A 56,608-nucleotide genomic window follows, 5' to 3' on the forward strand; every position below is an offset into this window, starting at 1 on the left:
TCGACGGGTTGGCCTCGCACTCTTCCTCATAGGTGGAGTACAGGTAGGCGGTGTCGGTGGCGAATTCGGCAGCGCAGGTATCGACGCGCTTGTACACCGGGAACACTTCCAGCTTGTGGCGGTGACGGCGCAGGTTCTTGTCGGTAATACCCAGCAGCTTGGCCAGGCGCTGGTCAGAGAAGCCCTTGCGCTTGAGGCGCAGCATGTAGTCCTTGTCGATCGACGACAGGGCCAGGGTCTTGACCTTCTCTTCTTCCTTGATCAGGTCTTCCATCTGCACCAGGAACCACATGTCGATGCCGGTCAGATTGAAGATTTCTTCGCAGGTCATGCCCGAACGCATGGCGTCGGCGACGTACCAGATGCGCTCGGCACCTGGCACGGTAAGCTCGCGCTTGAGGATGCTGGAAGCTTCCGGGCTGGCCAGGTCGACTTTCGGGTCGAGACCGCAGGCGCCTACTTCCAGGCCGCGCAGGGCTTTCTGCAGGGACTCCTGGAAGGTACGACCGATGGCCATGACTTCACCCACGGATTTCATCTGGGTGGTCAGGCGGGCGTCGGCTTTCGGGAATTTCTCGAAGGCGAAGCGTGGCAGCTTGGTGACGACGTAGTCGATCGACGGCTCGAAGGATGCCGGGGTACGACCGCCGGTGATGTCGTTCTGCAGTTCGTCGAGGGTGTAACCGATGGCCAGCTTGGCGGCGATCTTGGCGATCGGGAAGCCGGTAGCCTTGGAAGCCAGCGCCGAGGAACGCGAAACGCGCGGGTTCATCTCGATCACGACCATGCGGCCGGTGTTCGGGCAGATACCGAACTGCACGTTGGAACCGCCGGTTTCCACACCAATTTCACGCAGCACCGCCAGCGAGGCGTTGCGCATGATCTGGTATTCCTTGTCGGTCAGGGTCTGCGCCGGGGCAACAGTGATCGAGTCACCGGTGTGCACGCCCATCGGGTCGAAGTTCTCGATCGAGCAGACGATGATGCAGTTGTCCTTTTTGTCGCGGACCACTTCCATCTCGTATTCTTTCCAGCCGATCAGCGATTCGTCGATCAGCAGTTCCTTGGTCGGCGACAGGTCCAGGCCACGGGTGCAGATTTCTTCGAATTCTTCACGGTTGTAGGCGATACCACCGCCAGTGCCGCCCATGGTGAACGACGGGCGGATGATGCACGGGAAGCCGAGCTTCTCGAGGACCGCATAGGCCTCTTCCATGCTATGGGCGATCCCGGAGCGCGGGCACTCCAGGCCGATGTCCTTCATGGCCTTGTCGAAGCGCGAACGGTCTTCAGCCTTGTCGATGGTGTCGGCGTTGGCGCCGATCATCTCTACGCCGAACTTTTCCAGAACGCCGTGGCGCTCGAGGTCCAGGGCGCAGTTCAGTGCGGTCTGGCCACCCATGGTCGGCAGGACGGCGTCCGGGCGCTCTTTCTCGATGATCTTGGCCACAGACTGCCACTTGATCGGCTCGATGTAGGTGGCGTCGGCCATGGCCGGGTCGGTCATGATGGTGGCCGGGTTGGAGTTCACCAGGATGACGCGGAAACCTTCCTCGCGCAGGGCTTTACAGGCCTGGGCGCCGGAGTAGTCGAATTCGCAGGCCTGGCCGATCACGATCGGGCCAGCGCCGAGAATCAGGATGCTTTTGATATCTGTACGTTTTGGCATGGTTGTCACTCAAATCCGGGGTCAGTCGGCAAGCCGCTTTGAACAATCTGGGTCAGGCGCTTCCGGGCGCGGCGCAAGCCGGCCCGGGGCCTTGAAGCAGGATGCTCAGCGGCGCTTGGCCATGGCATCGGTGAAACGATCGAACAGTGGCGCGACATCGGTCGGGCCTGGGCTCGCTTCAGGGTGGCCCTGGAAGCTGAACGCGCTCTTGTCGGTACGCTCGATACCCTGCAGGGTGCCGTCGAACAGCGACTTGTGAATGGCGCGGACGTTGCCCGGCAAGGTGGCCTCGTCAACGGCAAAGCCGTGGTTCTGGCTGGTGATCATGACCACGCCGGTGTCCAGGTCCTGGACCGGGTGGTTGGCACCGTGGTGGCCGTGGCCCATTTTCACGGTCTTGGCGCCGGAGGCCAGGGCCAGCAGCTGGTGGCCGAGGCAGATGCCGAATACCGGGATCTCGGTCTCGAGGATTTCCTTGATCGCCTGGATGGCGTAGTCGCACGGCTCGGGGTCGCCAGGGCCGTTGGACAGGAACACGCCGTCCGGGTTGAGTGCCAGTACTTCGCTGGCCGGGGTCTGGGCCGGTACAACAGTCACGCGGCAGCCACGGGCAACCAGCATGCGCAGGATGTTCAGCTTGACACCGTAGTCGAAGGCGACCACGTGGTAAGGCAGGTCTGCGGCTTCGATGGTCGGGTGGCTGTCGGTCTTCAGCTCCCACACGCTGGAGCGCCACTCGTAGCGTTCCTTGGTGGAAACGACCTTGGCCAGGTCCATGCCCTTCAGGCCCGGGAAGGCGCGAGCAGCGGCGATGGCAGCTTCTTCGCTGATGTTGTCACCGGCGAGGATGCAACCGTTCTGAGCGCCCTTTTCACGCAGGATTCGGGTCAGGCGACGGGTGTCGATGCCGGCGATGGCGACGACGTTGTTGGCCTTGAGGTACTCAGGCAGCGACTGGGTGTTACGCCAGTTGCTGGCCAGCAGCGGCAGGTCACGGATGACCAGGCCAGCGGACCAGACGCGGTTCGACTCGGCATCTTCCGGAGTAGTACCGGTGTTGCCGATGTGCGGGTAGGTCAGGGTAACGATTTGCTGCGCGTAGGAAGGGTCTGTAAGGATTTCCTGGTAGCCGGTCATAGCGGTGTTGAATACCACCTCACCAACGGTCTGACCGTCGGCACCGATAGCTTCACCGCGGAAAATACTGCCGTCGGCAAGGGCGAGTATGGCTGGCTTTGTCAAGAAGACCTCCCGTAAATCAAGCATGAAAGGGCGATCGCAGGTTGCAAAAAAGCGGAGTGACGTATGGACACGTCACCCCGCTTTCATGTGCTGAATTCAATTCGCTGCGCGCTTTTAGTGGACACACTAAAGCTGTAGCTTACAGAAAAGTGCGTTTTCGGTCTACCGCAGATGTGTCTCTAAAACACATGAATGCGACAGGCTGACATCCCCGGCGCCTGCTTCGCGGGTAAACCCGCTCCCACAGGGACCGCGCAAAGGCTGAGCCCTGCATAATTCCTGTGGGAGCGGGTTCACCCGCGAAGAAGCCAGCACCGCTCCAACGGCTCAGCGCAGTTCGAGCACATCCTGCATGTCGTACAACCCAGGCTCGCGCCCGTCCAGCCACAGTGCCGCACGCACGGCGCCCTTGGCGAAGGTCATGCGGCTGGAAGCCTTGTGGGTGATCTCGACGCGCTCGCCTTCGGCGGCGAACAGCACGGTATGGTCACCCACCACATCACCGGCACGCACGGTGGCGAAGCCGATGGTCTGGCGCTCACGCGCACCGGTCTGTCCTTCACGGCCGTACACGGCCACTTCCTGCAGGTTACGGCCCAGCGCCTGGGCAACCACTTCACCCATGCGCAGTGCGGTGCCCGACGGCGCATCGACCTTGTGCCGGTGGTGCGCTTCGAGGATTTCGATATCCACATCGTCACCCAGCACGCGCGCCGCGGTATCCAGCAGCTTCAGGCACAGGTTGACGCCGACGCTGAAGTTGGCAGCGAAGACGATCGGGATTTCCTTGCCGGCTTCGGCCAGTTGCTGCTTCTCTTCCGGGGTGAAGCCGGTTGTGCCGATGACCATGGCCTTGCCCGCCTTGCGGCAGAATGCCAGGTTCTTCAGGGTCACCGAAGGGTGGGTGAAGTCGATCAGCACGTCGAACTCGTCGACCACCTTGGCCAGGTCGTCGGAAATCGGCACACCGATACGGCCCAGGGCTGCCAGCTCACCGGCATCAGCCCCCACCAACGTGCTGTCCGGGCGGTCGATCGCTGCCGTCAGGCCTGCCTGGGGTGCCTGTTGCTGCACGGCTTCGACGAGGGTCTTGCCCATACGCCCTGCCGCGCCCATCACTGCAATACGTCGCATAGCCATTTCCTTGTCAGAGATCGCCGAAGAAGCGCTTCACGCCATCGAACCAGCCACTGGCCTTGGGCGAGTGGGAGCTATCGCCTTCCAGCGAATCACGCAGCTCTTCGAGCAACTCGCGCTGACGGCGGCTGAGATTGACCGGCGTTTCCACCGCCACACGGCACAGCAGGTCACCCGCACCACCACCGCGCACCGGGGCAACACCCTTGCCGCGCAGGCGGAACTGCTTGCCGGTCTGGGTGCCTTCCGGGATCTTCAGCTTCACCCGACCATCGAGGGTCGGCACTTCCAGCTCGCCACCCAGGGCGGCGTCGGTGTAGCTGATCGGTACTTCGCAGTACAGGTGCTTGCCATCACGCTGGAAGATCTCGTGCTCGCGCACGTTGATCACCACATACAGGTCGCCAGTCGGGCCACCATGGGTACCCGCCTCGCCCTCGCCCGACAGGCGAATGCGGTCACCGGTATCGACACCCGCCGGCACCTTGACCGACAGTGTCTTGTACTCCTCGACACGGCCTTCGCCGTGGCACGAGGTGCAGGGGTCGGTAATGATCTTGCCCTGGCCATGGCAGCGCGGGCAGGTTTGCTGTACCGAGAAGAAGCCCTGCTGCATGCGCACCTGGCCGATACCACCGCAAGTCGGGCAGGTGGACGGGGTCGAGCCCTTCTTGGCACCGGAGCCGTCGCACGGCTGGCAGTTGACCAGCGTTGGCACGCGAATGCTGACGGTGGTGCCGCGCACTGCCTCTTCCAGGTTCAGCTCGAGGGTGTAGCGCAGGTCGCTGCCGCGCTGGGCACCGCCACGGCCGCCACCGCGACCGCCACCGAAGAAGTCGCTGAACACATCGCCGAAGATGTCGGAGAAGTTGGCACCGCCGAAACCGGCACCACCGCCACCCATGCTCGGGTCCACACCGGCATGACCGTACTGGTCGAACGCAGCACGCTTGCTGGCATCGGACAGCACTTCGTAGGCCTCGTTGGCCTCCTTGAACTTGTCTTCCGACTCTTTGTCGCCCGGGTTGCGGTCCGGGTGGTACTTCATCGCCAGGCGACGGTAAGCCTTCTTGAGGTCAGCTTCGCTGGCGCCGCGCTCGACACCCAGAACCTCATAATAATCACGCTTGGACATAGGTCATTTGCACCTTGTTGGGCGTCTGGCATCTGCGCCGCGCCATCAGCACCTGCCTTTTGCCCACAGGGCCACTGACAGATGCTGTAAAAATTCTCGAATTCCAGATACGCCAACGCGGGAGCAAGCCCCCGCGCGGTGACATCCTACCAGCTCACCGCCAAACGACGGTGAACTGGCCGACAACATGCAGGGATTACTGCTTGTTGTTGTCTTTCACTTCTTCGAACTCGGCGTCAACCACGTCATCGTGCTTGGCTTCCGGCTCGGCCTGCTGCGCGCCACCCTGAGGCTGTTCGGCCGACTGCTCGGCGTACATCTTCTGGGCAACCGGTGCCGAGACCTTGGACAGCTCTTCGACCTTGGCGTCGATGGCAGCCTTGTCGTCGCCTTTGACAGCGGCTTCCAGGGCAACAACGGCAGCCTCGATGGCCGTTTTCTCTTCAGCGGTAACCTTGTCACCAGCGTCAGCGACCATCTTGCGGGTCGAGTGAACCAGCGCGTCACCCTGGTTACGGGCAGCGGCCAGTTCTTCGAACTTGCGGTCTTCCTCGGCGTTGGCCTCGGCGTCACGCACCATGCGCTCGATTTCTTCATCCGACAGGCCGGAGTTGGCCTTGATCACGATCGACTGCGACTTGCCGGTGGCCTTGTCCTTGGCGCTGACATGCAGGATGCCGTTGGCGTCGATGTCGAAGGTTACTTCGATCTGCGGCACGCCACGTGGAGCCGGCGGAATGTCAGCCAGGTCGAACTTGCCCAGCGACTTGTTCTGGGCAGCCTGCTTGCGCTCACCCTGCAGCACGTGAATGGTCACGGCACCCTGGTTGTCGTCAGCAGTCGAGAACACCTGCGACTTCTTGGTTGGGATGGTGGTGTTCTTCTCGATCAGCGAAGTCATCACGCCACCCATGGTTTCGATACCCAGGGTCAGCGGGCTGACGTCCAGCAGCAGTACGTCCTTCACGTCACCGGCCAGTACGGCGCCCTGGATGGCAGCACCCATGGCCACGGCTTCGTCCGGGTTGACGTCCTTGCGCGCTTCTTTGCCGAAGAAATCGGCAACGGCTTTCTGTACCAGCGGCATACGGGTCTGGCCACCGACCAGGATCACGTCGTCGATCTTGCTGGCATCGATGCCGGCGTCCTTCAGAGCGATGCGGCAAGGCTCGATGGTACGGGCAACCAGGTCTTCGACCAGCGACTCCAGCTTGGCGCGGGAAATCTTCACGTTCAGGTGCTTCGGACCGGTAGCGTCTGCAGTGATGTACGGCAGGTTCACGTCGGTCGACTGAGCGGAGGACAGTTCGATCTTGGCCTTTTCAGCGGCTTCTTTCAGACGCTGCAGTGCCAGCGGATCGTTCTTCAGGTCCATGCCGGACTCTTTCTTGAACTCGTCGACGAGGTAGTCGATCAGGCGCATGTCGAAGTCTTCGCCACCCAGGAAGGTGTCGCCGTTGGTAGCCAGTACTTCGAACTGGTGCTCACCGTCGACTTCGGCGATTTCGATGACCGAAACGTCGAAGGTACCGCCACCCAGGTCATAAACGATGACAGTGTGGTCGCCCTTGGCCTTGTCCATGCCGTACGCCAGTGCAGCGGCAGTCGGCTCGTTGATGATGCGTTTTACGTCCAGGCCAGCGATGCGACCGGCATCCTTGGTGGCCTGACGCTGGCTGTCGTTGAAGTAGGCCGGAACGGTGATGACCGCTTCGGTAACTGGCTCGCCGAGGTAATCTTCGGCGGTTTTCTTCATTTTCTTCAGCACTTCGGCGCTGATCTGCGGCGGCGCCATGTCCTTGCCGCTGGCCTGTACCCAGGCGTCGCCGTTCCCGGCCTTGACGATCTTGTATGGCACCAGCTTGATGTCTTTCTGCACGACGTCTTCTTCGAAGCGGCGGCCGATCAGGCGCTTCACTGCGAACAGGGTGTTGTGCGGGTTGGTGACAGCCTGGCGCTTGGCTGACTGACCGACCAGGATTTCGCCGTCGTTGGCGTAGGCCACGATCGAAGGGGTAGTACGCGCGCCTTCGGCGTTTTCGATGACCTTGACGTTACCGTTTTCCAGAACGGAGACGCACGAGTTGGTGGTCCCCAGGTCGATACCGATGATTTTGCCCATGTTAACTCTCCCGAAACTTGAATTTGGTAGCAGCGACTACTTTGGCCAACTGCGGTAATACTTGAACGCTTGACACCTAGATGGGGATGCCCCGGAGGATTTCAAGCCTTCTCATTGATCGAGGGTTGTGGCGCGCTCGGCGCCTTGCTGACCACCACCATGGCGGGGCGCAGCAGGCGGCCATTGAGCAGGTAGCCCTTCTGGAACACGTTCAGCACGCTGTTCGGCTCTACGTCGGCGTTTTCCTGCATGGCCATGGCCTGATGGTGCTCAGGGTTGAACGGTTGGCCATGCGGGTCGACCGCTTCGAGGTTGTAGCGCTTGAGGGTGTCCTGGAACATCTTCAGGGTCAGCTCGACACCTTCGCGGATCTGCTTGACGTGCTCGTCTTCGGCACTCGAATGGGCCAGGGCCAGTTCCAGGCTGTCGATCACCGGCAGCAGGTCGCTGGAGAACTTCTCCAGGGCGAACTTGTGGGCTTTCTCGACATCCTGTTCGGCGCGACGGCGCACGTTCTGCAAGTCGGCAACGGCGCGCAGCGACTGGTCCTTGGCGGCGGCCAGCTGTTCCTCGAGTTCCAGAACACGGGCGTCAGCAGTGGTTTCTGCACCGGTTTCTTCAACGTTAAGGTCTTTTTCGTTCAGCTGCTCGTCAGCCATGGGGTCTCTCCTGCGCAATTTTCTGGACTGCGAGCCAGGCTCGCCTTGGATGTCGGCTATATGGGGCCGGAAAAACCAGCTTCAAGGGGCAAGGTATTTTCCGCACCGAACAGAATCTGCCGAGGGGCATTGGCAGGCCTGAAAAAAGTACTGTATAAATAACCAGACCTGACTTTCGGGAGCGGCCCCATGCTGGTGCACCTGTCCATTCACAACTACGCCATCGTCGAGCACCTCGACCTCGAGATCGCCCGTGGCATGTCCGTCATCACCGGCGAGACCGGCGCCGGCAAATCGATCATGCTCGATGCCCTCGGCCTGGCCCTGGGTGACCGGGCCGACAGCGGCGTGGTGCGCCCTGGTACGGACAAGGCAGACATCCTCGCCACCTTCGACCTGGTGGACATCCCCGAAGCGCATACCTGGCTGGCCGAACGCGACCTGGACAACGACGGCCCGTGCATCCTGCGCCGAGTGATCACCGCCGAAGGCCGCAGCCGTGGCTACATCAATGGCACGCCCTGCCCGCTTGGTGACCTCAAGGCGCTCGGCGAGCTGCTGATCGACATTCACAGCCAGCACGAGCACCAGTCGCTGCTCAAGACCGACACCCACCGCCGCCTGCTTGACGAGTATGCCGGCGCCGTCGACCTGGCTCGCCAGGTGCAGCTGGCCGCCAAGCGCTGGAACCAGACCCGCCTGGAACTGGAGCGCCTGTCCAATTCCGGTGACGAGCAACGCGCTCGCCATCAGCTGCTGAGCTATCAGCTGGAGGAGCTGGACAACCTCGGCCTGGGCGAACACGAGCTGGAGCAGCTGGAGCAGGAACACAAGAACCTGACCAGCGCCGAAGCGCTGTTCGCCATCTGCCGCCAGGTCATCGACCAGTGCAGCGAAAGCGATTCGGGCAACGTACTCAGCGCCCTCACCTCCAGCCTCAACCGCCTGGGCGCCGCCACCAACTCGCCAAAGGCATTGGGCGAAGCGGCCAACCTGATCGCCAGTGCGCAGATCCAGGTCGAGGAAGCCGTGGGCGAGCTCAACCGTTTCCTCGACAACTTCGACGCCGACCCCATGCGCCTACAGGCGCTGGAAGAACGCCTCGACACTGTCTATACGCTGGCGCGCAAGCACCGTGTGCACCCGGCCGAACTGCCCCACCTGCAGCAGCAGTTGATGGAAGAGCTGGAAAGCCTGAACGCCAGTGACGAGTCGATCGAGCAGCTGGGTGAAGAGCTGGCTGCCTTCGCCCAGCATTACCAGGAGAAGGCCCGCGAGCTCAGCGCCCTGCGCCAGCAGGCCGCGCAGCAGCTGGCGGTGGCCGTCGAACAGGAAATCCAGCGCCTGGGCATGCCCGGCGGGCGCTTCTGCATCGCGCTCACCCCCAACGAAAGCGCAGACCTGTCACCCCATGGCCTGGAGCAGATCGAGCTACTGGTCAGCGCCAACCCCGGCCAACCGCTCAAAGGCCTGGCCAAGGTCGCTTCAGGTGGTGAGCTGTCGCGCATCAGCCTGGCGGTCCAGGTGATTACCGCGCAGACCTCGCGCATTCCCACCCTGGTGTTCGACGAAGTCGACGTCGGCATCGGCGGGCCTACCGCCGAAATCGTCGGCCAACTGCTACGCCGCCTGGGCGAGCGCGGCCAGGTGCTGACCGTAACCCACCTGCCGCAAGTGGCGGCACAGGGGCATCACCACCTGTTCGTGCACAAGGTGCGCAATAGCGACACTACCCACACCGCCGTGGCCAGCCTGGGCAAACGCGAGCGGGTCGAAGAGGTGGCGCGGATGCTCGGCGGCATCGACCTGACCAAGGAATCCCTGGCGCATGCGCGAAAGATGGTGGTGAGCGGCAAGGCCTGAGCCTTAATTTTTCAGGCTATTCGCGGGTAAACCCGCTCCCACAGGATATTCGCAATACCTGTGGGAGCGGGTTTACCCGCGAAGAGGCCGAAACAAACAACACACCTCCCAGCCCCAGAAAGCACAAAGGCGACCCGAAGGTCGCCTTTGTCATCCATAACGATTAAATCGTTACTTCTTTTTACGCACGTACAGGACCAGATTGTGGTCCACCAGCTCGTAGCCATGCTCGGCCACGATTTCGCGCTGGCGCTTCTCGATTTCGGCATCCATGAACTCGATGACTTCACTGGTCTCCACGTTGACCATATGGTCGTGGTGACCGCCATCGGCCAGTTCGAACACCGCATGACCGCCGTCGAAGTTGTGGCGAACCACCAGACCCGCCGCTTCGAACTGGGTCAGTACGCGATAGACGGTGGCCAGGCCCACGTCCTCGCCAGCCTCCATCAGCGCCTTGTAGACATCCTCGGCGCTCATGTGACGCTGCTCGGTGGAGTCGAGCATCTGAAGGATCTTGACTCGAGGCAGGGTCACCTTGAGACCGGCTTTGCGCAATTCGCTATTTTCAACCATGGTCAGCTTTCTCGCCGATGCTGCTTCGCAGCTTCTCTTAATACGGGTATGATCGGGGTTTACGTTGTCCAGCCAAGATAGTGGAAGTCGCCCACCGATGCAAAACACCAAGCTCTTGCTAAACAGCCTCGCCCTCGCGGGACTGCTCGCACTCGCCGGTTGCTCGTTTCCCGGGGTTTACAAAATCGACATCCAGCAGGGCAATGTCGTTACGCAAGACATGATAGACCAATTGCGCCCCGGAATGACCCGCCGGCAAGTAAGGTTTATCATGGGCAACCCGCTGATCCAGGACACCTTCAACACCAACCGTTGGGATTACCTGTACAGCCTGCAGCCAGGCGGCGGTAAACGCCAGCAAGAACGCATGAGCGTGTTCTTCAACGAAAGCGATCAGTTGGTCAGCCTGTCTGGCGACTTCATGCCAGGCGTCAGCCGCGACCAGGAAATCCTCGGTGGCAGCAGCGACACCACGGTCAGCCCGGCCAACCAGCCAGAGCAGCCAACCGCTCAGCCTGAAGAAAAACCGGCCAAGCCAGGCTCGGTGGAAGAATCCATCCAGCGCGAGATCGACACCATCGAGACCACCCCGGTCCCGACTCCGGCTCCGCTGGAAACCTCGCCTCAATAAGCGGCGAGCAGATACAAAAAAGCCCGGACCTGGTCCGGGCTTTTTGTTGCCGCTTTTTCAGTCAGGTATTCAGCTGCTTGGCGCGCTGGCAGAACGCATCCACCAGCGTGTTCGCCGCCTGGTTGAACAGCGGGCCCAGGGTGGCGCGCACCAGCGGGCCGGCGTAGTCGAACGACAGGTCCAGGCTGATCTTGCAGGCCTTGTCACCCAACGGTTTGAACACCCACAAACCATGCAGCTGGGTGAACGGCCCCTCTTCCAGGTTCATCTCGATGGACTGCCCCGGCACCAGCACGTTGCGCGTGACGAAGTGCTGGCTCATGCCACCCTTGGCCACTTCGAGCTTGGCGCGCATGTGCGTGTCGCTGGCTTCCAGCACCGTGGAATCGGAGCACCAAGGCAGAAATTCCGGGTAGCTGGCGACATCATTGACCAGGTCATACAGCGCCTGGGCGGGGTATGGCAGCAGGGCGGAGCGTTGAATATGGGTAGTCATCCAGGCGTCACTTCCAGGGCTGGGTGGCGTCGCTTCGCAGCGCGCCGAAAACATTTTCTGTAGCTATGACAGCGTCGGTATTGTCCGGTATTCATTGCAGTGGCTCAAGCACACCGAAATCCCATAGCGGACGACGCGCCGACTTGCCTATAATGCCGCCCCTATGGCTAAGCAAAAAAAACATCCGACCGGGACCATCGCGCAGAACAAGAAAGCGCGACACGATTACTTCATCGAACACAAGTTCGAGGCCGGGCTGGTCCTGTCCGGCTGGGAAGTAAAAAGCCTGCGGGCCGGCAAGGCTCACCTGACTGACAGCTACGTGCTGCTGAAGGACGGTGAGGCCTGGCTGTTCGGCAGCCACATCACCCCGCTGACCACGGCCAGCACCCATGTCATCGCCGACCCCATCCGCACCCGCAAGCTGCTGCTGAACAAGCGCGAGCTCGAGCGCCTGGAAGCGGCCGTGGCGCAAAAGGGTTACACCTGCGTGGCCCTGTCGCTGTACTGGAGCAAGCACCTGATCAAGTGCGAAATTGCACTGGGCAAGGGCAAGAAGGAATTCGACAAACGCGACACCGTGCGCGAGCGTGATTCCAACCGCGAGCTGCAACGGGCTGTGCGGAACAAGGGCAAGGAAGAGTAATAGCTCTTCTTTGGCCTGTTCCGGCCTCTTCGCGGGTAAACCCGCTCCCACAGGATTCACACTGAGTTCAGATTCGGTGCAATCTCTGTGGGAGCGGGTTTACCCGCGAAGAGGCCAGCACTGCCAGTAAAAATCTCAGCGCCCGCTACGCCGCTCCGCCCGCGCCACTCGCTGCGCTTCTTCGTGCGCCTCTTCCAGCACCTCCTGCACATACAGAATGTGCCGGCTGGAAACTTCCCGAGCATCCTCCGCCCGGCCCTCGACTATCGCCAGGTACAGCTCCCGGTGCTGGCTGATCAGCATGTCCCGGGTCTCGGTCCGTTGCTGGTACATGCCACCGATGTTGGTTACCACGTTGCGCTTGAGCAGGTCGAACAAGCCCCGAATAGTGTGCAGCAGCACGGCATTATGGCTGGCCTCGGCAATCGCCAGGTGAAAGCGCGCATCGGCCGCGCCCTCTTCCGCCCGGGTCACTTCGTCGGCCCTGGCATAGCAGTCCTGCAGCGCATCGAAGGCCGCCTTGAGCCGCGCGCGGTCCGGCTGGGTGGCGCGCTGGGCCGCGTAGTAGGCGCAGGACGCTTCCAGCGTATGGCGAAACTCGAGCAGGTCACGCTGCGCCTCGGCACTGTGCTCGAGCAGCTGCAGCAACGGGTCGCTGAAAGTGGACCCCAGAGACTCGGCAACAAAATTGCCCCCACCCTGGCGGCTGACCAGCAGCCCCTTGGCCACCAGCTTCTGGATCGCCTCACGCAGTGACGGGCGGGACACGCCGAACTGCTCGGCAAGGACGCGCTCGGCCGGCAACCGCTGCCCCGAGGTCAGCGTGCCTTCCAGAATCATCCCTTCCAACCGATCGACGATGTCGTCGGACAGGCGCCGTTGGCGGACCTGATCAAAAACCATCACATGCTCTCCACAAACCCCCGGCAATTTCAGGGGTGGCTATTCTCGCCGATCCAGGTCACGCAAACACCCACCAGGCGACGATTTTCCCAGCTCATCAGGCGCCCGCTCATCGGCACGCGACCAAAGTTTTGCACGGGACAAATTGACACACCCACGAAGACGCTTTTAACCTAGCGCCCAGTCATTGTAAATTGGTCTTACCAATTATCCAATGCCAGTGCCTGACCAACAACAATTAGGGGCCACCCCATATGCAAACCTGGCAACAAATCTATAGCCCGCTTGGTAGTCTTGGCCTGTCCGCACTGGCGGCGGTCATTCCCATCGTCTTCTTCTTCCTTGCCCTCGCCGTGTTCCGCCTCAAAGGCCACGTGGCCGGCAGCATCACCCTCGCATTGTCGATCCTGGTGGCAATCTTCGCCTTCCAGATGCCTGTCGACATGGCCTTCGCCGCCGCGGGTTATGGCTTCCTGTACGGCCTCTGGCCGATTGCCTGGATCATCGTTGCCGCGGTGTTCCTGTACAAACTCACGGTCAAGAGCGGCCAGTTCGAAGTGATCCGCAGCTCGGTACTGTCGATTACCGACGACCAGCGCCTGCAAGTGCTGCTGATCGGCTTCTGCTTCGGTGCCTTCCTGGAAGGTGCGGCGGGCTTCGGCGCACCGGTGGCAATCACTGCCGCGCTGCTGGTGGGCCTGGGCTTCAACCCGCTGTACGCCGCCGGCCTGTGCCTTATCGCCAACACCGCGCCGGTGGCCTTCGGCGCCTTGGGCATCCCGATCATCGTGGCCGGCCAGGTCACCGGCATCGACGCCTTCCACATCGGCGCCATGACCGGTCGCCAGCTGCCGCTGCTGTCGCTGTTCGTGCCGTTCTGGCTGGTGTTCATGATGGACGGCCTGCGTGGCGTGAAAGAAACCTGGCCTGCCGCCCTGGTCGCCGGCCTGAGCTTCGCGGTGACCCAGTACTTCACCTCGAACTTCATCGGCCCGGAACTGCCGGACATCACCTCGGCCCTGGCCAGCCTGATCGCCCTGACCCTGTTCCTGAAAGTCTGGCAGCCCAAGCGCTCGTTCGCCGAAGCCAAAGGCAGCGTCGGCGCCGCCGTGGTACAACCAAGCGGCAGCCAGCCAAGCCCCTACAGCTTTGGCGAAATCTTCAAAGCCTGGTCGCCGTTCCTGATCCTCACCGTGCTGGTCACCATCTGGACCCTGAAGCCGTTCAAGGCGGCCTTCGCCCCAGGCGGCGCGATGTACAACTTCGTGTTCAACTTCGCCATCCCGCACCTCGACCAACTGGTGATCAAGACCGCGCCGATCGTCGCCGCGCCAACCGCCATGCCAGCGGTGTTCAAGCTCGACCCGATCTCTGCCACCGGCACCGCGATCTTCCTCTCGGCGCTGATCTCCATGGCCGTGCTGAAGATCAACTTCAAAACTGGTCTGACCACTTTCAAGGAAACCTTCTGGGAACTGCGCTGGCCAATCCTGTCGATCGGCATGGTGCTGGCCTTTGCCTTCGTCACCAACTACTCGGGCATGTCCTCGACCATGGCCCTGGTGCTGGCCGGTACCGGTGCCGCGTTCCCGTTCTTCTCGCCGTTCCTCGGCTGGCTGGGTGTGTTCCTCACCGGTTCCGACACCTCGTCCAACGCCCTGTTCAGCTCGCTGCAGGCCACTACCGCGCACCAGATCGGGGTCAACGACACCCTGCTGGTAGCGGCCAACACCAGCGGCGGCGTGACCGGCAAGATGATCTCGCCGCAGTCGATCGCCGTGGCCTGCGCCGCCACCGGCCTTGTCGGCAAGGAATCCGACCTGTTCCGCTTCACCGTCAAGCACAGCCTGTTCTTCGCCACCATCGTCGGCCTGATCACCCTGATCCAGGCCTACTGGCTGACCGGCATGCTGGTTCATCACTAAAGTGAAAGGGGCCGGGCGCCATGGCGCGCCCGGCAATCCCCACAAGCAACGCTGCGAGAATCCATGATCATTTCTGCCTCTACCGACTATCGCGCCGCGGCCCAACGCAAGCTGCCTCCCTTCCTGTTCCACTATGCCGACGGCGGCGCCTACGCCGAGCACACCCTGCGCCACAACGTCTCGGACCTGGCCAGCATTGCCCTGCGTCAGCGCGTGCTGAAGAACATGTCCGAGCTCAGCCTTCAGACCAAGCTGTTCGACGAAACCCTGAGCATGCCGGTGGCCCTGGCCCCGGTCGGCCTCACCGGCATGTACGCCCGCCGTGGCGAAGTGCAGGCAGCGCGCGCGGCGGCTGCCCACGGCATTCCGTTCACCATGTCGACGGTGTCGGTGTGCCCGATCGAAGAAGTCGCCCCGGCCATCGACCGGCCGATGTGGTTCCAGCTGTACGTGCTCAAGGACCGCGGCTTCATGCGCAACGCCCTGGAGCGGGCCAAGGCCGCCGGGGTCAAGACCCTGGTGTTCACCGTCGACATGCCGACACCCGGCGCCCGCTACCGCGACGCCCACTCCGGCATGAGTGGCAAGAACGGCCCGCTGCGTCGCGTGCTGCAAGCCATGACCCACCCCGAGTGGGCGTGGGATGTCGGCGTGATGGGGCGCCCACACGACCTGGGCAACATTTCCACCTACCGTGGCAACCCCACCGGCCTTGCCGACTACATCGGCTGGCTGGCCAACAACTTCGACCCGTCCATTTCCTGGAAAGACCTGGAATGGATTCGCGACTTCTGGGACGGCCCGATGATCATCAAGGGCATCCTTGATGCCGATGACGCCCGCGATGCGGTCCGTTTCGGCGCCGACGGCATCGTCGTGTCCAACCACGGCGGCCGCCAGCTCGACGGCGTGCTGTCCAGCGCCCGCGCCCTGCCGGCGATTGCCGACGCGGTCAAAGGCGAGCTGAAGATCCTTGCCGACTCCGGCATCCGCAGCGGCCTCGATGTGGTGCGCATGATCGCCCTGGGCGCCGATACCGTACTGATCGGCCGCGCCTTCCTCTACGCCCTTGCCGTGCACGGCCAGGCCGGGGTGAAGAACCTGCTGGAGCTGTTCGAGAAGGAAATGCGCGTAGCGATGGTGCTGACCGGCGCCAAGTCGATCAGCGAAATCACCCGCGACTCGCTGGTACGCGAACTGGGCGCCTGAGCGCCCGCAAGAACGACCGCCTGATTGACCCGGGGCATGTGGCGCACAGACGCCACAGCCCCGCGAGGAGACTGCATGAGCCTGCCCGCCGCATTCCTGCGTGATGCCGAGCGCCTGATCCCCGCCGAACGCCGCTTCGACGACCCGACCTCCACCCTGGCCTTCGGCACCGACGCCAGTTTCTACCGGCTGATCCCCAAGCTGGTGGTACGCGTCGAGTCCGAGGACGAGGTGGTCGGCCTGATCAAACTGGCCCAGCGCGAGCGGGTGCCGGTCACCTTCCGCGCCGCCGGCACCAGCCTGTCCGGCCAGGCCATCAGCGACTCGGTACTGATCGTGCTGGGCGATAACTGGAACGGCCGCGAAATCCGCGGCCAAGGCGAGCAGATCCGCCTGCAGCCCGGCGTCATCGGCGCCCAGGCCAACGCCTGGCTGGCCCCCTTCGGGCGCAAGATCGGCCCCGATCCGGCGTCGATCAATGCTTGCAAGATCGGCGGCATCGTCGCCAACAACGCCAGCGGCATGTGCTGCGGCACCGCGCAGAACACCTACCATACCCTGGCCGGCCTGCGCCTGGTGCTGGCCGACGGCACGCGCCTGGACAGCGAAGACTCGGCCAGCGTTGCCGCCTTTGAACGCAGCCATGCCGACCTGCTGGCAGCATTGGCCCAGCTGGGCCGTGAAACACGCGCCAACACCGCCCTGGCCGAGCGCATCCGGCACAAATACCGGCTGAAGAATACTACCGGCCTGTCGCTGAATGCGCTGGTGGATTACGACCAACCCCTGGATATCCTTCAGCACCTGCTGGTCGGCTCCGAAGGCACCCTGGGCTTCATCAGCGCCGTCACTTACGACACCGTGCCCGACCACCCGCACAAGGCCAGCGCCCTGCTGGTGTTCCCCAGCGTGGAAAGCTGCTGCCGCGCGGTGACCGTGCTCAAGCGCCAGCCGGTTTCTGCGGTAGAACTGCTCGACCGCCGCAGCCTGCGCTCAGTGCAGGACATGCCCGGCATGCCGCTGTGGGTAAAAGGCCTGTCGGACAATGCCTGTGCCCTGCTGATCGAGTCCCGCGCCGCCAGCCAGAGCCTGCTGCATGAACAGCTGCCACAGGTGATGGCTTCGATCGCCGACTTCCCGCTGGAACAGCAGGTGGACTTCAGCGAAGACCCGGTCGTGTACAACCAGCTGTGGAAGATCCGCAAGGACACCTTCCCCGCCGTCGGTGCCGTACGCCAGACCGGCACCACTGTCATCATCGAAGACGTCACCTTCCCCGTCGAGCAACTGGCAGAAGGCGTCAACCGCCTGATCCAGCTGTTCGACAAGCACCGCTACGATGAAGCGATCATTTTCGGCCACGCCCTGGAAGGCAACCTGCATTTTGTCTTCACCCAGGGCTTCAACAGTGCCGAGGAAGTCGCCCGCTACCAGGCCTTCATGGACGATGTGGCGCAACTGGTGGCGGTGGAGTTCGGCGGCTCGCTCAAGGCCGAACACGGCACCGGGCGCAACATGGCACCGTTCGTGGAGCTGGAGTGGGGCCATGACGCCTACCAGCTGATGTGGAAGCTCAAGCGTCTGCTCGACCCCAACGGCATTCTCAACCCCGACGTGGTGCTGAGCGAGGATCCGGACATTCACCTGAAGAACCTCAAGCCGCTGCCCGCTGCCGACGAGATCGTCGACAAGTGCATCGAATGCGGCTTCTGCGAACCGGTTTGCCCGTCCAAAGGCCTGACCCTCAGCCCGCGCCAGCGCATCGTCATGTGGCGTGACATCCAGGCCAAGCAGCGCGCCGGCATCGATACCCGCCAACTGCGCCAGACCTACCAGTACCAAGGCATCGACACCTGCGCCGCGACCGGCCTGTGCGCCCAGCGCTGCCCGGTCGGCATCAATACCGGCGAACTGGTGAAAAAACTGCGCAGCCAGGCCGCCGGGCACGAAAAAACCGCCGACTGGCTGGCCGAACACTTCCACACCGCCCTGGGTGGCGCGCGCTTGACCCTGACCGCCGCCAACACCGCCCGCAAGCTGCTCGGCGCCCCACGCCTGGGCCGCCTGAGCGCCTCGCTGAACAAAGCCAGCAAAGGCCGCTTGCCGCAGTGGACCCCGGCGATGCCACAACCCTTGCGCCCACTGGACTTCGGCCCGGCCAGCAACGACGCCCGCCCTCGGGTGGTGTACCTGGCCGCCTGCGTCTCGCGGGTGATGGGCCCGGCCTATGCCGACCGCGAGCAGAGCTCGCTGCTGGACAAGACCCGCGCCCTGCTGGAAAAGGCCGGTTACCAAGTGGTGTTCCCCGACAACGCCGACAACCTGTGCTGCGGCCAGCCGTTCGCCTCCAAGGGCTACCCCGAGCAGGCCGAACACAAGCGCCAGGAACTGATCGCCGCTCTGTTGCACGCCAGCCGCGGCGGCCTCGACCCGATCTACTGCGACACCAGCCCCTGCACCCTGCGCCTGGTGCAGGATCTGGGCGAAAGCCGGCTGGACCTGTACGACCCGGTGCGCTTCATCCGCACCCACCTGGTCGAGCGCCTGGAGTTCACCCCCCAGGACGAGCCGGTGGCCGTGCATGTGACCTGCAGCACCCAGCACCTTGGCGAAAGCCAGGCGCTGATCGACCTGGCGCGGCGCTGCAGCAAGCAGGTGGTCATCCCGGAAGGCATCCATTGTTGCGGCTTCGCCGGCGACAAAGGCTTCACCACCCCCGAGCTGAACGCCCACTCGCTGCGTAGCCTGAAGGATGCGGTGCAGTATTGCAGCGAAGGCATCTCCACCAGCCGCACCTGCGAAATAGGCCTGAGCAGCCACAGCGGCATCGACTATCACGGCCTGGTCTACCTGGTCGACCGCGTCACCCGCCCCCGCAGCATCTGACCCTGTGGGAGCGGGCACGCCCGCTCCCACCGGTTCAGCGCATACCCCGAGCCAACCCAATTCCATGTGGGAGCGGGTTCACCCGCGAACACCGGCAAAGCCGGTGCCATCCCCACCATCATTCCACCCCTTCACCATCCCGATTGAACCCCCGCCAATCCCCCACAGTCCACCCTTACAGGCCCACCCTCCAGAGGCCCAGAAGGAGACTCCCATGAAAGGTACCGCGCTTTCGGCCCTGTTCGCGGCCGCGACCCTGCTGGCTTCCCCGGTGTTTGCCGCCGAAGACCTGTGCACCACAAACCTGCAAAAGATCGACGACAGCATGGCCACCGCCGGCGCCACCTCCGAAGGCCTGGACAAAGCCATCACCGAGCAAGTCGACAAAGCCAAGGCAGCCCAGGCATCGGGCGACACCAAGGAATGCATCGCCATCACCAGCAAAGTGCTGGAGCGCCTGGAAAAAACCGAAAAAGGCAGCGGCACCAGCGGTGGCGGTAGCGGCGCGTGAGCCCAAAAGCGGGCGACCGGGCCGGCAGTCGACGTCGCCCGCACAATGGCGTATACTCCGCATCACGTGCCGTAAGGTGCGTTAGCCAAGAGCTAGTGTGGGGCCGATTAGGATTCGACGCCGGTAGCGAAACTCTAGGTGCATGCCGAGTTGGTAACAGAACTCGTAAATCCACTGTTGCAACTTTCTATAGTTGCCAATGACGAAAACTACGAGGGCTACGCTCTCGCTGCGTAAGCAGCTGAGCCCGCTCTCCTGGTAGCTTCGGCTCCAGCAATCATCAGGGGATGCCTGTAAACCCGAAATGATTGTCATACAGAACAGGATCGTCGTGTAGCACGTTGGGGGCAAAGCGACTAAAACTTACCCAACTCGTCCAAAGCACCCTGCCCGTCGGGCGGCTGCGGATTAACTCAGTAGACACGGCTAAGCATGTAGTACCGACAGCGGAGTACTGGCGGACGGGGGTTCAAATCCCCCCGGCTCCACCAAATCCCAAAGAAGAAGACGCCCTCGGGCGTCTTTTTTTGTGTCTGAATTTTGGGGTGTGCAAGCTCAGAAAATCAGATTTTGCCCCTTTCGTGTAGGGCGTTGCCCAAAGATACTCCCAGCGCCTGTTTTCCGTTGCGGTCGTTTTTTCAGAGTTTTAGTCTCGTCGGGTCGTTGCTCATCAACGGCATGACTTTGACAGGTCGCGACGGTAAACAACAAACGGCTCGTCGTTATGGCGGCTGTACGTGCGGGCACGCTTGCGTGCGCCGGAACTTGTTGTTTCCGCCGGTCTGTCAACCCGCGTACAGCTGCCACCCTTCTGTTTGACAGCAGAGGGTGACGGCCCTGAAATGGAAGCAATCATGTTGAAGATAGTACCCGACCCACCCCACCATCTCCTTTCCCTCGAAGACACCATCATGCTGGCCTCGGACTACGCGCTCTGTGCCGAAGCCGTAGCCCAGCAGGCAATGCTGATGCAGCCGCGATCGCCGGCGTCATTGTTGATCATGGCGTCGATGCACGAGCTTGAAGCCCTGCGCAAACTTCTCGAGTCAGCGCTGGCACACATACACAAGCCAGCGGACCCGCAGGCCGTGCACTGATTCACCACCAGGGAGATCGATCAATGACCACCGAAGACACTAAATGCACCGTCGGTAAAACCATCTTCTACCAGGGTGAAAACCAGACTCACCCGCTGTTCCGCATCGAGCCCGGCATCCCCTGCCAGAACGCCCGCGAGCAAGCTTCGGAACTGATGGGCTATGCCCGGGACCTGACCATCGACGGCCTGATGGAAGACAAGCCGAAACTGATTTGGGCCGCACATTACCTTTGCGCCTTAGGTAAAGCACTGCTGGATGACGCCGAGCTGGGCATGATGCGTTAGCCACCGTACCGTGGGTTGCGCTGTCGCGCGGAGCACCGAGCTCACAAAGAGTTTGCTCATTACCCTGTGGGAGCGGGTTTACCCGCGAAGAATCCAACGCGCTGCATGGCACCGGCTACGCCGGTGTTCGCGGCCACGGCCGCTCCCACAGGTACCGTGAAAACTCGAAGCCAGCGCAAGTACCTGTGGGAGCGGGCAAGCCCGCGAAGAAGGCAACGCGGTGCATGACATCAGTTGCGCGGGTGTCCGCGGGTAAACCCGCTCCCACAGGCCCCCGCCAAATCACTGAGTTATGTGCAGCCCCATGAAAACCCGGCTTGCCGGATGCCAAACTCGGCATGATGCGCTAAAGGCCGCACTGCCCACTCCCGTGCTCGGCCAACCTCAAAAACGGACTTGGACCAACAGATACGGGGGTCAAAAGACGAATGGTCAAAATGTGTCAGGCACGGGGAATTGCTGGGAGTTTTTTGCCACTACAGGCGTTTCAACCAAGCGCATTCGTCTTGGCGAAGTGAACTTCACTTTTCCGGCGTGTCAGATTAGGTCCTTGTCGAGCGAACTTCAGTAGAGGTACAGCCTTATGAGCATGGCCACAATTGTAAGTGCGGTGATTTCCAGTCTCGCACCAAGTGTCTTTGACCATAGCAACCTGCAAGACTCCGGCGCGCATGTTTCTGCTGTCGAATACCATTACGGTATGAACATCGATGTGAAACGGGTATTGCAACGCACCGATACATCAGCCAAGACCGGCGTTGTGCCGGTGACCGTTGTGTATGAAGACAGCAAGGGCGAAATTCATAAAATCCGCTTCCTCGAATGGGGTGGAAGCCCCGCCGCCCCTGCTAGCGTGGCCTGATCCGAGCAAAGTTAAAGTTACAAGCCTCGCCATAAACGCAAGTCGAAATTCATGGGCACCCGGTGCAGATGATATTTCCGTTACCTGAAATGGACATGACCGAATGATCAACAGTCATTCGAGACAACCTCTATTGCCTTTTGCAGAGTACCAACACATATAAATAACCGAACTCCAGCCACCATCAACAACGGCAAACTCCAACCCAGCCGGGCTGAGTATCATGCTGAGCAGTTAAAAGTTTCAATTGAGGATACGCAAATGAAAAACATGAAAGTTCTCTTCGTTGCCGCCGCTCTTACCGCTTCTTCTTTGGCGATGGCCTCCGGCGGTGGTGATCGGACCTTCGCACGCATGGAGTCAGCCCGAAAGGCCTCGATGCAGGCCTTCCAACTGGCAGAGAAACAGAAAGCACAAGCCGCTGTAGCTGCAAGCAAAACCAAGCCGGTCAATGACGCCAAAGGCTGATCGGTATGGAACGTCCTCCACCTGGTCGGATCGCAGGCGCTTCCGGCCAACAGGTGCAGGTCAGAGTAGAAACGCCGACTGGTCCCTGCACTGCGGGAAGTTTCATGCTATTGACGCTTGAGTTGCGTCACAGCCTCTATGAAGCCGTAGTTTCCATGCTAGCTGCCGTGCAGGCGACCACAAGCGCCACGATACAAGCCAGCAAAGCGAATGCCGTGAACACCGCCATCACATGCATGCATGGCATGACATGGTTCCAGGCTCGGGCCACCCCTAAAAAAGCCGCGAACAGCCAACCACTCATAGAGAAAGCCCCCAATAGTGCAAGGCGACCGCGGTCGGAACCTGGTAACAATACGAAAGGGGCTTTCTGCAACAACGGGAAGCCGATGCGATGTAACAGACCACCGTTCAACGTCAGCAGCGCGACAACCGCAACCTTGGCCCAGAGTTTCTGGTTGAGCAAATACGCCGCGCCTTCGAGAAGATACCCCTGAAGTATCAACAGCAGACCACTGCCCCAAAGAGCCAGTAACGCGAGGGTGGCAATTTTCCTGGTTTCTTCCAGGTACTCATGCTTTGCCTGATCCAACGCTTCCTTGCGCCAACTCCAAAGCTTGTGATCGGCAAGCAAGACCCTACCGAGGGCAATACAGGTGGCGAGCAGATGGACATACACGAGGAGCATTTTCAGCATTCTTTTTTGACCTTCTTTTTATATGGACAGTGCTCTCCTTGCGTCCTGGAGTACAAATCTTAATGATACTGATTGGCACCTGCAACATAAAGTTGCAAAAACACTTGGACAGCATCTTGACGGATCGGTCTACTTTTTATAGGCATCTCAGCTACCCAGGTCAGTAGCGCAACCTTTGATCCGTTCCAGTGTGTTCATGCCTCCCCTTTCCACACTTCCGCAGAGACCCGGTTCTGCAAAAGCACCAGCTTGTTTTGCAGCTGCGCGATGTGCGCTTTGTCGGCACGCTGTGCCGAGCGTAGCTCCCGATTTTCCATCTCCCATATCCGCGCCCAACGCGCGTCCTGGCGGCAGGCGGGAACCAGGTGCCAGATTTCTCGCAACCTCAGGTACTGCACCAGGAGCACCACCAGGATTACCCCGATCAACACCAACGCCCCTGTCGAAACCGCTTCAGACATAGTCATCTCCACTTCCTTTCGTGACTTCGATTAATTCCAAAGACAGAATCACGATATGTAGTGTTTGACGACAGGTCTAGAATGTAGACTTATACAGGTAAAGTAATCGCGCACATGGAGAGGGCATGAAACGCAAGCAATCCATCGAACAGGTACGCTGGGACCTGGCACTTCGCTATCGTTTGATCGAGACCGTTGCCTGGTGGGAAGGCCGGCTGACCACCGGCCACCTGATGCAGAGCTTTGGCATCAGCCGCCAGCAGGCGTCGAAGGACATCAATACCTACATCAGCGAACATGCGCCCAAAAACTTGACATATGACAAGCAGCTCAAGGGCTATGTACCAAGCAAGCACTTCAAACCGCTGTTCATCGATGACAGCGCCAGCGCCTACCTGCACCTGCTTTACCAGAACAATGAGCGAGCTCCGCACATCGATGGGCTGGCACTGGCCTATGCGCATACCCGGGTGCTGGAGGTGCCAGACCGGCCTATACGCCCGGAGGTGCTGCGCCCCTTGCTCAAGGCCTGCCGTGAAGGCCTGCGCCTGGAAACCGAATACGTGTCCTTCAACACCCCTAACGTCGAGGTACGCCTTATCGCTCCGCACACGCTGGTCTACACCGGCATGCGCTGGCACGTGCGGGCTTACTGCGAAAAGAACGGCCAGTATCGCGATTTCGTGCTCAGCCGCCTGCGCGGGCAGCCAGACCTGCTCGACCAATCGCCGAACACGCGCGAGCAGGATGAAGACTGGAATGTCGAGGTGCCCGTGATCTTCGAACCTGACGGGCGATTGAACGCGGCGCAGAAGGCAATCATCGAAACCGACTTCGGCATGACGCAGGGGCAATTGGTGGTGCCCAGCCGCAGGGCACTGGTGAAGTACGTGTTGCAGCGTTACCAGATCGACCACCGCAACCTTGCAGTACTGCCCGAGGCGCAGCAGCTGGTGGTGAGCAACCTCAAGGAACTGAAGCCATGGCTGTTGAATGACTGATTGTCGAATGCCGCGACCAGGGGCTTGATGCCCCCAGTCACTGTATCGTAGTGCTCCTGCGTTCGCTTCATGATTGCCCTTCAGCGAGCAGCGCCTCCGGCATGGCTGGCAGCGGTCGGCTCAGCAACACGCCAACCAGCATCGCGAACAGCAGCGCCGCCACACCAGCGACCTGCAACACGGCTTCGAAGCCCCCGATGAACGCTTGGCGGGCCAAGGGTGCCACCGCTTCCCGCAACCCGGGCTCAAATAACGCCAATGCCGCCTGCAAATCACCAGCGGCAACCCGCGCAGCCATTGCCGCAACCTGGCCCGATTGCCCAGGCGCCACGGCAGCCACGGAGTCATGCAGCAACTGCTCACTACGTGCAGCCAGCACACCACCCAGCCCAGCGATGGCCAGCACGATCGCCCCGAACCGCGTGGTTGTACTCAACCCCGAAGCCATGCCGGTACGCTCACGCGGTACGCAAGCCATGATGTTCTTCTGCGTATCGCCATTCAGCAGCCCGGCGCCAGCACCCAGCACCAGGCTGGCCAGGGCGAACGCACCGTAACCGCCCCGCTGCGTGGCCCAGGCACATAGCAGGTTACCCACCCCGACCAATACCAGGCCAAGTGCGAACACCTGCGCCGGGCTCAAGTGCGCAGCCAGGCGCATGCCCAGGCGTGGCGTCAGCAGCATGGCCACGGCAAACGGCAGCATGCCAGCTCCTGCGGCCAAGGCCGGCAATTGCAGGCCGTTCTGCAGATACAGCGGCAGCAGGGTCATCATCACCTGGGCGCAGGCTGCGTAGGCGAACATGCCCAGCAAGGCGCCGACGAAACGCCCGCTACGCATCAGCCGCAGGTCGATCATCGGTCGTTCCTGGCTGCGCTCGACCATGACGAACAGGCCGAACAGGAAGGCGCTGATCACCAGCCGCCCCAAGGTTTGCGCACTGCCCCAGCCTACCTGGTTGGCATCGATCATCGCCCAGATCAGGTAACCCAGGCTGCCGGCGAAAGTCAGGCTGCCCCATGGGTCGAGCCGGGCCGCAGCGCTGTCACGGGACTCTTCGACACTGTGCAGCACCATCACTGCGAGCACTGCCACCAGCGGCAGGTTGATGTAGAAGATCCAGCGCCAGCCAAGGGTGCTGGCTATCAGCCCGCCCAGCAACGGCGCAAAGGTAATGGTGGCGCCCATGCAGGCGCCCCAGAAGGCCCAGGCGCGCATGCGTTCCTGGGGCTGGTGAAAGCGGTTGCCGATCGCGGCCAGGGCCGAGGTCAGCAGCAACGCCGCACCAACGCCCTTGGCGGCCCTGGCCAAGTCGAGGAACAGCAGGCTTGGCGCCGCGCCACAGGCCAGCGAGGCGACGCCGAACAGGGCCAGGCCGAGCAGCAGCATGCGCCGCCGGCCGAAGCGGTCGGCCAGGCTGCCGGCAGGCAGCAGGCAGGCGGCGAAGGCCAGCAGGTAGGCGCTGACCACCCATTCGATATCGGCGAACGAGCCGGACAGGTCGCGGGCGATGCTGGGCAGGCTGACCGCGACGATGTTGGTGTCGAGGATGATCAGGGCGCAGACCAGGGAAGCGGTGAGCAGGGTGAAACGCGCAGAGGGCATGGTGAGGCTCCGGAAGCTGAGCTGGTTGGCTTGGAGAGTGCCGTTTAGCTGCAATATCGCCGGGGCTGCTTTGCAGCCCATCGCAGGCATGCCAGCTCCCACAAGTACGGCATCGCTTTCGAAGGTTGTGCTGCACCTGTGGGGGCTGGCTTGCCTGCGATGGGCCGCGAAGTGGTCCCCTGCAATCCCCAGGCAGCCTTTGCCGCCAAGCCACCAGCCTTGTAGTGTTGGCTTCAACATAACGCCGCCGACCCCGAGCTTTGTTAGCCCCGGCGACCCGCGTCATTACCCTGCAGGTAACACCCATGGAAATCCGCCATTTCCGCTACTTCCTCTGCGTCGCCCGCCACGGTCACTTCACCCGCGCCGCCGAGCAACTGGGCATTGCCCCACCCACCCTCAGCCGGCAGATCCAGGATATGGAGCGCGAACTGGGCGTACGCCTGTTCGAGCGCAACCAGCGCGAGGTCAACCTCACCGCCGCCGGCCAGGCCCTGTTTATCGAGGCCGAACATGCCGTGCGCCAGTTCGATGCTGCACAACTGGGCGCGCAACGGGCCGCCCGTGGCGAAAGCGGGCGTATCGAACTCGGCTATGTGGCCTCGGCCGCGTACTCGGGCATGCTCCAGCAGCAGGTCAGCCGCTACAGCGAAACCTGCCCCGGCGTGCGCCTGAACATTCGCGAACTGCCGATGGCCGAACTGCCCGGCATGGTCCGCGATGGCCTGCTCGACCTTGCCTATGTGCGCTCGCCGATGGATCTGCCGGAAGAACTCGAAACCATCGCCTTGCACCAGGAAGGTTTCGTCCTCGCCCTGCCCGCCAGCTCGCGGATCAATGAAGTGCCACAGATACCGGCCTCGCGCCTGGCCAATGAAACCTTCATCCTGCCCGAACAGATCTCCGGCACGCTGGAGGTGGCCGCACAAGGTGGTTTCGTCCCGAGGCTCGGCCCCCAGCCAGGTAGCCTGGTGGCGGTGATCACCCTGGTGTCACTCGGCCAAGGCATCGCAGTGGTACCAGAGTCGGTGGTGCAACGCATCAGCCTGCCGCAGGTGAACTACCGGCGGATTATAGACTGCCAGGCCAGCTCGTGGCTTAGCCTGATCCACCGGCGCTTCGAGAAAGCGCCGGCAGTAATGCGTTATGTGGAAAGCGTGAAGTGCGGCATTTGATGGGTGCTCATGCGCCCTGTTCCTCAGCAGCGCCTAAGGCATAGAACTCATGCAGCTTGGCTTGCAGCAGTGCCTTGTCCGGCAAGCGCGTTTGATACTCCGCAATCAGCGCTGGAGACAAACTGCGATTAAGTGCGTACTCGACCACCTCGTCGTCCCTGCTGGCACATAGCAACACGCCGATGGCAGGGTTTTCATGAGGCTTACGCTCATTGCGATCCAGCGCCTCAAGATAAAAATCGAGCTTGCCCAGGTACTCGGGCTCGAAGCGACCAACCTTCAGTTCGATCGCTACCAGGCAGTTGAGACCACGGTGGAAGAACAGCAAGTCCAGTGCGAAATCCCGGCCGCCAACCTGAAGTGGATATTGAGAGCCGACGAAGCAGAAATCCCGGCCCAGTTCGCTCAGGAACTCTTTTAGCCGGTCTATCAATGCGCCATGCAGGTCTGCTTCGGCATGGTCCCTAGGCAGGCCGAGGAACTCGACCATGTAGGCATCTCGGAAAACCTCCATGGCTGCCGGGTAGTCCTGCCGCAGTGCTGCCGAAGCCCTCGCTGGGCTTGCGACGCTGCGCTCAAAAAGCGAGGCCTTGAATTGCCTTTCCAATTCTCGGCTTGACCACTTTTCCTGTACTGCCATGCGCAGGTAGAACTCGCGCTCCTGGGGAAGCTTGCTCTGGCTGAGGATCGTCAAATTATGAGTCCACGGCAATTGTCTCAGCAGTGCTGAGACTTTCTCATCGTGGCGATACGCCTCATAGAATTGACGCATACGAAACAGGTTAGGCCTGGTAAAACCACGTAGGCCCGGCTGCGTCTGAGCAAGGTGAGCAGCCAGCTGGCTTACCACCGAATCCCCCCATTCAGCCCTCTCCAGCTTTCGACCAATGTAGGCTCCCACCTGCCAGTACAAATCGATCAACTGAGTATTGACCGCCTGCGCCACCCGCTGCCTGGCGCCTTGAATCAACGCCAGCACTTCCTCAAAACGGTCATCCTTTACCAAAGTAAGGGCCGGCGGCGCTTGTGGGTCTTGTTGTTCAGCGCTCATGCATCGACTCCCTTTATGAATTCGAAAGGGAGTCTACGCCCGGTGAGCCGCCGTTCGAGCGTCAACAACACCGAACAAGTGTTTCAAAAAAACAAAGGGCACCATCCACTGGTGCCCTTTGCCCTACCGCCAGGTGACCTCAATCACCCCATCGAGCGCACCCCCACCGGTTGCGCGTTGCCCCGCGTGGTCACGATCCCCAGGAAGGAAATCACGATCGCCAGGCCCAATGTCGAACTCACTTCTGCCCGGTGTTCAGGCGTGTACATCATTACCGCCAATGCCCCGCCAATGAACAGGATCACCGCCCAGGTCAGGTACGGGAAAAGCCACATGCGGAACTTCAGCTCGGTGTTTTCCCGCTCCAGGCGGCGGCGCATGCGCAGCTGCGAAATGGCGATGACCATGTACACCAGCAAGGCAATGGCGCCGGAGCTGGCCAGCAGGAACTCGAACACGCCCTTCGGCGCGAAGTAGTTGAGGATGGCAATGGCCGCGCCGATCAGAGTGCTGCCGAACACCGCAGCACGCGGTACACCCACCTTGGAGGTCTTGTTGAGCATGGCCGGCGCATCACCGCGCTTGGCCAGCGAGTACATCATCCGCGAGGCGATGTAGATCGACGAGTTCATGCAGCTGGTCACTGCCACCAGCACCACCAGGTCGACCATGAAGGCAGCGTTGGGGATGTTCATGATCTCCAGCGCACGCTGGTAGGAGCCCACCACCGCCAGCTGCGGGTCGTTCCACGGCACCACCGAAATGATCACGAAGATCGACAGGATGTAGAAGGTGCTGATGCGCCAGATCACCGAGCGAGTAGCCTTGGCGATGTTGCGCGACGGGTCGCTGGATTCGGAAGCTGCGATGGTCACCGCTTCGGTGCCGATGAAGCTGAACATCACGGTAATGAACGCACCGACCACGGCCGACCAGCCCTTCGGCGCGAAGCCGCCGTGCTCGGCCATCAGGCCGCTCAGGCCGCTGACCTCGCGGTTGGGCAGCCAGCCCATCAGCGCAGCGAAGCCCAGGCCGATGAAGCCGAGAATGGCCGTGACCTTGAGGATGGCGAACCAGAACTCGAACTCACCGTACTTGGCCACGCTGAACAGGTTGGTACCGGCCAGCAGCAGCACCGAGGCCAGGGCGAAGATCCAGCTGTCCACCTGCGGGAACCAGGCATTCAGAACATGCCCGGCGGCCAGTGCTTCGATCGGGATTACCAGTACCCAGAACCACCAGTACAACCAGCCGATGGTGTAGCCGGCCCAGCGGCCGATGGCCTGCTCGGCGTAGGTGGAAAACGATCCGGTGTCCGGGTGTGCCACGGCCATTTCGCCGAGCATGCGCATGACCAGCACCACCAGGGTCCCGGCCACGAAATAGGAAATTATGGTAGCTGGCCCGGCTGCCGCGATGGCGTGGCCAGAGCCGACGAAAAGTCCGGCGCCGATGATGCCGGCGATGGACAGCATCGTTACATGACGTGGCTTGAAACCTTGTGCAAGGTTGCCATCAGATCCCACGGTGTTCATTGATGTTGTTCTCTTTTTGCTGACACAAGGATGGACGGGCAGGCGTAGGCGAAAATATCTCCTTTGAAATCAATAAGTCGACAGGTTGCTCGCGCTCTGTTGTTGATATTTGGCACGCGTCACAGAGCAACGTGTCAGTGCAGGTCGGGCTTCATTTAAGCCCCCCAGGGCTGCGGGAAATTACACGAGAACGCCCCGGAACTGTTCGATCACGACAGGGCGTTTCCATTAACGCCGGATGTCGCGAATGGCATGCCCGATCGCGCCACCGGGCCGTCTGGAGCTTTTGTTTTTCATTTGGGTGTGCTGTGGCTGTACTGGCCCTTTCGCGGGCTCGCCCGCTCCCACAGGTACTCCACACCCCTCAAACCTGTGGTGCACCTGTGGGAGCGGGCAAGCCCGCGAAGAGGCCAGCAGTCTTAACGCACCAGGCAAGGCCGCTTGTTATCGAAGCTCCACCCCGGAACCAGGAACTGCATCGCCACGCTGTCGTCCCGCGCGCCCAACCCCATGTTGCGGTAGCACTCATGGGCCTTGGCCAATTGGTCTTCATCCAGTTCCACCCCCAGCCCCGGCCGTGCCGGCACGTGCACATGCCCGTCGACGATGCGCAGCGGTTCGCGGGTCAGGCGCTGGCCGTCCTGCCAGATCCAGTGGGTGTCGATCGCAGTGATTTCACCCGGTGCCGCAGCTGCTACCTGGGTGAACATCGCCAGCGAGATATCGAAGTGGTTGTTGGAATGCGAGCCCCAGGTCAGCCCCCAGTCGTTGCACATCTGCGCCACCCGGACCGAACCCTGCAGTGTCCAGAAGTGCGGGTCGGCCAGCGGAATGTCCACCGACTGCAGCTGGATCGCATGGCCCATCTGCCGCCAGTCGGTGGCGATCATGTTGGTGGCGGTGGGCAGGCCGGTGGCGCGACGGAACTCGGCCATCACCTCACGGCCCGAGTAGCCGTTCTCGGCACCGCATGGGTCTTCGGCGTAGGCCAGCACATCGTGCTTGTCGCGGCACAGGGCAATGGCCTCCTTCAATGACCAGGCACCATTCGGGTCGAGGGTGATGCGTGCTTCGGGGAAACGTTCGGCCAGTGCCGTTACCGCTTCCATCTCCTCCTCGCCGCGCAACACCCCGCCCTTGAGCTTGAAGTCGCTGAAGCCATAGCGCGCCTTGGCGGCCTCGGCCAGGCGCACCACCGCGTCCGCGGTCAGGGCCTTTTCGTGGCGCAGGCGGAACCAGTCGTCCTCGGCATCGGCTTCGTTGCGGTAGGCCAGGTCGGTCTGCTGGCGGTCGCCGATGTAGAACAGGTAACCGAGCATCTTCACCGCTTCGCGCTGCTGCCCTTCGCCCAGCAGTGCGGCCATCGGCACATCCAGATGCTGGCCGAGCAGGTCGAGCAGCGCCGACTCGATGGCCGTCACCGCATGCACGGTGATGCGCAGGTCGAAGGTCTGCAGGCCACGACCAGCCGAATCACGGTTGGCGAAGGTCTGGCGCATGGCATTGAGCACGCGCTGGTAATGGCCGATCGGCTGGCCGATCACCAGGCTGCGGGCGTCTTCCAGGGTCTGGCGGATCTTCTCGCCGCCGGGCACCTCGCCCAGCCCGGTCTTGCCGGCACTGTCGCGCAGCACCACCACGTTGCGGGTAAAGAACGGGCCATGGGCACCACTGAGATTTAGCAGCATGCTGTCGTGCCCGGCGACGGGGATCACGCGCAGGTCGGTGACCACGGGGGTGCTGGTGTGAAGGGTCTGCATGTTCATGGTTGTTGTCTCGCGGTCATCAATGGCTCTGACCCAGGGCCGAGGGGGCCTTGAGGTCATCGGAAGGGACGCCCTTTGGGCGAGTGCGTACGAAGAAGATGGCAATGGCCGCCAGCACCGAGGTCACCGCCAGGCCGTACAGGCCGCCCTGGATCGAGCCGGTCTGCTGCTCCAGCAGGCCGAAGGTGGTTGGGGCGACGAAGCCGCCGAGGTTGCCGACCGAGTTGATCAACGCGATCACCGCAGCGGCGATGCGGGCATCCAGGTAGCCCTGCGGGATCGGCCAGAACAGTGACGACGCCGACTTGAAACCGATGGCCGCGAAGCACACCGCGACAAAGGCGAAAACAGGCCCACCCGTGGTGGACATGAACATGCCGATGGCTGCGATTACCAGCGCACCTGCCACCCAGGCCTGCTGGAACTTCCAGCGCGCCGAACCGGCGGCGAAGGCATACATGGCCAGAATCGAAATCAGCCACGGGATTGAGTTGAAGAAGCCGACCTGCAGGTCGCTCAGGTCACCCATGCGCTTGATGATGCTCGGCAGCCAGAACGTGGCGGCATAGATGGTCAGCTGAATGCAGAAGTAGATCAGGCAGAACAGCAGGATCTGGCGGTCCTTGAGCAGGCTCCAGGCCGATGGCCTGACCGCGCCGACCGCTTCGCGCTCAAGCTGCTCGCGATCGATGGCGGCCACCAGTGCATCCTGCTCGGCCTGACTCAGCCACTTGGCGTCCTGCGGCCTGGAGTCGAGCCAGAAGAACACGAAGAAGCACAGCGCCACCGAGGCCATGCCTTCGATGAACAGCATCCACTGCCAGCCATGCAGGCCCAGGCCTTGAATCTGCATAAGTGCACCGGCCAACGGCCCGGAAATCAGCGACGCCAATGCCGAACCACTGAGGAAGATGGCAATCGCCTTGCCACGCTCGGCGGCCGGCAGCCAGCGGGTGAAGTAGTAGATCACCCCGGGGAAGAAGCCCGCTTCGGCAACGCCCAGCAGAAAGCGCAGCACGTAGAACTGGGTTTCGTTCTGCACGAAGGCCATGGCCGTGGCCACCAGCCCCCAGGTGAACATGATGCGGGTCAGCCACAGCCGTGCACCGACCTTCTGCAGCAGCATGTTCGAGGGCACCTCGAACAACGCGTAGCCGATGAAGAACAGGCCGGCGCCAAAGCCATAGGCCGCCGCGCTGATGCCCAGGTCGCTTTCCAGATGCGGGCGGACGAAGCCGATGTTGACGCGGTCCAGGTAGTTGACGATGAACATGATGACGAACAGCGGCAGGACGTGGCGCTTGACCTTGGCCACAGCACTGGCCAGGGCGTCGCCTTCATTTCGGGCAGACGGAGCGAGGGTATCGTTCACTTGCGGATCTCCCACTAATTGTTTTTGTGCGGGTCGAGGTTGTCTGACATGGCAGTGGGGAGGAGCATATGCGCAGCTTAGTTGTACGACAAGATGAGCAAGATCGGCAAAATCGCAAAATACAAGCTACTACAATGCCTATATGCTCATATCTTGCAAAAACCTACAGGCTACTGGTGGGCTTGAGCGTCAGAAAAATCGGCAAAAAATATTTTCATCGATTAACTTGTCGTACAAGCACAACAACAATCGGACCCCGCCATGGCCATCGAACAAGCTCACAAACGCGGCCACAGCCGCGCCCATGACCTGGTCTCCAGCCTGACGCAACAGATCCTGCTGGGTACCTTCAAGCCAGGCGACAAGTTGCCCTCGGAGAACAGCCTGGTGCGCGAGCATGGGGTCAGCCGCACCGTGGTTCGCGAGGCCTTGTCCAAACTGCAGGCCTCGGGGCTGGTTGAGCCACGCCACGGTATCGGTACGTTCGTGATGGAGCGCCAGGCCCAGGCCGGCCTGCGCATCGCGGCGGAAAGCGCAGCCAATGTGCGCGACCTGCTGGAACTGCGCATCGGCCTGGAAGGCCAGGCCGCCGCCCTGGCCGCGCTACGCCGTGACGAGGGGCACTTGGCGCGCATGCGTCAGGCGCTGGATGACTACCAGGACCTGGCCGCCGCTGGTGACAGCTGTATCGAGGCCGACCGGCGCTTTCACCTACTGATTGCCGAGGCCACTGGCAACCTGTACTTCACTGAAATGCTGTTGCAGCTGGGCAACGGCCTGATCCCGCGCAATCGCATGGCCCTGGCCGAACGCAGCGGGGCGAAGCTGGCGCGGCAGGCATACCTGGCCAACCTCGAGCATGAGGCGATCCTCAATGCCATCCGCCGGCGGGACCCGGACGCGGCGCGGGCGGCGGTGTGCCTGCACCTGTCCAATAGCCGCGACCGACTACTGCCCGAACAGGCCTGACACGATCCCCTGTAGGAGCGGCCTTGTGTCGCGAAGGGCTGCACAGCAGCCCCAGGATTTCAGCGATGATGCAAAAATTGCTGGGGCCGCTTCGCAGCCCTTTCGCGACACAAGGCCGCTCCTACAAAGAGAACCGCGTCGGGCCCTGGTTACCAGGTCAGGCAGATCTTGCCGAAATGCCGGTTGCTCTCCTGATAACGGAATGCGTCGACGATCTGCTCCAGCTCGAAATGCTTGTCCACCACTGGCCGCAGGCCGTTGGCATCGATTGCCCGCACCATCGCCTGTTGCTGGGCGCGGCTGCCAACCAGCACGCCCTGCAGACGAATCTGCCGTACCAGCGCCTGCACCAGCGGCAACTGCCCGGCCACGCCGGTGAGGATACCGATCAACGACACATGTCCACCAATGCGCGCGGCAATCATCGATTGCTCCAGCGTCGCCGGGCCACCTACTTCGATCACATGGTCGACACCGCGGTTGCCAGTCAGCTCGCGCACTTTCTCACCCCAGGCCGCAGTGCTCTTGTAGTTGATCAGGTGATCGGCACCCAAGGCCTTCAGGCGCTCCAGTTTGGCGTCGCTGGAAGAGGTGGCGATCACCGTCGCGCCGGCCAGCTTGGCAAACTGCAGCGCGAAGATCGACACACCGCCAGTGCCCTGCACCAGCACCGTATCGCCAGGTTTGAGGTGGTCGTCGCTCATCAACGCACGCCAGGCCGTGAGACCGGCCGTGGTCAGCGTGGCAGCTTCAGCATGGCTGAAGCCCTTGGGCGCCAGGGTGAAGGCAGTGGCGCGAGCGGTGACCTGTTCACGGGCGTAACCATCGATACCGTCGCCGGGCACCCTGGCAAAGCCTTCCACATTGGCCTGGCCGTCGAGCCAGTCGGGGAAGAAGGTACTGACCACATTGTCGCCAACCTGGAACTCGGTGACGCCGCTACCCACCGCGACCACCTCGCCTGCGCCATCGGCCATGGGGATGCGCCGCTCGCTCGGGCCCCACATGCCGCTGACCACGGCGAAATCGTGGTAGTTGAGGGAGCTGGCGTGCAGGCGCACGGTGATCTCGCCGGCCTCGGGTGCAGAGGCTTCGCAGGTGCCGACCTCGACCTTGTCGTAGCCGCCGCCGGGTTGTACGTAGATGGCCTTGCTGGTCATGGGTGGGTCTCCGTTCAGGAATAGATTGGGGTTCAGCATAGACAGGTCCGGCCTCTTCGCGGGTTGAACCCGCTCCCACAGGTTAAGTGCTGGACCTGAGCTCGGTGCGGTCCCTGTGGGAGCGGGTTTACCCGCGAAGAGGCCCGCACAGGCGACACAAAAACTCAGCCCAGCATCACCTTCAATGCCCGGCAATCGGCCGCATGCCAATCCACCAGCTCCGGCCACGGATTGTCCGGCAGGTTCACCAGCACCGTGCGCGCCCCCGCAGCCCGCCCACAGTCAAGGTCAAACCGGTAATCCCCCACCATCACCAGATCACCTGGTGCCACACCCCAGGCATTGGCAATTTTCAGCAGCCCATCCGGGCTTGGTTTGGGCGCCGCTTCGTCACGCCCGAGAATGTGCTCCACCGCAAAGCAGTCCGCCAGGCCGATGGCCTCCAGCGTCACATGCGCCAGCTCGCGGGCATTGCGGGTCAAAATGCCCAGCCGGCAACCACGCTCGGCCAGTTCGCGCACCAGCTCCACCGCCCCGGCGGCCGCTGTGGAGGCAATTGCCAGATCACGCTCATGCTCCAGCAGCCAGGCATGCTTGGCCGCCGCTTCGTCCGCTGGCAAGGCTGCCAGGTGGGTGAGGATGTCGTGCTCGGCCGGGATATCCAGCGCCACCCGGATAGCGGCAAAATCGTGCACGGCCACGGTCAGGGTGCCGTCCATGTCGAACACCCAGTTGCGCAGCTCGCCCAGGCTCATGCCCAGTCCTTGCGGTGGCGAATCAGGCCTTCCTGGCACGACGACGCCACCAGTTGCCCGGCCTGATTGAAGATGCTGCCGCGGCAGAAGCCGCGGGCATTGCCTGCCCAAGGGCTGTCGGTGGCGTACAGCAGCCACTCATCGGCACGCAGGTTGCCATGGAACCACAGCGAATGGTCGAGGCTGGCGATCTGCATGTCACGCTGCCACACCGATTTGCCATGGGGCAGCAACGCAGTGGTCAGCAGGCCGAAGTCCGAGGCGTAGGCCAGCATGTATTTGTGCAGGGCGGGGATATCGGGCAGGTTGCCGTCGGCGCGGAACCAGGCGTACTTCACCGGGTCGCCAGGCTTGGGGTTGAACGGGTCGCGCTCGGTGACCGGGCGTATCTCGATCGGCTTGGCGCACAGCACCTTGTCGCGAATGCGCTCGGGCAACTGGTCGGCCATGGCCCAGGCCAGCTCGACTTCAGTTGGCAGGTTCTCCGGGCCGACCACCTCGGGCATCTGCGCCTGGTGCCCGAAACCTTCCTCGTCATACTGGAACGAGGCGCTGCAGGTGAAGATCGGCTGGCCCTTCTGAATCGCGGTCACCCGCCGGGTGCTGAAGCTGCCGCCATCGCGCACGCGGTCCACCGAATACACCACCGGCAGGCTGGCATCGCCAGGGCGCAGGAAGTAGCCGTGCAACGAATGCACATGGCGTGCATCCTCGACCGTCTGGCTGGCCGCCGACAACGATTGGCCCAGTACCTGCCCGCCGTACAGCTGGCGGAAGCCCAGGTCCTGGCTGCGTCCACGGAACAGGTTCTCCTCGATGGACTCGAGGCTCAACAGGTCGACCAGGTCGTCCAACACATGACTCATCGGGGGTTCTCCTAGCAAGGCAAACAGGTCTCTACAGCACTCTTATGAAGGCAAATGATACAGGGTTTGTCATAGGCGCCGGGCATGGCCATGCATTCAGGCGCGCAGGGTACGCTCCCAGTGAGCGCGGTCGATGCGGTACAGCACATGCGGGCGCAGCGGATGGCCCACAGGCAGGCGGGGGTGTTCGAAACTGCCATTCAGGTCCTGCTGCATACCGATGGCCTGCATGACCTTCTGCGACGGCAGGTTGCTCTCGCTGGTGAACGACACCACCTCGTCCAGGCGCAATTGGGCGAAAGCACAGCGCAGGCAGGTCCACGCCGCCTCGCTGGCGAAACCCAGGCCCCAGTGACGGCGTGCCAGGCGCCAGCCGATCTCCACCGCCGGCGTGAAATCGGCATCGAACCCCACGTGCAGCAACCCGGTCATGCCGATGAAGGCACCGCTGTCCTTGCGCTCCAGGGCCCACAAACCAAAGCCGTACTCATTGAAATGCCCGCGCACACGGCCGATCAGCGCGGCTGCCTCCAGGCGTGTCAGCGGTGCCGGGAAGTAGCGCATCACCTGCGGGTCGGCACACAGGGCGGCGAACTCGCGCAGGTCGTCGTCGTGCCATTGGCGCAGAACCAGCCGCGCGCTTTCCAGTTGCAGGATTGGGGTCATGGGGCGTGCTCCGGTTTTACCGCCTTGCAGTTTACAGCGTAGGCGCGGGTGCGGGTTTCACCCAGCCGGCGCGCCCGAATGCAATTTTCACACGCCCTTCACCGCCCCCCGACAGGCCAGTTGGCAGGATGCCAGCAACACCGTCGCGCCAGCCGCGATCACGCCAACGGAGCAACACATGTTATCGAGCAACACCTTGGGGCACCCTGCCATCCACGCCCGGCGCAAGCGACGCATGACCCGCAAAGCCCTCGGTGCCGCCCTTGGCCTGTGCATGGTCGTGGCGGCGTTGAGCACCTGGCTGGCGACGAGGACGCACATCGTGGAGCTTGGCAACGATCGACAATTGAGTGACAGCGGCCTGCTGCAGGACTGGGCCGAAGGTGCGGTGATCGTGATGATCCGCCACGCCGAGCGCTGCGACAGCGCCCCCGGCCCGTGCCTGGACGACCCCACCGGCATCACCGTGGCCGGCAGCCAGGCTGCCGGGCGCGTTGGCCAGGGGTTGCACCGGTTGGGCCTGGACAACGCCGACATGCTCAGCAGCCCGAAACTGCGCACACGGCAAACCGCGCATTTCATCCTTGGCCAGGCGGTGGCCAGTGGGGACTGGCTGGAAAGCTGTGACAGCCAGTTCGCCAGTGAAGCGCTGGCACACAAACGACCGGGACATAACCTGGTGCTGGTGACCCACAACGGCTGCATCGACCATTTTGCCCGCCAGCAGAAAGTTGCGGGGGGCGAGCGTGAGAGCGGCTATGCCAGTGCGCTGTTCGTTTCGGTGGATGGCAATGGCAAGGCGCGCATCCTCGGTCGCCTGAACGAGCCGGACTGGCAACGGGTGCTGGCCAGTACCACGAAATAACGCCCCCTCGCGGCAAACACGCCCTGTAGGAGCGGCGCTGGCCAGGAGATTGATGCCAGGCAGGTTCTCCCACAGCAGTCTCCAGCCATGGCAAGATCAGCACTGGCCCCGATTGCGACCCCACCCATGCCGTTGCCGCTGATCTACCACGAAGACTACAGCCCGGAGTTCCCCGCCGAACACCGCTTCCCCATGGACAAGTTCCGCCTGCTGCACGACCACTTGATCGACAGCGGGCTCACCACCGACCAGGCCCTGCTGCGCCCGGACATATGCCCCAACGACATCCTTGCCCTGGCCCACGACCGCAGCTACATCGAGCGCTACATGAATGGCGACCTGTCGCGCGAGGACCAGCGCCGGCTCGGCCTGCCCTGGAGCGAGGCCCTGGCCCGGCGTACCGTGCGCGCCGTAGGCGGCTCGCTGCTGAGCGCCGAGATGGCGCTGCAGCACGGCATTGCCTGCCACCTTGCCGGCGGCACCCACCACGCCCATTACGACCACCCTGCCGGCTTTTGCATCTTCAACGACCTGGCCGTGATCAGCCACTACCTGCTGGAGGCTGGCCGGGTACACCGGGTGCTGATCTTCGACTGCGATGTGCATCAGGGTGACGGCACCGCGCGCATACTGCACGACACGCCAGACGCCATCACCGTGTCGCTGCATTGCGAACAGAACTTCCCGGCGCGCAAGGCACAAAGCGATTGGGACATCCCCCTGCCCCGCGGTATGGGCGACATGGCCTACCTGAAGGTGGTGGACGACGCCCTCAACTACCTGCTGCCCCTCTATCGACCGGACCTGGTGCTGTATGACGCCGGGGTCGATGTGCACAAGGATGACGCCCTGGGCTATCTGCAACTGACCGATGCAGGCGTTGCCGCCCGTGACGAAGCGGTGCTGCGCCACTGCCTGGGCCGCGACATCCCGGTGGTGGGTGTGATTGGCGGTGGCTACAGCAAGGACCGCGCAGCGCTGGCCAGGCGCCATGGCATCCTTCATCACAGCGCGGCGCGCGTCATCGGTTGTTCACAATGACTGTGGAACCGCTTGTGGATAACCTGCGGGAAAGGCGCTGCAGCCCTTTACAAACAGGGCCTGCAGAGTAGTGATCATTTTTTGATCAGTGCTTCCACAGGCCGCGCTGCGCTAGAATGCGCCTCTTTTCCACAGCCTGCTGCCCACCATGCCTGATCTGAGCCCCGCCTTCCCTCCTCTCGCTGTCGTCATCGGCGGCGGCCCAGCCGGCCTGATGGCTGCCGAAGCACTGGCCCAGGCGGGCCTGCCGGTCGAGGTGTTCGATGCAATGCCTTCGGTAGGCCGCAAGTTCCTGCTGGCGGGTGTCGGTGGCATGAACATCACCCATTCCGAGCCATACCCGGCGTTCGTCAGCCGGTATGCCGAGCGCCAGGGCGAAATCGCTGCGCTGCTGCAAGACTTCGATGCCGACGCCTTGCGCCAGTGGATCCACGGCCTGGGCATCGAAACCTTCGTCGGCACCTCGGGCCGGGTGTTCCCCACCGACATGAAAGCCGCGCCACTGCTGCGCGCCTGGCTCAAGCGCCTGCGCGACAACGGGGTAGTTATCCACACCCGCCACCGCTGGCTGGGCTGGAATGCCGAAGGTGCATTGCGGATTGCTTATCCACAAGGCGAGCGGCTGGTGAAGGCCGCCGTGGTGGTGCTGGCGCTGGGTGGCGGCAGCTGGGCGCGACTGGGCTCGGACGGTAGCTGGCAGCCGCTGCTGGCCGAACGAGCTGTGGATATCTCGCCCCTGCAGCCCAGCAACTGTGGTTTTGAAGTGGCAGGCTGGAGCGCGTTGCTCAAGGACAAGTTCGCCGGTGCGCCGTTGAAGAACATTGCCCTCAGCGTTCCCGGCAGCGCGCCGCGCAAGGGGGAGTTCATCCTGACCGCGCAGGGTGTGGAAGGCAGCCTGGTGTATGCATGGTCAGCGCCGGTGCGCGAGGCCATCAACCGTGAGGGCCATGGGGTGTTGCTGTTAGACCTGTTGCCGGACAAGCCTGTGGACAAGATTGCCCGGGCGCTGGCCAAACCACGGGGTTCGCGCTCCATGGCCAAGCACCTGCACAGCCAGCTGGGTATCGATGGGGTCAAGGCGGCGCTGTTGCGCGAGCTGACCGATCAGGCGACCTTTGCCGACCCTGATGCCTTGGCGAAGGCGATCAAGGCCTTGCCGATAACGCTGGTGCGCACACGACCACTGGACGAGGCAATCAGCAGCGCGGGAGGGGTGCGTTTCGAGGGGCTGGATGAGGGCTTGATGCTCAAGGGCATGCCGGGGTTGTTCTGTGCCGGCGAGATGCTGGACTGGGAGGCGCCGACCGGGGGGTATTTGCTGACCGCGTGCTTTGCCAGCGGGTTGCGCGCCGGGCGGGCGGCGGCAAGCTGGCTCAAATCCCGAGGCTGACACCGCTCCCCTGTGGGAGCGGGTTCACCCGCGAAACATGCGACGCGGTGTATGGCACGGGCTTCGCCCGTGTTCGCGGGTCAACCCGCTCCCACAGGGACCGTGTAGGCCGCGAATCTACGGCTTACGCTTGCGCGGCCCACCATTGAAGCTCGGCACCTTGCGCACCGCCTTCACCGCCGGCTCCGCACTGCCTGTTTCAGCGCTGTCCATCCAGCGCCCCAACCCGCGCTTGGCGCTGTTTTCCTTCGGCTTCTTGGGCTTCTTCGGTTTCTTGATCACCTGGCCACTGGCGTCGGTCATCGGCACCCGGTGGTCAGGGATGAAGTCCGGCTCTTCATGACGGGGCAGGGTCTGCCGGGTCAGCACTTCGATCGCCGCCAGCAGTTGCACTTCATCGGCACACACCAGCGAGATCGCCTCACCCTTGTTGCCGGCCCGCCCGGTACGCCCGATGCGGTGCACGTAATCCTCGGCAACGATCGGCAGGTCAAGGTTGACCACCAGCGGCAAGTCATCGATATCCAGGCCGCGAGCCGCCACATCGGTTGCCACCAGCACCTGGATTTCGCGGGCCTTGAAGCTGTCCAGCGCGCGCTGGCGGGTGGCTTGCGGGCGGTCACCATGGATACCGTCGGCATTCACACCTTCGGCCAGCAAGCGCTCCACCAGTTGATCGACGCCATTGCGAGTCTTGGCGAACACCAGTACCTGCTTCCAGCGCTGCTTGCGCAGCAGGTGGCAGAACAGGTCGACTTTGCGCTTTTTATCCACAGGCACCAGCCATTGCTTGACGCTGGTGGCCGTGGCATTGCGCGGGCTGACTTCGATGCTCAGCGGGTCATTCAGGGCCAGCCCCGCCAGCATGCGAATCTGGTCGGAGAAAGTGGCGGAGAACAGCAACGTCTGGCGCTTGCGTGGCAGCGCCGCGTACACGGACTGCAGCTCTTCGGCAAAGCCCAGGTCAAGCATGCGGTCGGCTTCGTCCAGCACCAGGGTCTGCACCTGGTTGAACTTCACGGCGTTCTGCCGGAACAGGTCGAGCAAGCGCCCCGGGGTGGCCACCAGCAGGTCGACACCACGGCGCAGGCGCATCATCTGCGGGTTGATGCTGACCCCGCCATACACCGCATAGGTACTCAGTGGCAGGTTCTCGGCGTACTCGCGTACGTTGTTGTGCACCTGCTCGGCCAGCTCACGAGTGGGCACCAGCACCAGCGCGCGGATCGAGTTGCCGGCCACCTTCTCGCCTTCCAGCGCCAGGCGCTGCAGCACAGGCAGGGCAAAGCCCGCGGTCTTGCCGGTGCCGGTCTGGGCCGCGGCCATCAGGTCGCGGCCGGCCAGTACGGCGGGGATGGCCTTGGCCTGCACCGGCGTCGGGGTGGTGTAGTCCAGTTGCTGCAGGGTGCGCAGCAACGGTTCGATCAGGCCGAGTTTGGCGAAATTCATGGCAATACCGTCAGGGGGTTCAGCGAAGGCGGCAAGTTTACCGCATCGCCCCTGTCTACTTGCAGATTTCGCCTTTCAACGGCTGCGCCGGCTCAGGTGCCTTGCGCCACTGCGGCAGGCCGATCAGCACCACCGCGCCGATGATCACCGCCATGGCCACACATTCTTCGGCACCGATCTGCTCACCGGCAAAGATGATGCCCAGCAGCACGGCCACTGCCGGGTTGACATAGGCATAGCTGGTGGCAGCTGCCGGGCGCACGTGCTTGAGCAGGTACATGTAGGCACTGAACGCCAGGATCGAACCGAAGAACACCAGGTAGGCCAGTGCCCCCCAGCCGGCAGCGGTCGGCATCTGCGTCATGCGCTCGCCAGACAGCACGCTGCCGAGCAGCAGCACAGCGCCACCGACCAGCATTTCCGCGGCGCTGGCCATGGGCCCCTGGGGCAGCGGCAAGGTCTTGCTCCACACCGAGCCGAATGCCCACGACGCTGCCGCAAAAATGATCAGCGCAGCACCAATCGGGCTTGCCTGCAGGTTGGAGCCCAGGTTCAGCAGGCCGATACCCACCAGCCCCAAGGCGATCCCTGCCCACTCCAGCTTCGAATTGCGGTGCCCGAACAGCAGGCCGAACAGCAAGGTGAACAGCGGTACCGTCGCCACCGCCAACGCCGCCACGCCTGAGGCTACGCCAGCATGCTCGGCCACGGTCACGCCACCGTTGCCACAGCTGAGCAGCAGAAAACCGATCGCCCCCGCAGCCCGCCACTGCGGCCAGGTCGGTGCCGGCACACCGCGCCAGCGCAAGAAGCCATACAGAAGGCCCCCGGCAATCAGGAAACGCACCCCGGCCATGAGCATCGGTGGCCAACTTTCGACGCCTATGCGAATGAACAGGTAGGTGGAGCCCCAGACCAGGTACAAGGCCAGGAAAGCGCCAATGAGCAACAACGGGAAGCGACGGGAGGCAGGCATGGGAAACACTCGAAATCCGTTTACGGGTGGCTTAGTTTAGAAAGGCCACCGGGTAAACTTAAGTTACAAAACAGCTTTAAATCACCCGAACACTTTGCATTGCATGGTTATTCGGATGCTTTTCAATCGAATCGAAACAAGGCGGGAACAACCCATGGACAAGTACGACCGCATGCTGCTCGCCGCCCTGCTCGACAATGGCCGCGCTACCTTCGCGCAACTGGCGCGCCAGGTGAACCTGTCGGCGCCGGCGGTGGCCGAGCGGGTGGCCAAGCTCGAGGCCAGCGGAGTAATCACCGGTTACCAGGCCAAGGTCGACATGAGCAAGATCGGCCTGCCGATACAGTGTGTGATCGAACTGCGCCTGGCCAGCCACGGCAACCAGCAGGCCTACGAAGCGTTGACCCAGATCCCCCAGTTGACCGAATGCCACCGGGTAACAGGCGACCCCTGCGTCATCATGCAGGCAGCGGTGGGTTCGATGCCGGAGCTGGAAGAACTGATCAACCGGGTCGCGCAGTTCGGCTTCAGCAAGACGTCGATCATTCTCTCAAGCGCTGTGGAGCGGCGGGTGCCGCTGGCGCAACTGGAGAAGAAGCCCTAACAGAACCTGGCCAGGGTTTCACGAACCTTCGCGGCTGGGGTTTTCTGCAGGCGGCAGAGCAGGTCGTGCGAGAGTTGCTGTACACCATGGCCCTGGCGCAGCACTCCAGCCAAGTGTTGCAGCAGGTTGGCGGCCATTTCGGCATCGGCCATGGCCCGGTGCGCGGTACCGGTATCCGGCAGCCCGGCCCAGCGGGTCAGAGTGCCCAGCTTGTGGTTCGGCGCCGCCGGCAACAGGCGCCGTGACAGCAGCAGGGAACAGGCGAAGGCCTGGCTGCGGTTACGGCCGATGCGGCTCAGTTCGTAGTCCCAGAACTTCTGGTCGAAGGCGGCATTGTGTGCCAACAGCGGGGTATTACCGACGAACTCGGCCACTTCGTTCATCACCTTGTCCACCGGCGGTGCACTGCGCAGCATGGCGGTGGTGATGCCGGTGAGCCCGGCGACGAAGGCCGGTACCGGCACGCCGGCGTTCATCAGGCTCTGGTAACGCTCGACGATGCGCCCGCCCTCGAGCATCACCACCGCCACCTCGGTAGCTCGGCAGCCGGCGCCGGGGCTGATGCCGGTGGTTTCAAAGTCGATGACAGCGATACGTTCCATGAAAAATCTCAGTGTTTTAGCAACAGCGCACCCTCGATGGGCACATAGCGGGTGGCGGCACGGATCAGCGACAGTGCGGTAAGCCCGGGCACACCATACACCACTGCCTCGGTGCCATGGCGCTGTATCACCCGCTCCAGCAGCAGGTCGAAATCGCCATCGCCGGAGGCCAGTACCACTTGGTCGACGCGGCTGGCGGCGTCGATCACATCCAGGGTGATACCCACATCCCAGTCACCTTTGGCCGAGCCATCGCTGCGCTGGATGAAGGGTTTGAGGCGCACATCGAAACCTAGGTTGCGCAGGATCTGCTGGAACTGTTGCTGCTTGCTGTCGCCACGGTCGATGGCATAAGCCACGGCCTCGACGATCTGGCCTTCGCGGCTGACATCGGCCCACAGGGCGGTGTAGTTGAAATGGCAGCCGTGGGCCTGGCGCACGGTGTAGTAGAGGTTCTGCACATCGGCGAACAGCGCGATCTTTTTCACCTTGGAACCCCTTGGTCGGCCTGGAATGCTGGGGGCTGCTTTGCAGCCCTTTCGCGACACAAGGCCGTTCCTACAGGGGTTCGCGTACCCTTGTAGGAGCGGCCTTGTGTCGCGAAAGGGGCGCAAAGCGCCCCCAAAACTGCGAGCAGTATGCCAGACCTGTCAGACGTACGAATCGTCGTCCGAGAAGAACCCGCCATCATCGCTGCCATAATCGCTGTCGGCATAACCACCCTGGTCGCTGCCCCAACCACCGTTGTCAGCCACCTGCTGCTGCGCCCCCGAGTCGTTCCAGCCACCGCTGTCGCTGGCCGGCGCCGGCTCTTCCTTGATCACCTCTACTACCTCCTCCGGCTGCGAGTTGTGGTTGAACAGGCTGCTGATGCCCTGCGCCAGCAACACACCACCCGCCACACCGGCCGCAGTCTGCATCGCGCCGCCGAGGAAGCTGCTGGCACCACTGCGTGCCGGTGCAGCGGCAAAGCCAGACTGCTGCGCTTGTGGCTGGGAGAAGCCCGGCGCCGACGGCTCACGCCAGCCACCGCCAGATGCCACGGGGGCTGCAGCGGGACGCTGCGGTTGCACGGCCGGGGCCGCATTGCGCCCAGACGAACCAAAGATGCTGGACAGGAAACCACCACCACCATTGCTCGGCGCGCTGCCGGCACGGGCGGCCTCGGCCTGGGCACGAGCCTGCTTCAGTTCGGCTTCCAATTGCTTGTTCTGCTCGTCGAGGCGCTTGATCGCCGCCTCCTGCACCAGAATCGCCTGGGCCATGTAATAAGGCGCCGCCGGCTGCTGGCGTACGTGTTCCTCGATGCATGCCTGGGCCTGCGCATCGCGTGGCTGGCTAGGGTCCTCGGCTTGCTTGAGGCGGCCGAACAGGCCGTCGATCAGGGTTTGTTCTTCAGTATTCATGGGGCGACCTCGTGGGGTAGCGGACAACGGACAGCGTCAAAGATGGGGCGTACAGGCGTGGGATTCAATCACCGGCGGCGTGAAACTTTTTTCAGCAAGTGACAGCCCCAGGCCTGCTTTGGGCTAAAGTTATGCCCCTGTTTTTACTGCCATGCGATGTAGACCGATGAACCCGCTGAGCGTCCTGCGCGACTCCCTGTACTTCTTCCGCCGCCACCTGCCGAACATCCTCCAGCTGTGCCTGCCGCTGGTGGTGCTGGAAGCCTTGCTCACCCAGCTGCTGTACCGACAGATGGGCGATCAGGCATCGCCGGCCTACGGCATGCTGGTCAGCCTGCTGTTCTACCCGCTGTACAGCGCCGCGCTGATCCTGTACCTCGACACCCGCAGCAACGGCCAGGAAATCGCCAAGCGCGACCTGTTCGCCCGCGCCCTGCAATTGTGGCCACAGCTGGCCCTGCTGATCCTGATCAGCTCGCTGCTGATCATGGCCGGCCTTGCGCTGTTCATCTTCCCGGGCGTGTGGATCATGATCAACCTGGTGTTCGCCGAGTACCTGCTGGTACTGCGCGGCCGGCCGGTGGTGCAGTCGATGCGCGACAGTGCAAGCATGACCACCGGGCACTTCATGCGCATCATGATCTGTGTCGTAGGTGTGCTGGCCCCCATCTGGCTGATTGACGGGCTGCTGCTGATGGCCTTCCCCGAGCCATCGCCAGGCATGGAGCTGGCCATGGACAGCCTCAGCGGCTTCCTGCAGTTGTTCAGCACCGTGGTGCTGTACCGCCTGTTCATGTTGCTGGAAGGCGAAGCCGGGGCGTAATGCCCAGGCTCATCGCTTGACCGGAACTCACTGTTATCAGGTCCCTCGAGGCTTGGCCCGTGCCGTTGCCTCGGCCACCAGCGGGTCATCCGGCCAATAGTGCTTCGGATAACGCCCCTTCAAATCTTTCTTCACCTCGGCATAGGTCGTACGCCAGAAGTTGGCCAGGTCCTGAGTTACCTGCACCGGCCGGCGTGCCGGTGACAACAGGTGCAGCTTGACCTGCTGGCGGCCGTTGGCGATGCGTGGGGTATCGGCCAGGCCGAACAGCTCTTGCAGGCGCACCGCGAGGATTGGCGGGTTTTCGCTGTAGTCCAGGCGGATGTTCGAGCCGGACGGTACCGTCAGGTGCGCAGGGGCCTGCTCTTCCAGGCGTTGCGGCAGCGGCCAGGGCAACAGGTTGCGCAGCATCGACGGCAAGTCCAGTGCGGCGAAATGGCTGAGGCGCGACACCTTGCCCAGGTAAGGCTGCAACCAGTCTTCCAGGCTGGCGAGCAAGGCCTCGTCTGCAAGGTCGGGCCATTCGCTGTGGCCGTCCTTGGCCAGGTCCAGCTGACGCAGCAAGGCCACGCGCGCCTGCCATTGCCGAAGCTCGGGAGTCCAGCTCAGCAGGTTCAGGCCTTTGCGCCGGACCAGGCCAAGCAACGCGCGAGCCCGCGCTTCGTCATCCAGGCCGGCCAGCGGTTCGCGGCTGAGCACCAGCTCGCCGACCTTGACCTGGCGTTCGGCGCGCAACACCTGCTCGCGCTCGTCCCAATCGAGGATATCGACCCGCTCGACCTGTTCAGCCAGCACGCCCTCGAGCAGCGCCGGATCGAACTCGGCAGCCAGGTAGATACGTTCTTCGCGCTGGCCCTGGCGGCTGCCCAGGTCGGCGATCACCAGCCACGGGCACTTCATCAGTGCGTCGACTTCGGCAAACAGCGCCGCACGGCCGTTGGCCAGCCGATATTCCGCACCGCCCTCGCGGCGCTGCTGGGCGACGCGGTCGGGGTAGGCCAGCGCCAGCAGTGCGCCCAGCCAGCGCGGGTGATCAGGGTCTGCAACCGGCGAGCCTGGTTTGCCACGCAGCAGGCCACGGTACTGGCGGGCCAGTTGGCGCGCACGCTGCACACCGCCGTGGCTGCCACGGGCGGCCTTGCTCTCGCCACTGACCAGCGCCAGGCGGCTGTGCAAATCAGCACCGCCGCCGCGCTGGATATCCCGCTCGCCCAGCAGCGCCGCCACATCGCAGGCCATCTGTGCCAGGCCCAGGTCCTGGCCGCGCAAGAGTAGATGCGCAATACGCGGATGCGCCGGCAACTCGGCCATGGCCTGGCCGTGTTCGCTAAGGTTGTCACGGCTGCCAGGCTTGAAGGCATTGAGCCGCGCCAGCAGGTCCTGGGCCTGGGCGAAAGCGGCCGTGGGGGGCTGGTCGAGCCAGCGCAATTGCTCGGGCGTCACACCCCAGCGCGCCAGTTGCAGGGCCAGGCCGGCCAGGTCGGCCTGCATGATTTCGGCGCTGCCGTGGGCGGCCAGCTGGTCATGCTGGGCCTCGGACCACAGGCGATAGCACACGCCGGGCTCCAGGCGGCCGGCACGGCCGGCGCGCTGGGTGGCGCTGGCACGGGAGATGCGTTGAGTGTCCAGGCGGGTCATGCCGCTGCCAGGGTCGAAGCGCGGTACCCGGGCCAGGCCTGCATCGATCACCACGCGCACGCCGTCGATGGTCAGGCTGGTCTCGGCTATGTTGGTGGCCAGCACCACCTTGCGCAGGCCCTCGGCCGCAGGGTCGATGGCCGCACGCTGGGCGTCGAGATCGAGCTCGCCATGCAACGGGCAGAGCAGGACCTCGGGGCGCTCGCCCAATGCTTCCTGCAGGCTCTGGTGCACCCGGCGGATCTCGGCCTGACCCGGCAGGAACACCAGCACACTGCCGGTCTGGTCAGCCAGTGCCTGCAGCACGCTGTCCACTACCCGTGGCTCGATGAACTCGCCCGGCTGGAAAGGCCGCCCCCAACGGATGTCGACGGGGTGCATGCGGCCTTCACTGCTGACCACCGGGGCATCATTCAGCAGCCGCGAAAGGCGCTCGCCCTCCAGGGTCGCGGACATCAGCAAAACCTTCAGTGGCGGATCGTCCCGCAGCAGTTCCCGACCATTCAGGCTCAATGCCAAAGCCAGGTCGGCATCGAGGCTGCGCTCGTGAAATTCGTCGAAGATCACCAGCCCCACACCCTCCAGCGCCGGGTCGGCCTGCAGGCGGCGGGTGAGGATGCCTTCGGTCACCACCTCGATGCGTGTTTTCGGCCCGACCTTGCTGTCCAGGCGGATGCGATAGCCCACGGTTTCGCCGACCTTTTCGCCCAGCTCGCTGGCCAGCCGTTCAGCAGCCGCGCGAGCAGCCAGGCGCCGGGGCTCGAGCATGAGAATGCTCTGCCCAGCCAGCCAGGGCTCGTCGAGCAGCGCCAGCGGCACGCGGGTGGTCTTGCCGGCGCCAGGCGGCGCCTCGAGCACCACTTCGTCACGGTTTTCCAGGGCCTGGCGCAAGGCGGGCAAGACAGCATCGATCGGTAATGAAATCATGGTGGTCCTCGAACAGTCCGGCGAGTATAACGGCGAACCCAAGCTGCCTTATCATGGTCTTAGCTTCAGGTGCAGGCGTTTCGCTTGCCCTGCTGAATACCTTTTCGGAGTTTTCACATGCGCATCCCATCCCGCGTCATCGGTGGCGCCCTCATCGTCACCTTGCTGACCCAACTGACGGCCTGCGGCACCATTCTGTACCCGGAACGGCGCGGCCAGATCGGCGGCAAGATCGACCCTGTGGTTGCCGCAATGGATGCCATCGGCATCCTGTTCTACGTAATCCCGGGGCTGATCGCCTTCGGTATCGACTTCGCCACCGGCGCCATCTATTACCCAGGCGGGCGCTCGGCTCAGGTCGACCCGGTCAAACTGCGCGAGGCCGTGAGCCCCGATGGCAAGGTCGACAACCTGAAGCTGCAAGCCATTCTGGAAAGCGAACTGGGCCAGCGCCTGCCGCTGAACGACCCACGGCTCATTCAGCATCGCGGCAGCATCGAGCAGCTGGCCAGCCTGGGCCTGGTGCCTGCAGCCTGAAGCACAAGGACACCGCCCACGGATGATGACCACCCCGGCTGAACACCAGCGCCTGCTACGCCTGGCCACTCGCGCATCGCTGGCAGTGGCCAGCATACTGGTCCTGAGCAAGGCGCTGGCCTGGTGGCTGAGCGGCTCGGTCAGCCTGCTGGCCGGGCTGACCGACTCGGCACTGGATGCCGTTGCCTCGTTTCTCAACCTGCTGGCCGTGCACTATGCCCTGCGCCCGGCCGACAACGACCACCGATTCGGCCATGGCAAGGCCGAGGCCCTGGCCGGTATGGCGCAGGCGCTGTTCATCGGGGTCAGTGCGGTGCTGATCGGGGTGCAGGCGGTTGAACGCCTGCACACCCCGCAACCCTTGGGCGATACCGCCGTCGGTATCGGGGTAATGCTGCTGTCGCTGGTGCTGACCCTTGCCCTGCTGGCACTGCAACACAGGGTCATCCGACTGACCGGCTCCACGGCGGTGCGGGCCGACTCCCTGCACTACCGCTCGGACCTGCTGCTCAACGGCAGCATCCTGCTGGCCCTGCTGCTGGCACGCTTTGGCTGGCCGCAGCTGGATGCCCTGTTCGGCCTGGGCATCGCTGTCTATATCCTCTGGAGCGCGCTGCAGATCGCGCGGGAGAGTACGGCCATCCTCATGGACCAGGAACTGCCCGGCGATGTTGGCGAGGACATGGCTGCGCTGGTGCTGGCCATTCCCGGGGTCAAGGGCGTGCACGACCTGCGTACGCGGGTGTCGGGCAATCAGTGGTTCGTGCAGTTGCATCTGGAGATGCCGGGGCAATTGCCGCTGCATGAAGCGCACGCCTTGTGCGTGGAGGCCTCTAGGGTGATCCGCCAGCGTTATCCACAGGCGGATGTGATGGTGCATGCGGATCCGGTGTGAATCAGTGAGCGTAACTGTGGGAGCGGGTTTACCCGCGAACACCGGCACAGCCGGTGCCATGCACCGCGTCGCATTCTTCGCGGGTAAACCCGCTCCCACAGGGCTCTGCGCCGGCTTCAATCAATACGTGAGGCATACAGGTCCATCGCAGGGACGTGTCCCGCATCAGTTGATGCTGTAGCCTTGGCCACTGAAGCAAGCGCCCAGCGCCCGCCGGTAGTTGTCCGCCACATTGGCCGGCGGTGCATAAGTTGCCGTTGCCGGGTCGAAGCCTGACTGGCTCACCGCCCAGCGGTGGCACTGGTAGCGGTCCTGGTCCTGCTGTTCCTGCCCTTGCCCAGACATAGGGTAGGCCACCACATCATACCCGCCACCGACAGGTGTCGGCGTGGCAACCGGCGGGTTGACCACCACGTATTCGCGGCTGTCGGCCAGGTACTGGTAGTAGGTATCGGCCACCAGGAAGAACAGCGCCCCGCCCAGCCAGACTTCCCGCGCATAAGGCGGCAGGTAGTCGACCCGCACGCCATGGGGCGGGGTCACCACGACATAACGGCCACCATGGGGGCGATACCAGTACCCACCGGAGTAGAAGTAGTCATCGCCACGATAAGGCACTTTCCAGTAACGGTCCGGGAAATGATCGATGGTATGCCCCGGGCGATACTGCGGCCCCGGCCCCCAACCATTGCCATGACCGTCCGGGCGCCCCTGCCAGTCACCGCCAGGCCGTTGCCCCGGCCCACCGGCTTCCCAGTAGCGGTTATCACCATGGCGGCGGGGGATGTCCTGGTAATAGCCCTGACGTGGCGGCTGGGTCTGCTGCACTTCGTCACGCGAATTGAGCGAGCGGCCGGGCGCCCCCTCGACCGGCCCTTCGGCCACGGCCCCGAGGCTGATGCTCAACCCCAACACACCAACACCTGCCAACTGCCAGATGCGCGACTTCATGCTGTTCCTCTCGGTAGAAATAAGGCAACCACAGCCAGTCTACCGCGCCCGGAACGCAGGCCAATTAAATTTCCAGCCATGAAAAAAGGGAGGCCGCAGGGCCTCCCTTCAGGAATTGTCGTCCGTGCTCGGCACTTGTGGCGCCGGCTCACCTCACACCGTCTTCTGGAAGGTGTGTAGCCCGGGGGCCTGCAGATCCTGTTGGATGGCTGGCCGCGACCGCCCGCCTAGGGCGCGTCGCCGTGGACTGATGTCCGGGCAGTGATTCTGTGGATAAAGATACCGGACAGAGTCCGGCAGATGATTGCGAAGATTGCTCGGATAAATAGCACTTGCGCAATTTTTCACCCTGGATTGATAATTCGCAGCAATCCGAACAGAAAAGGCATAAACCATGAGCAAGCTTGACCGCTACGACCTGAGCATCCTCGCCGAATTGCAGCGCGATGCGCGCATTTCCAACCAGGAACTGGCCGAACGCATCGGCCTCTCGCCTTCGCCATGCTCGCGTCGGGTCAAGCAACTGGAGGACGATGGTTACATTTCGCGCCAGGTGGCCCTGCTCGACCGCAAGAAGCTGGGCCTGAGCCTGACTGCCTATGTGCTGATCGGCATGGACCGCCACACACCGGAGCGTTTCGAAACCTTCGAGGCGGCCATCCGCAACCTGCCACAGGTGCTCGAATGCAGCCTGGTCACCGGCATGGATGCCGACTACCAGTTGAAGGTGGTGGTGCCCGACATGGACCACTACCAGAAACTGCTGCTAGGCAGCCTGACTCGCATTGAAGGCGTCACCAGCGTACGTTCGAGCTTCGTGCTGAACCAGGTGCTGGCCAGCACCGAGCTGCCCTTGACCCACCTGCGTTAATTGCCTGCGCCAGCAGGCGTATAATCGGACGCTCAACCCGCCTGGAGAACACCGATGGATCCCGCCGTATTCGAAGAGTGGATGATGATCATCCTGGTCACCGTGTTGATCGGTTTCATGGGTTTCATCGTCTGGGACCTGGCGAAAAAGTCCAAGGCCGGGCGGTTCGGGACGCTGATCCTGTTCTTCGTGCTGGGGCTGGGGGTGCTGGCCTTTATCATCAAGAGCGTGGTGGTGGGGTTTCTCGAAGGGGTGTAAGGCTTAAGAAAGCCGGGAGCGCTTTGCGCTCCTTTCGCGACACAAGGCCGCTCCTACAGGGATCGCACAATGCCTGAGTTTGCGCTGCACCTGTAGGAGCGGCCTTGTGTCGCGATGGGCCGCAAAGCGGCCCCCGCTAACGCTGCAACTTCGCCGTGACTTCGCGCCAGCAGCCCTGCTCCAGCCCATCCAGCGCCCAGTCGCCAATCCGCACCCGCACCAGGCGCAAGGTCGGCAACCCCACCGCCGCCGTCATCCGCCGCACCTGGCGGTTACGCCCTTCGCGAATCACCAGCTCCAGCCAGCTGGTCGGCACGCTTTTGCGAAAACGCACTGGCGGGTTGCGCGGCCACAGCGCCGGCTCGTCCAGGCGCCGCGCTTCGGCTGGCAAGGTCGGCCCATCGTTCAGTTCCACACCATCGCGCAAGCGCTGCAACTGCTCCTCGCTCGGCTCCCCCTCCACCTGAACCCAGTAAGTCTTGGCGAGCTTGTGCTTCGGGTCGGCAATGCGCGCCTGCAGGCCGCCATCGTTGGTCAGCAACAACAGGCCTTCACTGTCGCGGTCCAGCCGCCCAGCCGGGTACACGCCGGGGATGTCGATGTAGTCCTTGAGCGTCGCGCGCCCGTCGCCGTCGCTGAACTGGGTAAGCACATCGAACGGTTTGTTGAACAGGATCAGGCGCGGCTCGGCCGGTGGCGTCTTGGGCTGGCGACGCAGGCCGGTGGCAGGCCGCGCCTGGGGGCGGCGCGGCTTGGAACGGGGTGGCAGTGACATGGATCCTCAGCGGAACGGCGGCTCATCGAAACTGCGCAGTTTACGCGAGTGCAGCGAGTTGAGCTCGGTGCGCAGCAGGTCGAGGGCAGCAATGCCGATCTTCAGATGCTGGCTCACCGCCCGGTTATAGAAGGCGTTGGCCGAACCCGGCAGCTTGATCTCGCTGTGCAACGGCTTGTCGGACACACACAGCAAGGTGCCGTACGGTACGCGCAAGCGGTAACCCTGGGCGGCAATGGTACCGCTTTCCATATCCACCGCCACGGCACGCGACAGGTTGATCAACGGCCGCTCCTGGGCCCAGCGCAGCTCCCAGTTGCGGTCGTCGTAGGTCAGCACGGTGCCGGTGCGCAGGCGCTTCTTCAGCTGTTCGCCACGCTCGCCGGTGACCTGCGCGGCGGCTTCCTGCAAGGCCAGCTGCACTTCGGCCAGGGCCGGAATCGGAATGTTCGGCGGCACCACCCGGTCGAGAATGCCGTCACGGCGCATGTAGGCATGTGCCAGCACATAGTCGCCGATGGTCTGCGACTGCCGCAGGCCGCCGCAGTGGCCGATCATCAGCCAGCAATGCGGGCGCAGCACGGCCAGGTGGTCGGTGATGTTTTTGGCATTGGACGGGCCGACGCCGATGTTGACCAGCGTGACGCCGTCGCCGTCGGCGGCGATCAGGTGATATGCCGGCATCTGGTAGCGGTGCCAGACCACGCTGGCCACCAGGGCCTGGGTTTCACCGTGGTCCATGCCCTTCTCGATCACCACGTTGCCCGGCAGCACCATGCGCACGAAGCGCGGGTCGTCACGCAACTGGTCGAGGCCGTGGCTGATGAACTGGTCGACATAGCGATGATAGTTGGTCAGCAGGATCCACGGCTGCACATGACGCCAGTCGCTGCCGGTGTAGTGCACCAGGCGGCGCAGCGAGAAGTCGACCCGCGCGGCATCGAACAGCGCCAGTGGCAGGGTTTCGGTACTGTCCCAGTCATACAGGCCGTCGGCGATGTTGTCGGTGGCAGCCGACAGGTCGGTGCTGGGGAACACCCGCGCCAGCTGCGCGGCGGTGATGCCGCTGCCGGCCAGCTCGTCGCCCTGGTCGACCACGTAGGGGTAAGGGATGTTCTGTTCGCTGACGCCGACCTCTACCGTGACGGTGTAGTCGTGCATCAGCGGGCGCAGTTGTTCCAGCAGGTAGCCACGGAAAGCAGCCGGCTGGGTGATGGTGACGCTGTAGGTACCGGCCACCTGGACCTTGGCGTAGGCCCGCGTGGTGGCGGCGACTTCGCCGTGGCTGTAGTAGGTCAGGCGCAGCGCCGGGTAGCGGAACAGGTCGCGCTCTTCGACGCCCGGCTCGGTACGGTCCTTCAGGTAACGCTTGAGGGCCTGGCTAAGGGCCCCGGTGGCCTGGTCATGCAGGGCCGCCAGACGGTCGACGGCCTGTTCGGGGGTATCAACGACTACAAAAGCTTGGCTCACACTGTGCTTCCTGTCTGGACATGCATGTGAACCATCTTGCCTGCCTTCTTGGCTAAATACACCCCCATTGATCGGTGTTAATCAGCAGGCCAGCGCTGGTCCCTGTAGGAGCGGCCTTGTGTCGCGATAGGGCTGCAAAGCAGCCCCGGCAATTTGTGCATCTGCGCTGATCCCCTGGGGCTGCTTCGCAGCCCTATCGCGACACAAGGCCGCTCCTACAGGTCCTGTGCTGGCGTCGCCCTGGCCACCAATGCCTCCACATCCACACCCCGCGGCAACGCCCCATACACGCGCCCGCCGCCGGTCAAGCGGCTGTCGATGAACGCATCACTGACCGCCGCATTGCCCGCCTCCAGCAACAGCTTGGCCTGCAGCGCCAGGGCAATATCCTCGGTCAGCTGCCGCGCGCGGTACTGCATGTCGCCAGTGTCGGCAAACGCCCCCTTGAGGTTGCCGATGTGCGCCGCCAGGCGCGGGTCCCCGTGCCCATCGCCCAGCTCGGCGAACAGTGCATCAAGCACGCCCGGCTCCTTGGACAAGGCCCGCAGCACGTCCAGGCACTGCACATTGCCCGAGCCTTCCCAGGTCGAGTTCACCGGCGCTTCGCGGTACAGCCGTGGCAGGATGCTGTCTTCCACATAACCCGCCCCGCCCAGGCACTCGGCTGCCTCGTTGATCATCGCCGGCGCGCGCTTGCAGATCCAGTACTTGCCCACCGCCGTGACCAGCCGGGCGAAATGCGCCTGCTGCGGGTCTTCCAGCTGCTCCAGCGCCTGCCCCATGCGCAGGCTCAGGGCCAGCGCGGCCTCGCTTTCCAACGCCAGGTCGGCCAGCACGTTCTGCATCAACGGCTGCTCGTTCAGCAGCCGCCCGCCAACCTTGCGGTGCGCGCAGTGGTGGGCCGCCTGGGTCAGCGCCTGGCGCATCAGGGCGCTGGAGCCGACCATGCAGTCGAAGCGGGTCATGGCCACCATTTCGATGATGGTCGGCACGCCCCGCCCTTCTTCCCCGACCATCCACGCCAGGGCGCCGCGCAATTCCACCTCGCTGGAGGCGTTGGAACTGTTGCCCAGCTTGTTCTTCAGGCGCTGGATATAGAACTGGTTGCGGCTGTCATCCGGGCGGTGACGCGGCAGCAGAAAGCAGCTCAGGCCTTTTTCGGTCTGGGCCAGGGTCAGAAAGGCATCGCACATTGGCGCCGAGCAGAACCACTTGTGCCCGACCAGCTCGTAGGCCTGCCCCGGGCCAGCGGCGCCGACCGGATAAGCGCGGGTGGTGTTGGCCCGTACATCGGTGCCGCCCTGCTTCTCGGTCATGGCCATGCCCAGGGTGACTCCGGCCTTGTGACGGTCGCCGACGTTACGCGGGTCGTACTCGCAGGCGAGGATTTTCGGCAGCCAGTATTCGGCCAGTTCGGGTTGCAGCCGCAGCGCTGGCACGGCAGCGAAGGTCATGGTCAGCGGGCAGCCGGTACCGGCCTCGGCCTGGCTGTGCAGGTAGGTCATCGAAGCCCGCGCCACATGGGCGCCTGGGCGGGGTTCGGCCCATGGCAGCGACGGCAGGCCGTGCTCGACGGCGGTGCGCATCAGTTCGTGGTAGGCAGGGTGGAACTCGACCAGGTCGATGCGATGGCCGTAGCGGTCGTGGCTGCTGAACTCCGGCTTGTGCGCATTGGCCAGGAAGCCCGCCTGCATCAGCGGGCCGCCGGCCAGGGCACCGTAGGCAT

Annotated in this window: 53 protein-coding genes and 1 other RNA gene (2 of these 54 running past the window's edge); 24 read left to right on the forward strand and 30 right to left on the reverse strand. The window is 63.1% G+C overall.

Going from position 1 to position 56,608, the window contains the following annotated elements; translation table 11 throughout:
- From carB to grpE, 6 genes are all read right to left on the reverse strand, one after another.
- Nucleotides 1-1,669 carry the 5' portion of a carbamoyl-phosphate synthase large subunit gene (gene carB, locus R9B85_RS09100; RefSeq protein WP_112250004.1) on the reverse strand. It extends 1,553 nt beyond the left edge of the window, so only the first 1,669 of its 3,222 coding nucleotides appear in the window; the start codon lies at nt 1,667-1,669; the stop codon falls past the left edge of the window.
- Nucleotides 1,670-1,774: 105 nt separating this feature from the next.
- Nucleotides 1,775-2,911, reverse strand: coding sequence for a glutamine-hydrolyzing carbamoyl-phosphate synthase small subunit (gene carA / locus R9B85_RS09105; RefSeq protein ID WP_133975560.1), 1,137 nt, complete (start codon nt 2,909-2,911; stop codon nt 1,775-1,777).
- 327 nt (nt 2,912-3,238) lie between these two features.
- Nucleotides 3,239-4,045: a 4-hydroxy-tetrahydrodipicolinate reductase gene (gene dapB, locus R9B85_RS09110; RefSeq protein ID WP_112250001.1), complete on the reverse strand. Its 807-nt coding sequence runs from the start codon at nt 4,043-4,045 to the stop codon at nt 3,239-3,241.
- Between the two features lie 13 nt (nt 4,046-4,058).
- Nucleotides 4,059-5,183, reverse strand: coding sequence for a molecular chaperone DnaJ (gene dnaJ, locus R9B85_RS09115; protein WP_112250000.1), 1,125 nt, complete (start codon nt 5,181-5,183; stop codon nt 4,059-4,061).
- 196 nt (nt 5,184-5,379) lie between these two features.
- Nucleotides 5,380-7,305, reverse strand: coding sequence for a molecular chaperone DnaK (dnaK, locus tag R9B85_RS09120; RefSeq protein WP_085625700.1), 1,926 nt, complete (start codon nt 7,303-7,305; stop codon nt 5,380-5,382).
- Nucleotides 7,306-7,406: 101 nt separating this feature from the next.
- A complete protein-coding gene (gene grpE / locus R9B85_RS09125; RefSeq protein ID WP_114170420.1) occupies nt 7,407-7,964 on the reverse strand; it encodes a nucleotide exchange factor GrpE in 558 nt (185 codons plus the stop codon).
- Between the two features lie 189 nt (nt 7,965-8,153).
- Between grpE and recN the strand changes: the two genes are divergently transcribed.
- On the forward strand, nt 8,154-9,827 hold the full coding sequence (gene recN, locus R9B85_RS09130; protein WP_423770982.1) for a DNA repair protein RecN: 1,674 nt from the start codon (nt 8,154-8,156) through the stop codon (nt 9,825-9,827).
- Nucleotides 9,828-9,998: 171 nt separating this feature from the next.
- Here the strand turns inward: recN and fur are convergent, their stop codons facing one another.
- On the reverse strand, nt 9,999-10,403 hold the full coding sequence (gene fur / locus R9B85_RS09135) for a ferric iron uptake transcriptional regulator (RefSeq protein ID WP_015271870.1): 405 nt from the start codon (nt 10,401-10,403) through the stop codon (nt 9,999-10,001).
- Nucleotides 10,404-10,500: 97 nt separating this feature from the next.
- Here fur and R9B85_RS09140 point away from each other — a divergent pair, with 97 nt between their 5' ends.
- Nucleotides 10,501-11,034, forward strand: a complete 534-nt coding sequence (locus R9B85_RS09140) for an outer membrane protein assembly factor BamE (RefSeq protein WP_313856583.1) — start codon at nt 10,501-10,503, stop codon at nt 11,032-11,034.
- Nucleotides 11,035-11,095: 61 nt separating this feature from the next.
- Here R9B85_RS09140 and R9B85_RS09145 read toward each other — a convergent pair whose 3' ends face one another.
- Nucleotides 11,096-11,530 carry a type II toxin-antitoxin system RatA family toxin gene (locus R9B85_RS09145; protein ID WP_112249991.1) on the reverse strand — a complete coding sequence of 145 codons (435 nt, stop codon included), beginning with the start codon at nt 11,528-11,530 and terminating at the stop codon, nt 11,096-11,098.
- A 163-nt stretch (nt 11,531-11,693) separates the two neighbouring features.
- On the opposite strand from R9B85_RS09145, the gene smpB reads away from it, so the two are divergent.
- On the forward strand, nt 11,694-12,176 hold the full coding sequence (gene smpB, locus R9B85_RS09150; RefSeq protein ID WP_112249989.1) for an SsrA-binding protein SmpB: 483 nt from the start codon (nt 11,694-11,696) through the stop codon (nt 12,174-12,176).
- Nucleotides 12,177-12,311: 135 nt separating this feature from the next.
- On the opposite strand, the gene R9B85_RS09155 is transcribed toward smpB, so the two are convergent.
- Nucleotides 12,312-13,079, reverse strand: coding sequence for an FCD domain-containing protein (locus R9B85_RS09155; protein ID WP_013974301.1), 768 nt, complete (start codon nt 13,077-13,079; stop codon nt 12,312-12,314).
- Nucleotides 13,080-13,333: 254 nt separating this feature from the next.
- Here R9B85_RS09155 and R9B85_RS09160 point away from each other — a divergent pair, with 254 nt between their 5' ends.
- The 9 genes from R9B85_RS09160 (at nt 13,334) to R9B85_RS09200 (ending at nt 22,324) form a co-directional block, all read left to right on the forward strand.
- On the forward strand, nt 13,334-15,004 hold the full coding sequence (locus R9B85_RS09160; RefSeq protein ID WP_015271872.1) for a lactate permease LctP family transporter: 1,671 nt from the start codon (nt 13,334-13,336) through the stop codon (nt 15,002-15,004).
- 63 nt (nt 15,005-15,067) lie between these two features.
- On the forward strand, nt 15,068-16,213 hold the full coding sequence (gene lldD / locus R9B85_RS09165) for an FMN-dependent L-lactate dehydrogenase LldD (RefSeq protein ID WP_112249988.1): 1,146 nt from the start codon (nt 15,068-15,070) through the stop codon (nt 16,211-16,213).
- 75 nt (nt 16,214-16,288) lie between these two features.
- Nucleotides 16,289-19,099, forward strand: coding sequence for an FAD-binding and (Fe-S)-binding domain-containing protein (locus R9B85_RS09170; protein ID WP_313856588.1), 2,811 nt, complete (start codon nt 16,289-16,291; stop codon nt 19,097-19,099).
- A 214-nt stretch (nt 19,100-19,313) separates the two neighbouring features.
- On the forward strand, nt 19,314-19,610 hold the full coding sequence (locus R9B85_RS09175) for a hypothetical protein (protein ID WP_112249986.1): 297 nt from the start codon (nt 19,314-19,316) through the stop codon (nt 19,608-19,610).
- Between the two features lie 99 nt (nt 19,611-19,709).
- Nucleotides 19,710-20,101, forward strand: a transfer-messenger RNA (tmRNA) gene (gene ssrA, locus R9B85_RS09180).
- 363 nt (nt 20,102-20,464) lie between these two features.
- Entirely contained in the window at nt 20,465-20,707 is a 243-nt protein-coding gene (locus tag R9B85_RS09185) for a hypothetical protein (protein WP_112253575.1), read from the forward strand.
- Nucleotides 20,708-20,730: 23 nt separating this feature from the next.
- Entirely contained in the window at nt 20,731-20,994 is a 264-nt protein-coding gene (locus tag R9B85_RS09190) for a DUF3077 domain-containing protein (protein WP_112253576.1), read from the forward strand.
- Nucleotides 20,995-21,577: 583 nt separating this feature from the next.
- Nucleotides 21,578-21,856: a DUF2790 domain-containing protein gene (locus R9B85_RS09195; protein ID WP_112253577.1), complete on the forward strand. Its 279-nt coding sequence runs from the start codon at nt 21,578-21,580 to the stop codon at nt 21,854-21,856.
- A 261-nt stretch (nt 21,857-22,117) separates the two neighbouring features.
- Nucleotides 22,118-22,324, forward strand: coding sequence for a co-regulatory protein PtrA N-terminal domain-containing protein (locus tag R9B85_RS09200; RefSeq protein WP_112253578.1), 207 nt, complete (start codon nt 22,118-22,120; stop codon nt 22,322-22,324).
- 136 nt (nt 22,325-22,460) lie between these two features.
- Here R9B85_RS09200 and R9B85_RS09205 read toward each other — a convergent pair whose 3' ends face one another.
- Nucleotides 22,461-23,021, reverse strand: coding sequence for a hypothetical protein (locus R9B85_RS09205; protein ID WP_112253579.1), 561 nt, complete (start codon nt 23,019-23,021; stop codon nt 22,461-22,463).
- A 194-nt stretch (nt 23,022-23,215) separates the two neighbouring features.
- Nucleotides 23,216-23,488 carry a hypothetical protein gene (locus R9B85_RS09210; protein WP_423770983.1) on the reverse strand — a complete coding sequence of 91 codons (273 nt, stop codon included), beginning with the start codon at nt 23,486-23,488 and terminating at the stop codon, nt 23,216-23,218.
- A gap of 119 nt (nt 23,489-23,607) precedes the next feature.
- Here R9B85_RS09210 and R9B85_RS09215 point away from each other — a divergent pair, with 119 nt between their 5' ends.
- Nucleotides 23,608-24,483: a WYL domain-containing protein gene (locus R9B85_RS09215; RefSeq protein WP_112253581.1), complete on the forward strand. Its 876-nt coding sequence runs from the start codon at nt 23,608-23,610 to the stop codon at nt 24,481-24,483.
- A gap of 67 nt (nt 24,484-24,550) precedes the next feature.
- Here the strand turns inward: R9B85_RS09215 and R9B85_RS09220 are convergent, their stop codons facing one another.
- Nucleotides 24,551-26,089 carry an MFS transporter gene (locus tag R9B85_RS09220; protein ID WP_423770984.1) on the reverse strand — a complete coding sequence of 513 codons (1,539 nt, stop codon included), beginning with the start codon at nt 26,087-26,089 and terminating at the stop codon, nt 24,551-24,553.
- A gap of 305 nt (nt 26,090-26,394) precedes the next feature.
- On the opposite strand from R9B85_RS09220, the gene R9B85_RS09225 reads away from it, so the two are divergent.
- Complete coding sequence (locus R9B85_RS09225) at nt 26,395-27,264, forward strand: LysR family transcriptional regulator (RefSeq protein WP_207877249.1); 870 nt, start codon at nt 26,395-26,397, stop codon at nt 27,262-27,264.
- Nucleotides 27,265-27,271: 7 nt separating this feature from the next.
- Here the strand turns inward: R9B85_RS09225 and R9B85_RS09230 are convergent, their stop codons facing one another.
- From R9B85_RS09230 to R9B85_RS09245, 4 genes are all read right to left on the reverse strand, one after another.
- Nucleotides 27,272-28,315: a PDDEXK nuclease domain-containing protein gene (locus R9B85_RS09230; protein WP_207877247.1), complete on the reverse strand. Its 1,044-nt coding sequence runs from the start codon at nt 28,313-28,315 to the stop codon at nt 27,272-27,274.
- Nucleotides 28,316-28,458: 143 nt separating this feature from the next.
- Nucleotides 28,459-29,850, reverse strand: coding sequence for a GABA permease (gabP, locus tag R9B85_RS09235; RefSeq protein ID WP_112253584.1), 1,392 nt, complete (start codon nt 29,848-29,850; stop codon nt 28,459-28,461).
- A gap of 419 nt (nt 29,851-30,269) precedes the next feature.
- The gene (gene gudD, locus R9B85_RS09240; protein WP_112253585.1) at nt 30,270-31,616 is read right to left on the reverse strand and encodes a glucarate dehydratase; all 1,347 of its coding nucleotides are present in this window, start codon (nt 31,614-31,616) and stop codon (nt 30,270-30,272) included.
- A 19-nt stretch (nt 31,617-31,635) separates the two neighbouring features.
- The gene (locus R9B85_RS09245; protein WP_423770985.1) at nt 31,636-32,988 is read right to left on the reverse strand and encodes an MFS transporter; all 1,353 of its coding nucleotides are present in this window, start codon (nt 32,986-32,988) and stop codon (nt 31,636-31,638) included.
- Between the two features lie 261 nt (nt 32,989-33,249).
- Between R9B85_RS09245 and R9B85_RS09250 the strand changes: the two genes are divergently transcribed.
- Nucleotides 33,250-33,957, forward strand: coding sequence for a FadR/GntR family transcriptional regulator (locus R9B85_RS09250; RefSeq protein WP_112253587.1), 708 nt, complete (start codon nt 33,250-33,252; stop codon nt 33,955-33,957).
- A gap of 149 nt (nt 33,958-34,106) precedes the next feature.
- Here the strand turns inward: R9B85_RS09250 and R9B85_RS09255 are convergent, their stop codons facing one another.
- The 4 genes from R9B85_RS09255 to R9B85_RS09270 all read right to left on the reverse strand — a co-directional run bounded on the left by R9B85_RS09255 (nt 34,107) and on the right by R9B85_RS09270 (nt 37,404).
- Entirely contained in the window at nt 34,107-35,117 is a 1,011-nt protein-coding gene (locus R9B85_RS09255) for a zinc-dependent alcohol dehydrogenase family protein (protein WP_423770986.1), read from the reverse strand.
- 164 nt (nt 35,118-35,281) lie between these two features.
- Entirely contained in the window at nt 35,282-35,872 is a 591-nt protein-coding gene (locus R9B85_RS09260; protein WP_207877245.1) for an HAD family hydrolase, read from the reverse strand.
- Nucleotides 35,869-36,738, reverse strand: a complete 870-nt coding sequence (gene tesB / locus R9B85_RS09265; protein WP_423770987.1) for an acyl-CoA thioesterase II — start codon at nt 36,736-36,738, stop codon at nt 35,869-35,871. Before tesB ends, R9B85_RS09260 begins: the two co-directional genes overlap by 4 nt.
- Nucleotides 36,739-36,834: 96 nt before the next feature.
- The gene (locus tag R9B85_RS09270) at nt 36,835-37,404 is read right to left on the reverse strand and encodes a GNAT family N-acetyltransferase (protein ID WP_112253591.1); all 570 of its coding nucleotides are present in this window, start codon (nt 37,402-37,404) and stop codon (nt 36,835-36,837) included.
- 178 nt (nt 37,405-37,582) lie between these two features.
- Between R9B85_RS09270 and R9B85_RS09275 the strand changes: the two genes are divergently transcribed.
- The 3 genes from R9B85_RS09275 (at nt 37,583) to R9B85_RS09285 (ending at nt 40,700) form a co-directional block, all read left to right on the forward strand.
- Complete coding sequence (locus R9B85_RS09275; RefSeq protein ID WP_207877243.1) at nt 37,583-38,269, forward strand: histidine phosphatase family protein; 687 nt, start codon at nt 37,583-37,585, stop codon at nt 38,267-38,269.
- 126 nt (nt 38,270-38,395) lie between these two features.
- Complete coding sequence (locus R9B85_RS09280) at nt 38,396-39,310, forward strand: histone deacetylase family protein (RefSeq protein WP_061303542.1); 915 nt, start codon at nt 38,396-38,398, stop codon at nt 39,308-39,310.
- A 148-nt stretch (nt 39,311-39,458) separates the two neighbouring features.
- On the forward strand, nt 39,459-40,700 hold the full coding sequence (locus R9B85_RS09285) for a TIGR03862 family flavoprotein (protein ID WP_112253593.1): 1,242 nt from the start codon (nt 39,459-39,461) through the stop codon (nt 40,698-40,700).
- Nucleotides 40,701-40,817: 117 nt separating this feature from the next.
- Here R9B85_RS09285 and R9B85_RS09290 read toward each other — a convergent pair whose 3' ends face one another.
- On the reverse strand, nt 40,818-42,149 hold the full coding sequence (locus tag R9B85_RS09290; RefSeq protein ID WP_112253594.1) for a DEAD/DEAH box helicase: 1,332 nt from the start codon (nt 42,147-42,149) through the stop codon (nt 40,818-40,820).
- Between the two features lie 55 nt (nt 42,150-42,204).
- The gene (gene yedA / locus R9B85_RS09295; RefSeq protein ID WP_112253595.1) at nt 42,205-43,125 is read right to left on the reverse strand and encodes a drug/metabolite exporter YedA; all 921 of its coding nucleotides are present in this window, start codon (nt 43,123-43,125) and stop codon (nt 42,205-42,207) included.
- A 154-nt stretch (nt 43,126-43,279) separates the two neighbouring features.
- Between yedA and R9B85_RS09300 the strand changes: the two genes are divergently transcribed.
- Nucleotides 43,280-43,729 (forward strand): Lrp/AsnC family transcriptional regulator, encoded by a 450-nt coding sequence (locus R9B85_RS09300; RefSeq protein ID WP_015271918.1) that lies wholly within the window; start codon nt 43,280-43,282, stop codon nt 43,727-43,729.
- Here the strand turns inward: R9B85_RS09300 and R9B85_RS09305 are convergent.
- From R9B85_RS09305 to R9B85_RS09315, 3 genes are all read right to left on the reverse strand, one after another.
- Nucleotides 43,726-44,331, reverse strand: a complete 606-nt coding sequence (locus R9B85_RS09305) for a 3'-5' exonuclease (RefSeq protein WP_207877237.1) — start codon at nt 44,329-44,331, stop codon at nt 43,726-43,728. The two genes, R9B85_RS09300 and R9B85_RS09305, sit on opposite strands and share 4 nt — an antisense overlap.
- 8 nt (nt 44,332-44,339) lie before the next feature.
- The gene (locus R9B85_RS09310) at nt 44,340-44,819 is read right to left on the reverse strand and encodes an NYN domain-containing protein (protein ID WP_004576858.1); all 480 of its coding nucleotides are present in this window, start codon (nt 44,817-44,819) and stop codon (nt 44,340-44,342) included.
- Nucleotides 44,820-44,981: 162 nt separating this feature from the next.
- Complete coding sequence (locus R9B85_RS09315) at nt 44,982-45,737, reverse strand: DUF2076 domain-containing protein (RefSeq protein WP_207877235.1); 756 nt, start codon at nt 45,735-45,737, stop codon at nt 44,982-44,984.
- Between the two features lie 166 nt (nt 45,738-45,903).
- Between R9B85_RS09315 and R9B85_RS09320 the strand changes: the two genes are divergently transcribed.
- On the forward strand, nt 45,904-46,560 hold the full coding sequence (locus tag R9B85_RS09320) for a YciC family protein (protein WP_112253599.1): 657 nt from the start codon (nt 45,904-45,906) through the stop codon (nt 46,558-46,560).
- Between the two features lie 36 nt (nt 46,561-46,596).
- On the opposite strand, the gene hrpB is transcribed toward R9B85_RS09320, so the two are convergent.
- Entirely contained in the window at nt 46,597-49,125 is a 2,529-nt protein-coding gene (hrpB, locus tag R9B85_RS09325) for an ATP-dependent helicase HrpB (RefSeq protein ID WP_423770988.1), read from the reverse strand.
- Nucleotides 49,126-49,242: 117 nt separating this feature from the next.
- On the opposite strand from hrpB, the gene R9B85_RS09330 reads away from it, so the two are divergent.
- Nucleotides 49,243-49,662 (forward strand): hypothetical protein, encoded by a 420-nt coding sequence (locus tag R9B85_RS09330; RefSeq protein WP_046613202.1) that lies wholly within the window; start codon nt 49,243-49,245, stop codon nt 49,660-49,662.
- Between the two features lie 22 nt (nt 49,663-49,684).
- Entirely contained in the window at nt 49,685-50,557 is an 873-nt protein-coding gene (locus R9B85_RS09335) for a cation diffusion facilitator family transporter (protein WP_112253601.1), read from the forward strand.
- Nucleotides 50,558-50,722: 165 nt separating this feature from the next.
- On the opposite strand, the gene R9B85_RS09340 is transcribed toward R9B85_RS09335, so the two are convergent.
- Nucleotides 50,723-51,508, reverse strand: coding sequence for a DUF6515 family protein (locus tag R9B85_RS09340; RefSeq protein WP_112253602.1), 786 nt, complete (start codon nt 51,506-51,508; stop codon nt 50,723-50,725).
- Nucleotides 51,509-51,902: 394 nt separating this feature from the next.
- On the opposite strand from R9B85_RS09340, the gene R9B85_RS09345 reads away from it, so the two are divergent.
- A complete protein-coding gene (locus tag R9B85_RS09345) occupies nt 51,903-52,379 on the forward strand; it encodes an Lrp/AsnC family transcriptional regulator (protein WP_003249795.1) in 477 nt (158 codons plus the stop codon).
- Nucleotides 52,380-52,433: 54 nt separating this feature from the next.
- Nucleotides 52,434-52,637 (forward strand): DUF2788 domain-containing protein, encoded by a 204-nt coding sequence (locus R9B85_RS09350; RefSeq protein ID WP_013974331.1) that lies wholly within the window; start codon nt 52,434-52,436, stop codon nt 52,635-52,637.
- Between the two features lie 136 nt (nt 52,638-52,773).
- Here the strand turns inward: R9B85_RS09350 and R9B85_RS09355 are convergent, their stop codons facing one another.
- The 3 genes from R9B85_RS09355 to R9B85_RS09365 all read right to left on the reverse strand — a co-directional run.
- Nucleotides 52,774-53,412 carry a pseudouridine synthase gene (locus tag R9B85_RS09355; protein ID WP_313856739.1) on the reverse strand — a complete coding sequence of 213 codons (639 nt, stop codon included), beginning with the start codon at nt 53,410-53,412 and terminating at the stop codon, nt 52,774-52,776.
- 6 nt (nt 53,413-53,418) lie between these two features.
- Nucleotides 53,419-54,882 carry an AMP nucleosidase gene (amn, locus tag R9B85_RS09360; RefSeq protein ID WP_112253604.1) on the reverse strand — a complete coding sequence of 488 codons (1,464 nt, stop codon included), beginning with the start codon at nt 54,880-54,882 and terminating at the stop codon, nt 53,419-53,421.
- A gap of 215 nt (nt 54,883-55,097) precedes the next feature.
- On the reverse strand, nt 55,098-56,608 hold the 3' portion of the coding sequence (locus R9B85_RS09365) for an acyl-CoA dehydrogenase family protein (RefSeq protein ID WP_207877231.1). Its footprint extends 142 nt past the window's final position; only the last 1,511 of its 1,653 coding nucleotides appear in the window; its start codon lies off the right edge, out of view; the stop codon is at nt 55,098-55,100.

Origin of the sequence: Pseudomonas sp. NLJ1 (assembly GCF_049486705.1) — a bacterium.
In the GTDB taxonomy this organism is placed as follows: Bacteria; Pseudomonadota; Gammaproteobacteria; order Pseudomonadales; family Pseudomonadaceae; genus Aquipseudomonas; species Aquipseudomonas inefficax.

Bases quoted from the DNA above. Each gene is read 5' to 3' on its own strand.
- R9B85_RS09335 (WP_112253601.1), top strand. From the start codon at position 49,685: ATGATGACCACCCCGGCTGAACACCAGCGCCTGCTACGCCTGGCCACT.
- R9B85_RS09230 (WP_207877247.1), bottom strand. From the start codon at position 28,315: ATGAGCGCTGAACAACAAGACCCACAAGCGCCGCCGGCCCTTACTTTG.
- R9B85_RS09170 (WP_313856588.1), top strand. From the start codon at position 16,289: ATGAGCCTGCCCGCCGCATTCCTGCGTGATGCCGAGCGCCTGATCCCC.
- R9B85_RS09175 (WP_112249986.1), top strand. From the start codon at position 19,314: ATGAAAGGTACCGCGCTTTCGGCCCTGTTCGCGGCCGCGACCCTGCTG.
- dnaK (WP_085625700.1), bottom strand. From the start codon at position 7,305: ATGGGCAAAATCATCGGTATCGACCTGGGGACCACCAACTCGTGCGTC.
- R9B85_RS09195 (WP_112253577.1), top strand. From the start codon at position 21,578: ATGAGCATGGCCACAATTGTAAGTGCGGTGATTTCCAGTCTCGCACCA.
- R9B85_RS09220 (WP_423770984.1), bottom strand. From the start codon at position 26,089: ATGCCCTCTGCGCGTTTCACCCTGCTCACCGCTTCCCTGGTCTGCGCC.
- R9B85_RS09185 (WP_112253575.1), top strand. From the start codon at position 20,465: ATGTTGAAGATAGTACCCGACCCACCCCACCATCTCCTTTCCCTCGAA.
- R9B85_RS09160 (WP_015271872.1), top strand. From the start codon at position 13,334: ATGCAAACCTGGCAACAAATCTATAGCCCGCTTGGTAGTCTTGGCCTG.
- R9B85_RS09210 (WP_423770983.1), bottom strand. From the start codon at position 23,488: ATGACTATGTCTGAAGCGGTTTCGACAGGGGCGTTGGTGTTGATCGGG.
- gudD (WP_112253585.1), bottom strand. From the start codon at position 31,616: ATGAACATGCAGACCCTTCACACCAGCACCCCCGTGGTCACCGACCTG.
- R9B85_RS09255 (WP_423770986.1), bottom strand. From the start codon at position 35,117: ATGACCAGCAAGGCCATCTACGTACAACCCGGCGGCGGCTACGACAAG.
- hrpB (WP_423770988.1), bottom strand. From the start codon at position 49,125: ATGATTTCATTACCGATCGATGCTGTCTTGCCCGCCTTGCGCCAGGCC.
- R9B85_RS09145 (WP_112249991.1), bottom strand. From the start codon at position 11,530: ATGACTACCCATATTCAACGCTCCGCCCTGCTGCCATACCCCGCCCAG.
- yedA (WP_112253595.1), bottom strand. From the start codon at position 43,125: ATGCCTGCCTCCCGTCGCTTCCCGTTGTTGCTCATTGGCGCTTTCCTG.
- R9B85_RS09275 (WP_207877243.1), top strand. From the start codon at position 37,583: ATGTTATCGAGCAACACCTTGGGGCACCCTGCCATCCACGCCCGGCGC.
- gabP (WP_112253584.1), bottom strand. From the start codon at position 29,850: ATGAACACCGTGGGATCTGATGGCAACCTTGCACAAGGTTTCAAGCCA.
- R9B85_RS09340 (WP_112253602.1), bottom strand. From the start codon at position 51,508: ATGAAGTCGCGCATCTGGCAGTTGGCAGGTGTTGGTGTGTTGGGGTTG.
- recN (WP_423770982.1), top strand. From the start codon at position 8,154: ATGCTGGTGCACCTGTCCATTCACAACTACGCCATCGTCGAGCACCTC.
- R9B85_RS09330 (WP_046613202.1), top strand. From the start codon at position 49,243: ATGCGCATCCCATCCCGCGTCATCGGTGGCGCCCTCATCGTCACCTTG.
- R9B85_RS09155 (WP_013974301.1), bottom strand. From the start codon at position 13,079: ATGGTTTTTGATCAGGTCCGCCAACGGCGCCTGTCCGACGACATCGTC.
- R9B85_RS09305 (WP_207877237.1), bottom strand. From the start codon at position 44,331: ATGGAACGTATCGCTGTCATCGACTTTGAAACCACCGGCATCAGCCCC.
- R9B85_RS09190 (WP_112253576.1), top strand. From the start codon at position 20,731: ATGACCACCGAAGACACTAAATGCACCGTCGGTAAAACCATCTTCTAC.
- dnaJ (WP_112250000.1), bottom strand. From the start codon at position 5,183: ATGTCCAAGCGTGATTATTATGAGGTTCTGGGTGTCGAGCGCGGCGCC.
- dapB (WP_112250001.1), bottom strand. From the start codon at position 4,045: ATGCGACGTATTGCAGTGATGGGCGCGGCAGGGCGTATGGGCAAGACC.
- smpB (WP_112249989.1), top strand. From the start codon at position 11,694: ATGGCTAAGCAAAAAAAACATCCGACCGGGACCATCGCGCAGAACAAG.
- R9B85_RS09345 (WP_003249795.1), top strand. From the start codon at position 51,903: ATGAGCAAGCTTGACCGCTACGACCTGAGCATCCTCGCCGAATTGCAG.
- R9B85_RS09350 (WP_013974331.1), top strand. From the start codon at position 52,434: ATGGATCCCGCCGTATTCGAAGAGTGGATGATGATCATCCTGGTCACC.
- tesB (WP_423770987.1), bottom strand. From the start codon at position 36,738: ATGAGTCATGTGTTGGACGACCTGGTCGACCTGTTGAGCCTCGAGTCC.
- R9B85_RS09215 (WP_112253581.1), top strand. From the start codon at position 23,608: ATGAAACGCAAGCAATCCATCGAACAGGTACGCTGGGACCTGGCACTT.
- R9B85_RS09320 (WP_112253599.1), top strand. From the start codon at position 45,904: ATGAACCCGCTGAGCGTCCTGCGCGACTCCCTGTACTTCTTCCGCCGC.
- R9B85_RS09355 (WP_313856739.1), bottom strand. From the start codon at position 53,412: ATGTCACTGCCACCCCGTTCCAAGCCGCGCCGCCCCCAGGCGCGGCCT.
- R9B85_RS09250 (WP_112253587.1), top strand. From the start codon at position 33,250: ATGGCCATCGAACAAGCTCACAAACGCGGCCACAGCCGCGCCCATGAC.
- R9B85_RS09270 (WP_112253591.1), bottom strand. From the start codon at position 37,404: ATGACCCCAATCCTGCAACTGGAAAGCGCGCGGCTGGTTCTGCGCCAA.
- R9B85_RS09300 (WP_015271918.1), top strand. From the start codon at position 43,280: ATGGACAAGTACGACCGCATGCTGCTCGCCGCCCTGCTCGACAATGGC.
- grpE (WP_114170420.1), bottom strand. From the start codon at position 7,964: ATGGCTGACGAGCAGCTGAACGAAAAAGACCTTAACGTTGAAGAAACC.
- R9B85_RS09200 (WP_112253578.1), top strand. From the start codon at position 22,118: ATGAAAAACATGAAAGTTCTCTTCGTTGCCGCCGCTCTTACCGCTTCT.
- R9B85_RS09280 (WP_061303542.1), top strand. From the start codon at position 38,396: ATGCCGTTGCCGCTGATCTACCACGAAGACTACAGCCCGGAGTTCCCC.
- R9B85_RS09225 (WP_207877249.1), top strand. From the start codon at position 26,395: ATGGAAATCCGCCATTTCCGCTACTTCCTCTGCGTCGCCCGCCACGGT.
- lldD (WP_112249988.1), top strand. From the start codon at position 15,068: ATGATCATTTCTGCCTCTACCGACTATCGCGCCGCGGCCCAACGCAAG.
- R9B85_RS09290 (WP_112253594.1), bottom strand. From the start codon at position 42,149: ATGAATTTCGCCAAACTCGGCCTGATCGAACCGTTGCTGCGCACCCTG.
- R9B85_RS09260 (WP_207877245.1), bottom strand. From the start codon at position 35,872: ATGAGCCTGGGCGAGCTGCGCAACTGGGTGTTCGACATGGACGGCACC.
- R9B85_RS09285 (WP_112253593.1), top strand. From the start codon at position 39,459: ATGCCTGATCTGAGCCCCGCCTTCCCTCCTCTCGCTGTCGTCATCGGC.
- R9B85_RS09315 (WP_207877235.1), bottom strand. From the start codon at position 45,737: ATGAATACTGAAGAACAAACCCTGATCGACGGCCTGTTCGGCCGCCTC.
- R9B85_RS09205 (WP_112253579.1), bottom strand. From the start codon at position 23,021: ATGCTGAAAATGCTCCTCGTGTATGTCCATCTGCTCGCCACCTGTATT.
- fur (WP_015271870.1), bottom strand. From the start codon at position 10,403: ATGGTTGAAAATAGCGAATTGCGCAAAGCCGGTCTCAAGGTGACCCTG.
- R9B85_RS09140 (WP_313856583.1), top strand. From the start codon at position 10,501: ATGCAAAACACCAAGCTCTTGCTAAACAGCCTCGCCCTCGCGGGACTG.